This window comes from Nodosilinea nodulosa PCC 7104 (assembly GCF_000309385.1).
GTDB classification, from domain to species: domain Bacteria; phylum Cyanobacteriota; class Cyanobacteriia; order Phormidesmidales; family Phormidesmidaceae; genus Nodosilinea; species Nodosilinea nodulosa.
In genome coordinates, this window is the sequence record NZ_JH976537.1 from 4,694,036 (window position 1) to 4,751,706 (window position 57,671).

53 protein-coding genes (2 of these 53 running past the window's edge) are annotated in these 57,671 nt (G+C 52.7%); 33 read left to right on the top strand and 20 right to left on the bottom strand.

The genetic code is table 11. The annotated features are described in order from the left end of the window. From LEPTO7104_RS0121795 to LEPTO7104_RS0121885, 24 genes are all read left to right on the top strand, one after another. On the top strand, window positions 1-416 hold the 3' portion of the coding sequence (locus LEPTO7104_RS0121795) for a hypothetical protein (RefSeq protein ID WP_040695592.1). The gene continues 619 nt to the left of window position 1, outside the view; 416 of the gene's 1,035 nt are visible here — the last part of the coding sequence; its start codon lies beyond the left edge, outside the window; the stop codon is at window positions 414-416. Between the two features lie 920 nt (window positions 417-1,336). Next, window positions 1,337-2,596: a glycosyltransferase family 4 protein gene (locus LEPTO7104_RS0121800; protein ID WP_196358137.1), complete on the top strand. Its 1,260-nt coding sequence runs from the start codon at window positions 1,337-1,339 to the stop codon at window positions 2,594-2,596. Window positions 2,597-2,817: 221 nt separating this feature from the next. After that, on the top strand, window positions 2,818-3,243 hold the full coding sequence (locus LEPTO7104_RS0121805) for a hypothetical protein (protein ID WP_017300716.1): 426 nt from the start codon (window positions 2,818-2,820) through the stop codon (window positions 3,241-3,243). Window positions 3,244-3,395: 152 nt separating this feature from the next. Further along, complete coding sequence (locus LEPTO7104_RS0121810) at window positions 3,396-4,253, top strand: ABC transporter permease (protein WP_017300717.1); 858 nt, start codon at window positions 3,396-3,398, stop codon at window positions 4,251-4,253. A gap of 38 nt (window positions 4,254-4,291) precedes the next feature. Beyond that, window positions 4,292-5,578, top strand: a complete 1,287-nt coding sequence (locus tag LEPTO7104_RS0121815; RefSeq protein ID WP_017300718.1) for an ABC transporter ATP-binding protein — start codon at window positions 4,292-4,294, stop codon at window positions 5,576-5,578. Window positions 5,579-5,622: 44 nt separating this feature from the next. Further along, window positions 5,623-6,471 carry a class I SAM-dependent methyltransferase gene (locus LEPTO7104_RS38545; RefSeq protein WP_071527294.1) on the top strand — a complete coding sequence of 283 codons (849 nt, stop codon included), beginning with the start codon at window positions 5,623-5,625 and terminating at the stop codon, window positions 6,469-6,471. Window positions 6,472-6,481: 10 nt separating this feature from the next. Further along, entirely contained in the window at window positions 6,482-7,579 is a 1,098-nt protein-coding gene (locus LEPTO7104_RS0121820) for a glycosyltransferase family 4 protein (RefSeq protein ID WP_026072951.1), read from the top strand. Window positions 7,580-7,815: 236 nt separating this feature from the next. Further along, entirely contained in the window at window positions 7,816-8,727 is a 912-nt protein-coding gene (locus tag LEPTO7104_RS40325; RefSeq protein WP_155523730.1) for a hypothetical protein, read from the top strand. A 44-nt stretch (window positions 8,728-8,771) separates the two neighbouring features. Then, window positions 8,772-9,392 (top strand): sulfotransferase family 2 domain-containing protein, encoded by a 621-nt coding sequence (locus LEPTO7104_RS0121825; protein WP_017300721.1) that lies wholly within the window; start codon window positions 8,772-8,774, stop codon window positions 9,390-9,392. A 3-nt stretch (window positions 9,393-9,395) separates the two neighbouring features. After that, on the top strand, window positions 9,396-10,310 hold the full coding sequence (locus tag LEPTO7104_RS0121830; protein WP_017300722.1) for a hypothetical protein: 915 nt from the start codon (window positions 9,396-9,398) through the stop codon (window positions 10,308-10,310). A 96-nt stretch (window positions 10,311-10,406) separates the two neighbouring features. Beyond that, complete coding sequence (locus LEPTO7104_RS0121835; RefSeq protein WP_040695594.1) at window positions 10,407-11,183, top strand: TylF/MycF/NovP-related O-methyltransferase; 777 nt, start codon at window positions 10,407-10,409, stop codon at window positions 11,181-11,183. A gap of 8 nt (window positions 11,184-11,191) precedes the next feature. Continuing rightward, the gene (locus LEPTO7104_RS0121840; RefSeq protein WP_026072953.1) at window positions 11,192-12,064 is read left to right on the top strand and encodes a class I SAM-dependent methyltransferase; all 873 of its coding nucleotides are present in this window, start codon (window positions 11,192-11,194) and stop codon (window positions 12,062-12,064) included. Next, the gene (locus LEPTO7104_RS0121845; protein WP_017300725.1) at window positions 12,061-13,296 is read left to right on the top strand and encodes a glycosyltransferase family 4 protein; all 1,236 of its coding nucleotides are present in this window, start codon (window positions 12,061-12,063) and stop codon (window positions 13,294-13,296) included. Before LEPTO7104_RS0121840 ends, LEPTO7104_RS0121845 begins: the two co-directional genes overlap by 4 nt. A gap of 260 nt (window positions 13,297-13,556) precedes the next feature. Continuing rightward, window positions 13,557-14,483, top strand: a complete 927-nt coding sequence (locus LEPTO7104_RS38550; RefSeq protein WP_225887026.1) for a glycosyltransferase family 2 protein — start codon at window positions 13,557-13,559, stop codon at window positions 14,481-14,483. 18 nt (window positions 14,484-14,501) lie between these two features. Beyond that, on the top strand, window positions 14,502-15,377 hold the full coding sequence (locus tag LEPTO7104_RS0121850) for a sulfotransferase family protein (protein ID WP_071527296.1): 876 nt from the start codon (window positions 14,502-14,504) through the stop codon (window positions 15,375-15,377). Between the two features lie 9 nt (window positions 15,378-15,386). Beyond that, on the top strand, window positions 15,387-16,496 hold the full coding sequence (locus tag LEPTO7104_RS38555) for a glycosyltransferase family 1 protein (protein WP_196358138.1): 1,110 nt from the start codon (window positions 15,387-15,389) through the stop codon (window positions 16,494-16,496). A gap of 23 nt (window positions 16,497-16,519) precedes the next feature. Next, on the top strand, window positions 16,520-17,494 hold the full coding sequence (locus LEPTO7104_RS40330; RefSeq protein WP_196358139.1) for a glycosyltransferase: 975 nt from the start codon (window positions 16,520-16,522) through the stop codon (window positions 17,492-17,494). 2 nt (window positions 17,495-17,496) lie between these two features. Continuing rightward, the gene (locus LEPTO7104_RS0121855; protein WP_017300727.1) at window positions 17,497-18,378 is read left to right on the top strand and encodes an FkbM family methyltransferase; all 882 of its coding nucleotides are present in this window, start codon (window positions 17,497-17,499) and stop codon (window positions 18,376-18,378) included. Between the two features lie 14 nt (window positions 18,379-18,392). Continuing rightward, the gene (locus tag LEPTO7104_RS0121860) at window positions 18,393-19,145 is read left to right on the top strand and encodes an FkbM family methyltransferase (RefSeq protein ID WP_017300728.1); all 753 of its coding nucleotides are present in this window, start codon (window positions 18,393-18,395) and stop codon (window positions 19,143-19,145) included. 12 nt (window positions 19,146-19,157) lie between these two features. Beyond that, window positions 19,158-20,168: a glycosyltransferase family 4 protein gene (locus tag LEPTO7104_RS0121865; RefSeq protein ID WP_026072955.1), complete on the top strand. Its 1,011-nt coding sequence runs from the start codon at window positions 19,158-19,160 to the stop codon at window positions 20,166-20,168. Then, window positions 20,165-21,577 carry a hypothetical protein gene (locus LEPTO7104_RS0121870; protein ID WP_017300730.1) on the top strand — a complete coding sequence of 471 codons (1,413 nt, stop codon included), beginning with the start codon at window positions 20,165-20,167 and terminating at the stop codon, window positions 21,575-21,577. Before LEPTO7104_RS0121865 ends, LEPTO7104_RS0121870 begins: the two co-directional genes overlap by 4 nt. Continuing rightward, window positions 21,537-22,790: a glycosyltransferase family 4 protein gene (locus tag LEPTO7104_RS0121875; RefSeq protein WP_017300731.1), complete on the top strand. Its 1,254-nt coding sequence runs from the start codon at window positions 21,537-21,539 to the stop codon at window positions 22,788-22,790. Before LEPTO7104_RS0121870 ends, LEPTO7104_RS0121875 begins: the two co-directional genes overlap by 41 nt. A 25-nt stretch (window positions 22,791-22,815) precedes the next feature. Then, a complete protein-coding gene (locus LEPTO7104_RS0121880) occupies window positions 22,816-23,997 on the top strand; it encodes a glycosyltransferase (RefSeq protein WP_017300732.1) in 1,182 nt (393 codons plus the stop codon). 1 nt (window position 23,998) lies between these two features. Further along, entirely contained in the window at window positions 23,999-25,222 is a 1,224-nt protein-coding gene (locus LEPTO7104_RS0121885) for a glycosyltransferase (protein WP_017300733.1), read from the top strand. 38 nt (window positions 25,223-25,260) lie between these two features. On the opposite strand, the gene LEPTO7104_RS37225 is transcribed toward LEPTO7104_RS0121885, so the two are convergent. Both LEPTO7104_RS37225 and LEPTO7104_RS0121895 read right to left on the bottom strand, forming a co-directional pair. Further along, window positions 25,261-25,590, bottom strand: a complete 330-nt coding sequence (locus LEPTO7104_RS37225) for a hypothetical protein (RefSeq protein ID WP_017300734.1) — start codon at window positions 25,588-25,590, stop codon at window positions 25,261-25,263. A 15-nt stretch (window positions 25,591-25,605) separates the two neighbouring features. After that, window positions 25,606-27,117, bottom strand: coding sequence for a UbiD family decarboxylase (locus LEPTO7104_RS0121895; RefSeq protein WP_017300735.1), 1,512 nt, complete (start codon window positions 27,115-27,117; stop codon window positions 25,606-25,608). 265 nt (window positions 27,118-27,382) lie between these two features. On the opposite strand from LEPTO7104_RS0121895, the gene LEPTO7104_RS0121900 reads away from it, so the two are divergent. From LEPTO7104_RS0121900 to LEPTO7104_RS0121910, 3 genes are all read left to right on the top strand, one after another. Further along, window positions 27,383-28,066, top strand: coding sequence for a DUF4333 domain-containing protein (locus LEPTO7104_RS0121900; protein ID WP_196358140.1), 684 nt, complete (start codon window positions 27,383-27,385; stop codon window positions 28,064-28,066). A gap of 157 nt (window positions 28,067-28,223) precedes the next feature. Beyond that, window positions 28,224-28,916, top strand: coding sequence for a MotA/TolQ/ExbB proton channel family protein (locus tag LEPTO7104_RS34860; RefSeq protein WP_051158526.1), 693 nt, complete (start codon window positions 28,224-28,226; stop codon window positions 28,914-28,916). 16 nt (window positions 28,917-28,932) lie between these two features. Then, entirely contained in the window at window positions 28,933-29,343 is a 411-nt protein-coding gene (locus tag LEPTO7104_RS0121910) for an ExbD/TolR family protein (RefSeq protein ID WP_017300738.1), read from the top strand. A 325-nt stretch (window positions 29,344-29,668) separates the two neighbouring features. On the opposite strand, the gene LEPTO7104_RS0121915 is transcribed toward LEPTO7104_RS0121910, so the two are convergent. Further along, entirely contained in the window at window positions 29,669-30,952 is a 1,284-nt protein-coding gene (locus LEPTO7104_RS0121915) for a glycosyltransferase family 4 protein (RefSeq protein ID WP_017300739.1), read from the bottom strand. Window positions 30,953-31,407: 455 nt separating this feature from the next. Between LEPTO7104_RS0121915 and LEPTO7104_RS37230 the strand changes: the two genes are divergently transcribed. Beyond that, a complete protein-coding gene (locus LEPTO7104_RS37230; RefSeq protein WP_083887108.1) occupies window positions 31,408-32,502 on the top strand; it encodes a CIA30 family protein in 1,095 nt (364 codons plus the stop codon). Between the two features lie 79 nt (window positions 32,503-32,581). Here the strand turns inward: LEPTO7104_RS37230 and LEPTO7104_RS0121925 are convergent, their stop codons facing one another. From LEPTO7104_RS0121925 to LEPTO7104_RS0121945, 5 genes are all read right to left on the bottom strand, one after another. Then, a complete protein-coding gene (locus LEPTO7104_RS0121925; RefSeq protein ID WP_017300740.1) occupies window positions 32,582-33,235 on the bottom strand; it encodes a DUF3318 domain-containing protein in 654 nt (217 codons plus the stop codon). A 130-nt stretch (window positions 33,236-33,365) separates the two neighbouring features. Further along, on the bottom strand, window positions 33,366-34,418 hold the full coding sequence (gene dusB / locus LEPTO7104_RS0121930) for a tRNA dihydrouridine synthase DusB (RefSeq protein ID WP_017300741.1): 1,053 nt from the start codon (window positions 34,416-34,418) through the stop codon (window positions 33,366-33,368). A 147-nt stretch (window positions 34,419-34,565) separates the two neighbouring features. Further along, window positions 34,566-36,572 (bottom strand): diguanylate cyclase domain-containing protein, encoded by a 2,007-nt coding sequence (locus tag LEPTO7104_RS41260; RefSeq protein WP_017300742.1) that lies wholly within the window; start codon window positions 36,570-36,572, stop codon window positions 34,566-34,568. A gap of 367 nt (window positions 36,573-36,939) precedes the next feature. After that, on the bottom strand, window positions 36,940-38,427 hold the full coding sequence (locus tag LEPTO7104_RS0121940) for an adenylate/guanylate cyclase domain-containing protein (RefSeq protein ID WP_017300743.1): 1,488 nt from the start codon (window positions 38,425-38,427) through the stop codon (window positions 36,940-36,942). Between the two features lie 214 nt (window positions 38,428-38,641). Beyond that, window positions 38,642-39,730, bottom strand: a complete 1,089-nt coding sequence (locus tag LEPTO7104_RS0121945; RefSeq protein WP_017300744.1) for a hypothetical protein — start codon at window positions 39,728-39,730, stop codon at window positions 38,642-38,644. A 350-nt stretch (window positions 39,731-40,080) separates the two neighbouring features. Here LEPTO7104_RS0121945 and recJ point away from each other — a divergent pair, with 350 nt between their 5' ends. Beyond that, complete coding sequence (recJ, locus tag LEPTO7104_RS0121950; protein ID WP_017300745.1) at window positions 40,081-42,408, top strand: single-stranded-DNA-specific exonuclease RecJ; 2,328 nt, start codon at window positions 40,081-40,083, stop codon at window positions 42,406-42,408. Between the two features lie 34 nt (window positions 42,409-42,442). Beyond that, window positions 42,443-43,174 carry a DNA/RNA nuclease SfsA gene (gene sfsA / locus LEPTO7104_RS0121955; protein WP_026072957.1) on the top strand — a complete coding sequence of 244 codons (732 nt, stop codon included), beginning with the start codon at window positions 42,443-42,445 and terminating at the stop codon, window positions 43,172-43,174. A 41-nt stretch (window positions 43,175-43,215) separates the two neighbouring features. Here the strand turns inward: sfsA and LEPTO7104_RS0121960 are convergent, their stop codons facing one another. The 8 genes from LEPTO7104_RS0121960 to LEPTO7104_RS0121995 form a co-directional block, all read right to left on the bottom strand. After that, window positions 43,216-43,956 carry a WecB/TagA/CpsF family glycosyltransferase gene (locus LEPTO7104_RS0121960; RefSeq protein WP_040695595.1) on the bottom strand — a complete coding sequence of 247 codons (741 nt, stop codon included), beginning with the start codon at window positions 43,954-43,956 and terminating at the stop codon, window positions 43,216-43,218. Between the two features lie 192 nt (window positions 43,957-44,148). Beyond that, a complete protein-coding gene (locus LEPTO7104_RS0121965) occupies window positions 44,149-44,820 on the bottom strand; it encodes a HEAT repeat domain-containing protein (RefSeq protein WP_017300748.1) in 672 nt (223 codons plus the stop codon). A 178-nt stretch (window positions 44,821-44,998) separates the two neighbouring features. Further along, a complete protein-coding gene (locus LEPTO7104_RS0121970) occupies window positions 44,999-45,832 on the bottom strand; it encodes a HEAT repeat domain-containing protein (protein WP_017300749.1) in 834 nt (277 codons plus the stop codon). Between the two features lie 47 nt (window positions 45,833-45,879). Further along, window positions 45,880-46,116, bottom strand: coding sequence for a phycobilisome linker polypeptide (locus LEPTO7104_RS0121975; RefSeq protein WP_017300750.1), 237 nt, complete (start codon window positions 46,114-46,116; stop codon window positions 45,880-45,882). An 86-nt stretch (window positions 46,117-46,202) separates the two neighbouring features. Then, window positions 46,203-47,075, bottom strand: a complete 873-nt coding sequence (locus LEPTO7104_RS0121980) for a phycobilisome linker polypeptide (protein ID WP_026072960.1) — start codon at window positions 47,073-47,075, stop codon at window positions 46,203-46,205. Window positions 47,076-47,279: 204 nt separating this feature from the next. After that, entirely contained in the window at window positions 47,280-48,098 is an 819-nt protein-coding gene (locus tag LEPTO7104_RS0121985) for a phycobilisome linker polypeptide (RefSeq protein ID WP_026072961.1), read from the bottom strand. A 102-nt stretch (window positions 48,099-48,200) separates the two neighbouring features. Further along, a complete protein-coding gene (gene cpcA, locus LEPTO7104_RS0121990) occupies window positions 48,201-48,689 on the bottom strand; it encodes a phycocyanin subunit alpha (protein ID WP_017300753.1) in 489 nt (162 codons plus the stop codon). Window positions 48,690-48,789: 100 nt separating this feature from the next. Next, window positions 48,790-49,308, bottom strand: coding sequence for a phycocyanin subunit beta (locus LEPTO7104_RS0121995; RefSeq protein WP_017300754.1), 519 nt, complete (start codon window positions 49,306-49,308; stop codon window positions 48,790-48,792). A gap of 694 nt (window positions 49,309-50,002) precedes the next feature. On the opposite strand from LEPTO7104_RS0121995, the gene LEPTO7104_RS0122000 reads away from it, so the two are divergent. Continuing rightward, complete coding sequence (locus LEPTO7104_RS0122000; RefSeq protein WP_026072962.1) at window positions 50,003-50,590, top strand: phycobiliprotein lyase; 588 nt, start codon at window positions 50,003-50,005, stop codon at window positions 50,588-50,590. Between the two features lie 732 nt (window positions 50,591-51,322). Here the strand turns inward: LEPTO7104_RS0122000 and LEPTO7104_RS0122005 are convergent. The 4 genes from LEPTO7104_RS0122005 to hisA form a co-directional block, all read right to left on the bottom strand. Then, window positions 51,323-52,186 carry a universal stress protein gene (locus LEPTO7104_RS0122005; RefSeq protein WP_017300756.1) on the bottom strand — a complete coding sequence of 288 codons (864 nt, stop codon included), beginning with the start codon at window positions 52,184-52,186 and terminating at the stop codon, window positions 51,323-51,325. Between the two features lie 15 nt (window positions 52,187-52,201). Continuing rightward, window positions 52,202-53,695, bottom strand: coding sequence for a SulP family inorganic anion transporter (locus LEPTO7104_RS0122010; protein ID WP_026072963.1), 1,494 nt, complete (start codon window positions 53,693-53,695; stop codon window positions 52,202-52,204). Between the two features lie 513 nt (window positions 53,696-54,208). Beyond that, on the bottom strand, window positions 54,209-55,000 hold the full coding sequence (locus LEPTO7104_RS0122015; RefSeq protein WP_017300758.1) for a hypothetical protein: 792 nt from the start codon (window positions 54,998-55,000) through the stop codon (window positions 54,209-54,211). Window positions 55,001-55,077: 77 nt separating this feature from the next. Next, window positions 55,078-55,848 (bottom strand): 1-(5-phosphoribosyl)-5-[(5-phosphoribosylamino)methylideneamino]imidazole-4-carboxamide isomerase, encoded by a 771-nt coding sequence (gene hisA, locus LEPTO7104_RS0122020; protein ID WP_017300759.1) that lies wholly within the window; start codon window positions 55,846-55,848, stop codon window positions 55,078-55,080. Between the two features lie 150 nt (window positions 55,849-55,998). On the opposite strand from hisA, the gene fabI reads away from it, so the two are divergent. After that, window positions 55,999-56,775 carry an enoyl-ACP reductase FabI gene (fabI, locus tag LEPTO7104_RS0122025; protein WP_017300760.1) on the top strand — a complete coding sequence of 259 codons (777 nt, stop codon included), beginning with the start codon at window positions 55,999-56,001 and terminating at the stop codon, window positions 56,773-56,775. Between the two features lie 70 nt (window positions 56,776-56,845). Beyond that, a protein-coding gene (locus LEPTO7104_RS0122030) for a serine hydrolase domain-containing protein (RefSeq protein ID WP_083887109.1) crosses the window boundary here: on the top strand, window positions 56,846-57,671 show its 5' portion. It continues 341 nt past the right edge of the window; the window shows 826 of its 1,167 coding nt (coding positions 1-826); it begins with the start codon at window positions 56,846-56,848; the stop codon falls past the right edge of the window.

A 57,671-nucleotide genomic window follows, 5' to 3' on the forward strand; every position in this document is an offset into this window, starting at 1 on the left:
CGATGATGGCTACCTCGGCGGTCTTTGTTCCCCAGGGGGGCACCCCAATGGTCACGCCTTTGCAGGGCACCCTAGAGCAGATTGCCAATGCGGCTGGGTTCTTGGCGGCCTCCTTTGCGGCGGGCCTGTCGCCCAATCAGGTGGCTACGTTTGCCGAAATGGCTCTGGCCGGGGTAGACTACGCCGATTTAGTGACGTTGTTTAATGCGGTTAGCGGCTTGCTGCCGCCTCAGGGGCAGCCTCAGGAGTCCGTGGCTACCGCCGTGGATGCCACCCAGCTCGAATCGGCTATTCAGGCCTATAACCGCATCCTAGACAACACTGACCCAGATACGCTGGTCGCCCTGGCCCAGTTCCAAGATTTCGTAGTTTTGGGGCGATCGCTACAGGAGTTGCGGGCTGCCGTCGATCTTTAAAGGTCAATTAAAGGGCCAACTTAGGTCTCTCAATTTAAGTGGCTAAGCATGCTCTGCCTGCCATTTGCAGGCAGTTCGGCTCTGGCAGTGGGAATAGTACTATGGGCATTGGTTTGGGCGGCCAATGGTCACTTAGCGACGTTCTATGTGACGGCACAGGGCTTTTTTGACTTAGTACAACTGCCCACATACCGTTTAAGAGAAGCAATTAGGTCTAGACGTTTTAAGGCTACCGTTGTTCCCGCCTGTTTTGACCTGGTATTGCTTGTTGACAATCGCGGAAAGAGTGGGCTTAACAATTCCCTATTGCCCCTCTGTTTGTATCCCTTTAAACAGATTTACCCCGGGGAACATCTCTCAAAAAGGCAGGTCCTAAGCCTGTATAGCGGTATCAGGCAGGTTTTCACAAAAGTCAACACGATCGCCGCACCAATCCTAAAAAATGCGGTATCCTTCTGCATATTCTCGTGCAGCCTTTGGGCAGATAGGTCAAGGAATCGTTAACTTTGCGCTCGGATTCTGATTGGCCTGTGCCAAAATAAATCTTTTTTTGAAAGGGGTGGTGTGGCGTCGGCGGGGGGCATGGCAGGGAACTCTGGCTGGCTAACCTAGTCAGGCTTGATTGAGAGGATGTTTCTTCACTAAAGGCGACTCTTTGCCAAATTTGATTCTGTCGAGGGAGATGTTTTCTCGCTCACAATTGTCTAGCGACCTTCAGGTTAAATTTGGTTAATCCGATGCTTTATTGACCGATAGATAGATGTGTAACTTCTGTATTTAGGGCACAAGTTATAGAGCCGAGTCTGCTTCAACCGAAGACTAAAGGAAACCATTTATGGCCCCTAGCGCCGCGTTTCTGCAAGTAAAGGCTGATGAAATCGATGCATTTTAATCCGGGCGTATCTCCACAACTATCAATCTTGACTCAGTTTTTTCCCCCCGACTATGCGCCTACTGGCCAGCTGATGGCAGAGTTGGCTCAGGGGCTGAGGGTGCAGGGCATGGGGGTGCAGGTGTTTGCCGGGCAGCCTGGCTACGCCTACGATCGCGCCCTGGCCCCCCAAGAAGAAGTGGTCAATGGGGTGGTGGTGCGGCGCACCCGGACCTCTCGCCTATGGCCCCAGCGCATTCGCGGTCGAGCCGTGGGTGGGTTGCTCTACTGTTTGCGATCGCTGGTGAAGCTGCTGCATCCGGCCCGGCGGGGGGATCTGGTACTCGTCACCACCGAACCGCCCTACCTGCCGGTGCTGGCCTACCTGCTCCACTGCTTGTTTAAGCAGCCCTATCTCTGCATTGTTTACGACCTCTACCCGGAGGTGGCAGTGGCCCTGCGGGTGGTGCCCAGGCATCACCGGCTAGCGCGGCTGTGGCAGTGGCTCAATTGCCTTACCTGGCGCCACGCTGAGGCGATCGTGGTGGTCAGCCACACCATGAAAGAGCGCATTGCTAACCAGTGCCCTGGGGTCAGCGATAAAATCTCCGTCATCCACAACTGGGCCGACCCCGGGTTAATCTATCCGCGCCCCAAGGCCGACAACTGGTTTGCCCTCCGGCACGGTCTCCACCAGGTGTTTACGGTGCTCTATTCTGGTAACATGGGCCGCTGCCACGATCTAGATACCGTCATGGCCACGGCCAAGGCCCTGCGCCACGCACCGATCAGGTTTGTGTTTGTGGGCGGCGGCGCCAAGCGCCAGCCCTGCGCCGACCAGGCTCAGGCGGCGGGGTTGACCAACTGTCTGTTTTTGCCCTACCAGTCAAAGGCTGACCTGCCCTACTCGCTGACGGCCTGCGATCTAAGCCTGGTCAGTTTGGTGCCGGGGGTGGAGGGCTTAGTCGCACCCAGCAAGCTCTACAGCAGCATGGCGGCCGGCCGACCGGTGGCGGCTATCTGTGAGCACCATTCTTATCTGCGATCGCTGCTGGCGGAAGGCGGTTTTGGCCGCGCCTTTAGCAATGGCGATAGCCAGGGGCTGGCCGCCTTTATTCACACCCTGATGGCTAACCCTGCCCTGGCTCAGCAGATGGGCGATCGGGGCCGCCGCTACATGCAGCAAAAGTTTACCCCCGAGCAGGGGGCGCTTCGCTATGTTGAGGTGGTAGAAAACTGTCTATACGGTCCTTCACCGGCCCCACGCATCCACGCCCCGCCGCCCCAGGCGGCGGCCTCTCGCCTCTAGTACAGTGAGTTTTTAGCCTGCTAGAAATCTTAAAATTGTGGCTCTAGGGTTTGTCTAATTCAATATTTCCGGTACCCTTTCTGGCATGGAGCGGGCTTTGACGGTCTCAGGATCTCAGTCTCTCCCCCGTAGTCTTGGTGGCCCTAGCCCAAAGACCGTAGGCAGGATAACTGTGCCCTGGCCATCTTCTCGGGTTCAATGCTCACTATTCACTCCTCCCTATGCATCCACCTCGTCGCAACCGCAGTCGCTCTAAACGGCGCGCCATCTACTGCCCCGACCACGGCACCTATCTCGACAGCGTCAGCCAAAAGTACCCCCTCTACACCACCCAGGCCGAGCATTTGCAGCAGCGGGGCTTGAGCAGGCTGCGATCGCTCACCGTCATTGCTGGCTACGGCACCGTCCCCCTGGCTGGCGAGTGGCTCGAAGCCTTCTGGTGTGACCACTGCCAGGAAACGCGCTGGTACCATGTCCGCAAATCTGCGGCCAACCGCTACACCGTTGACATCGCCCCAGAAACCCTTTGGATGCAGGCCAGCGGCGTTATTCTCCCCACCGGCAACCCCACCGTAGGAGAGTTCACTCGCCGCCAGGCTCGCCAAACCCAGTACCAGGGGATTAAAGATTTTCGCCGCATTGGCTAAAGTTACTTGGGCCTAGCACTCTGAGGCAGAAGTTCAGCCACTATTTCGACAACCCTGGCTCCTCTGCCCCCTGCTATTGGCCATAGTCACCTTACCTATGCCGCAGTCTACCGGCCTAAACTTCTGCTCCCTAGGTTACTCACCTCCCCGCCATGCCCAAACTTAAGCTGAAGCGGCGACCCGCCCCTGCCGATGCCGAACTCGTTATTGAAGCAGGCCGCACCGAAAAGAATTACTGGCAAGACATCTGGCGCTATCGAGAACTGTTTTACTTCCTGGCCTGGCGCGATATTCTGGTGCGCTACAAGCAAACCGCCATTGGGGTTGGCTGGGCGCTGATTCGTCCGTTTTTAACCATGGTGGTGTTTACGGTCGTGTTTGGCCGTTTAGCTAAACTGCCGTCCGACGGGGTGCCATACCCAATTCTGGTATTTTCGGCCATGCTGCCCTGGCAGCTGTTTTCCACGGCCCTGACAGAATGCAGCAACAGCCTAATTGCCAACGCCAACCTGTTGTCGAAGGTATATTTCCCTCGCCTGGTGGTACCCACTAGCGCTGTAGTAGTCAGCTTCGTGGACTTTGCCATTTCCGGCCTCATTCTGGTGGCGCTAATGGCGTGGTTTGTTTATATACCGAGCTGGCGAATTGTCACCCTGCCGATTTTTGTTCTCATTGCCTTAGCCGCATCTATGGGAGTAGGCCTATGGATGGCCTCGCTCAACGTCCAATATCGCGATTTTCGCTACATTGTGCCGTTTTTAGTGCAGTTTGGTCTCTATATTTCTCCGGTAGGTTTCAGCAGCAACATTGTGCCCGAGCAATGGCGACTGCTGTACTCGCTAAACCCAATGGTAGGGGTTATTGACGGCTTTCGCTGGGCCATCTTGGGAAACGAATCCAGCATTTATTGGCCAGGTTTTGCCCTATCGGTGAGCTTAGTCTTGCTGCTGCTGGTGTCCGGCATCTGGTATTTTCGCAAAATGGAGCGCACCTTCGCAGACGTAATTTAGCCCGTCCCTGGTATTGAGATCCCTAACCTGCGATACGAATGTCTGACACCGTGATTCGGGTTGAAAACCTGGGCAAAAAGTACATCATCGGTCACCAACAACAAGAGCGCTATACCGCTTTGCGAGATGTGTTGGCCCACAAAGCCAAAGGAATTACACAGCTCTTCAACCCAAAATCCAAAATCCAAAACCCAAAATCCGAAGAGTTTTGGGCCTTGAAAGATGTGTCATTTGAGGTCAAGCAGGGCGATCGCATTGGTATCATTGGCCGCAACGGCGCAGGCAAATCCACCCTACTCAAAGTTCTCAGCCGCATTACCGAACCAACAGAGGGGCGCATTTCCATTAAGGGACGCGTAGCTAGTCTTTTAGAAGTCGGTACAGGTTTTCACCCGGAGTTAACAGGCAGAGAGAATATCTATCTGAATGGGGCCATTCTCGGAATGGGTAAGGTAGAAATTCGCCGCAAGTTTGATGAGATTGTAGCCTTTGCAGAGGTAGAGAAGTTTCTAGATACACCTGTAAAACGTTATTCGTCTGGGATGTATGTACGGTTAGCATTTGCAGTCGCGGCACACTTGGAGCCGGAGATTTTGATTGTGGATGAGGTATTAGCGGTTGGCGATGCCCAGTTCCAAAAGAAGTGTTTGGGCAAATTGGAGGATGTTGGTAAGGACGGTAGAACAGTTCTCTTCGTTAGCCACCAAATGGCAACAGTAACTCAACTATGTCGAAACGCAATATGGCTAGACAGAGGAGAAATTTTGTTGCATGGAGAGGCAAACCACGTTGTAAGTCAATATCTTTCAAGTGGCTTGTCAGATAAACCCGTTGTCGTTTTTGAAGAGAAAGCCACTGAAGATTTATCTTTCACAAAAATCTCCCTGCTAAATCATAATGGAGAACCTAATGGTGAATTGGATGTCAGATTTCCATTTTTTATTCAATTGGATTATGTGGTAAGGAAACCACTGAAAAATATAGAGATGTCCGTTCGGATTAAGGCTTCGGATGATATTCCAGTTTTCACAACTATATCTTCAGATTGTTCTGGTTACGAACCAATGAAGGAACCAGGCTTATATACTTCGACAATCGAAGTTCCAAAGCTATTTCTTATGCCAGGAATGTACACGTTAACCTGTGCAGCATTTGAGTTTGGAAAATGTGTGTACAGCCATCACCAGAACGTCATGAAGTTTAGCATTGCTGAAACAGGTACAAACGTTGCAAAGTACAATCATCATCGTGATATAGGGGTGGTTTTAGTTCACTTACCCTGGATCGAAAACCGATGTAAAACGGCAGTGAGTAACCGAGCCTGACCATAAGAATTTGCATCTAGAATTGAGCCGTGAGGAACTAAAGGATGACGAATCTAACGTATGAAGAATCCGTTCAATGGTTGCGACAGCAATCAGAACGGACTGAACTAGTTAAGTTATGTTATCTCGATGTAGATAATCTTGCGGCAGCAAAGCGGTTTGCAGTGAGTGATGAATTTATTGCTGTAAAAAAGTTGCTAAGACTTGACAACCAACTAGAGCCGTTAAAGATTTTAGACTTAGGATGTGGCAACGGTATTGCATCTTATGCGTTTGCATCACTTGGGCATAATGTTATAGCGACCGATCCGGACAGCAGCAGTGATGTAGGACTTGAGGCTACTAAAAGATTAAATATCGGCGCTTATAATGGTTCTATATCGACTGTTCAAGCATTTGCTGAAGCTTTACCATTTGACGACGCTACGTTTGATATTGTGTATGCTCGTCAAGCTCTCCATCATTTTTCTGATTTGTATCAGGGACTCGCTGAGTGCTCACGGGTTCTCAAGCCTAATGGATTATTCTTAGCAACTAGAGAGCATGTTGTTACTGATGAGAGACAGCTTCAACAATTTTTAGATAATCACATCTTGCACCAACTACATGGCGGTGAAAATGCCCATACTTTAGATGTCTATATTGAAGCGCTTCGACAAGCTGCTTTTCAAAAAATTAAAGTTTTAAAAACCTTTGACAGTGTTGTTAATCACTTTCCTATGTCTAATCTAGACCTTAGGAAGTTACTTTTTAAGTCTCTAACAAATAAGTTTGGCGAAAAAGCTGCATTTGTTTTAAGTCGTTTTTCATTTGCCGAGAAAATTTATCGATATCGCCTATCACAATCTTGTAATAGTCCAGGTAGACTTTACTCCTTTCGTTGCTATAAGTAGTTTTTTTGCTATGCGTATCCTTTACGATGGGCAAATTTATGCCTCTCAAATAGCTGGGGGCATAAGTCGTTATTTTAGTAATTTGATCAATAAGTTGCCAAGATTTATTAATCCAGCTCTAACGACTTGCCAAACCCTGAGTATTAATTATCCCAGCCACCCCAACCTAAAAAATTTTCATTACCAAAGGTTTGGCTTTCGCCCTGGTCGGGTTTCCTATTGGCTAGAGCCTTACTATTTCAGAGCAGTAAATTACCTGAATACATTTGATGTCATTCATCCTACCTACTACAATCTGCTGTCCCAACAAGATATCAGCAAGTGTCGTTATCCCATCGTGCTCTCTGTTTGGGATATGATTCATGAAATTTTTCCTGAACAAATGGATGCTAGTGGCAGTCACCGCGAAATGAAACGAAAGGCTATTCTTGCAGCGCAAAAAATCATTTGTATCTCTGAAAATACAAAAAAAGATTTATTGGAGAGATATTTGATACCAGAGGAAGATATAACAGTTACTTACTTAGCCTCTGAATTGGATATCAGTATGTCCTACGGTTCCGATTTTGTTCCTGAGTGTGCCTACTTTCTCTACGTTGGCAGTCGTGCAAGCTATAAAAACTTTGAACGTTTACTCATCGCGTTTGCAAAAGTTATTTCTGGCTACGATGATTTAGCACTCTGCGTAGTAGGTCCGCCCTTTAGAGAGGCTGAAGAGAAGTTGATCCATAATCTCGGATTGGAAGACTACATTGAGCATTATGGCTATATCAATAACCGCCATTTGGCAAAACTCTATCGTTGTAGCCTTGCGTTTGTTTACCCATCTCTCTACGAAGGTTTTGGCATCCCTCCTCTAGAAGCAATGGCCTGTGGAACAGTTGCGATTGTGGCGAACTCCTCGAGTCTCCCCGAAGTTGTTGGGGATGCAGGGCTTTTCTTTGACCCGCAATCTACGGATGAACTGATTGATCAACTAAGATTTATTCTGGATCATTCAATAGAACGCGATTGCCTGATTAGTGCGGGTCAAATGAGAGCAAAGCAGTTTAGTTGGGACAAAACTGTAGCTCAAACCGTAGAGGTTTATCGCACCGTCGCAGCTTAAATAATCTTTAAACAATCTGAGAAGGCTTGAGGAATTCTTATAAGATTAAGTTTTGAAAGTATGAGAGAGCCATTTTGGTGATCACCTTGTTTAAGAATTTTCCAAACAAGCTTAAAAGAAAAAATAATTGTTATTTAACCTCTTCCCTAAGAATCCTGGCAGACTGTTCTGTAAATCGTCTTATCGATCTTATTTCCATAGGGGAAAGCTTTGTAGTTGTTTTATCTAAGTAAAACGTGATTACCTTTTTTACGACCGCAAAGGATTTCACCGGAAAAAACAGAATTGCTCAACTTAATGCTCTCCAAAGCTGGAAGAATTCTTTGGAAGGAGTTGAAATAATTCTTTTTGCCGAAAGTAAAGGTGCAAATGAAATATCCGAGAGATTAAGAATCACATACTGCCCTAATGTAAGAGTTTCTCGCCAAGGCACCCCTTACGTAAATGAAATGTTTGAGGTAGCTAGTAATATAGCAAGTCACAGCATTTGCTGTTTTATTAATGCTGACATTATTATCTATCGTAATTTCTCCCAAAACCTACTTAGGATCAACAAGTTACTAACTTCCAATTACTTAATAGTAGGGCAGAGAAAAGATCTAGATTGGGATCAAGAAATTGACTTTAGCCATGACTGGGAAACTGATTTGAGCAAGACAGTTACTCAAAAAGCTTCTATTCATCCACCTAGAGGCAGTGACTTTTTCGCCTTCCCAAAAGGGCAATATGGTACGGGTGATATTCCCAATCTACTCGTAGGAAGGCAAGGATGGGATCTATGGATGATTTATGATGGCAGACGCAGAAAGAGAAAAGTTGTCGACATCTCCCCAACTACCATGGTTATCCACCAGAACCATGACTATTCTCATCGAAAAACTTATATTACCAATTTGACCACCGAGGAAGAAGCTTTATCAAACTATAGCTACTTACCACATGGCGAATCCTATATATACACACTTCTCGCCTGCAATTTCTACTTTATAGACGGAAAAATTAAACGAAATTTTGCAAGAGGGGATTTAAGCAGAGCAGTTATATATGAGTTAAGTTTAAGGAAACATATACCTGGAGCTACACTAGTTAAGAAAATAATAACAAAATTTGGATTACTAAACTTTTTAAGTCAGCGCTATAGCGCTTAACTGAGGGTATTCACCCCATCAAGAAAATCTACATTTCTAGAGGCATGCTAATCTCACGGAAGAAAAAATTTGTCTTCATTCATATTTATAAAAATGCCGGTACAAGTATATCAACAGCGCTAATCCGCATCACTAGCAATAAGCTACAAAGATATGCAAGTAAGCAACTCAAAAAAGCTGGCATCATCTACCTTAAAGATCAGCCTTGTCCGACTCATGCAACAGCTTCTGAAATAATTTCTACTATTGGAGAAGAAGAGTTTAAGGCTCTGTTTTCATTTGCTATCGTACGTAACCCATGGGATTGGCAGGTATCTCTCTATCACTATATGCTGCAAAATTCTAATCATCCTCAGCACAAACTTGCCCAAGAATTCAAAGATTTTGAAGAATACCTATACTGGAGATGTGCAAAAGAAATTAGGCTTCAAAAGGACTTTGTTTGCTCTCAAGACGATAAAATATTAGTAGATTTTATTGGAAGGTTCGAATCACTTGACAAAGACTTTCAGACGATTTGTAGGCGCATAGGTATATCCGCGTGCTTGCCTAAAGTGAATGTTTCAAATACTGTTCCATACCAAGAGTTTTATAACCCAAATACTCGAGAGCTAGTTAGGTCTACATTTGAGCCTGACATCTCTCTTTTCAATTACTCCTTTTAGACGATGGTTTGCTCTACCCCGGTTGTATTCCTTATCTTCCGCCGTCCTGCTCTGACGGCTCGGGTGTTTGAAGCCATCCGTCAGGCGCAGCCTACCCAGTTATTGGTGGTAGCTGATGGTCCTCGCAATGAAGCAGAGGCCGTTCTATGTCAGCAAGCCAGAGCGGTTACCGAAAATATTGACTGGAATTGCGATGTCTTCCGCAATTACTCAGACGTTAATATGGGCTGCCGCGATCGCGTTTCCTCAGGCTTAACCTGGGCATTTGAGCAGGTTGAAGAGGCCATAATTTTAGAAGATGACTGTCTGCCCCATCCATCATTCTTTCGCTATTGCGAAACCTTGCTCGAATATTACCGCAACGATGGGCGAGTAATGGTGGTCAGCGGGAATAACTTTCAAGATGGTAGACAGTATAAGCCGTACAGTTACTATTTCTCAAAATATAATCACTGTTGGGGATGGGCTACCTGGCGAAGAGCTTGGCAGCATTGGGAGTTTAATCCGCAAAAGTGGGTCGAATTCCGAGATAGTGGTTTCATTCAATCGCTATGTCGTGACTCCCAAGAAGAAAAATATTGGACTGACATATTCGATAAACTATTTCTAGAAGGCAATATTAACTCTTGGGGCTACGTTTGGATGTTTGTTTGCTGGTCTCATGGCGGACTAACAGCCTTACCGCATGTCAACCTGGTTTCTAATATTGGCTTTGGCTCAGACTCTACCCACACTGGTGGCGAAAGCAAACTAGCTAATATTCCTGCAAAAGAAATTGGTACAATTAGACACTCCACTTTTGTCTTACAACATATAGAAGCAGACTACTACACCTTCAAAAAAATCTTTAAACAGAAGTTTTTTAAGAAATTATATTATACTGCTTATAAACTAAAGTTGAAGGTATATTCTCTTTAAGAAAGATTTGAAGCAAGTTTAATTGCACTTTATCTGTTGACTTTTGGAAGGTTCTTCAAAGTTTTCTTGTAACCTTGAATTTATTTAAAAAACAATATGCCAAAATATTACCCTAGATTGTTCTTAAATCAACTCAGCTATCTATTTGGAAAAATTAGAAGGTCAACTAAAAAAACAAAAACCTATTTTCCAAAAGATTTTAGTTCGAATGCTATAAATATCATTGAGCGAGTGCAGGCATTCACCATGACTAGTCCTGAGAGGGTTAACGGACTGTTGGAAGCAGTAGATTATATCACTGCTAACAATCTACCAGGAGCTATTGTTGAATGCGGTGTTTGGAAAGGAGGAAGCATGATGGCTGTTGCTTATCGGCTAAGAGAGATTGAGAGTATTCACCGAGATCTCTATCTATACGATACTTATGAAGGCATGTCTCCTCCGACAGAGAAAGATATCACTTGTTTTAATGTGGAGGCTCAAGTGCTATTGAACAGCAAAGATTTATTAGAAAAAGAAGCTCATCATTGTTACTGCTCTTTGGAAGAAGTTCAGAGGAATTTATACTTAACAGATTATCCGATGGAGCGAGTCCATTTTATAAAAGGCAAAGTTGAAGATGTCATTCCTGAGAAAGCTCCAGAAACAATTGCTTTGCTTAGGTTAGATACCGATTGGTACGAATCTACAAAACACGAATTAGAGCACCTTTTCCCGCGATTAGTTCCAGGTGGAGTAATCATCATTGACGATTACGGGTATTGGAAAGGGTGCAAAGAAGCTACAGATGAATACTTTCATAACTATAAAATTCCTCTTTTGCTAAATCGGATCGATGCAACTGGTAGAATTGGCATTAAATGGCAACCTTAGCTTAGCTAATGAAAGCTCTTAACCTGGGTTGTGGACGGCGCTATTGCCCGGAATGGGTCAATATTGACTTTTCTGCTCACAGTGAAAAAGTCATTTCATATGATTTATCAGTCGGAATTCCTTTCGATGACAACAGCTTTGATGTAGTATATCACTCTCATTTGCTTGAGCATTTCTCTAAAGACAAAGCACATATGCTTGTTCAGGAGTGCTTTCGAGTTTTACGACCTAAAGGAATTTTTCGAGTTGTTGTCCCTGATTTAGAATCTATTGCACATCTTTATCTTACTGCGTTAGAAAAAGCCAACTTTGGGGATTGCGAGTGGGCCGAAAACTATAACTGGATGCTGTTGGAGCTGCTAGATCAGCTAGTACGCATTCAGTCAGGCGGGGAAATGCAGACCTATTTAAAGCAAAAGGCCTTACAAAATTCAGACTTTGTAATTCAGCGTCTAGGAGTTGAAGCGAAAAATCTGATGACTATTATGGGGGAAGAAACATTGAATCACTCTAATGTTTCAAATGCTATTTTTCCTAACCTATCAGTTTTTATAGATTCTGCCATAAAGCCGATCTATCGCCTGATACGCCATTCTAATTATCGGCGTAATGCACTTCTTCGACTAATCTTAGGCTTTAGAGATTATCAGGCTCTCCAAATTGGCCGTTTTCGGCAGTCCGGGGAGGTTCATCAATGGATGTATGATCACTATTCTTTATCACACCTTCTAAAAAGGTGTGGGTTTATAGAAGTTGTTCAGCGCACAGCGTTGACAAGTTACATTCCAAATTGGTCTGCTTACAACTTAGATACTGATCCTGACGGCAGTGTTTATAAACCCGACTCTCTTTTTATCGAGGGTGTAAAGCCTGTTCCATGAAGGTTCTCCACATCAATCAGTCAGACACTGCTGGCGGTGCTGCGATCGCTGCTTATCGACTTCACCAAGGTCTCCTTCAACGACATATAGACTCTAAGCTTTTAGTGGGACGAAAGCAAACAGACGATCCAAAAACTGCTCAAGTAGTGCGTCCTAAGTGGATTGAGGATCAGCTCCAAAGAATAACCTGTCGAGCAGGTTTTAATTATATCAACCACATCAGCAGTTTTGCCATTTCCAAACATTCGCTCTTCAAAGCAGCAGACATTATTAATTTTCATAATTTACATAATAGTTACTTTAGCTATTTAGCCATTCCACATCTTACGGCACAGAAGCCTGCCATTTTAACTCTCCACGATATGTGGAGTTTTACTGGTCACTGTACTTATAGTTACGACTGTACCCGTTGGCAAATAGGCTGCGGCAAGTGCCCCTATCCCGATACCTACCCAAACATTCGCCGTGATGCCACCCATTGGGAATGGGCTTTGAAAGACTGGGCATACAACCGCTCAAACTTAACGATAGTCACCCCTAGCCACTGGTTAAAGGAACAGGCAGAAGCGAGTCTGCTAAGTCGTTTTTCAGTTCACCATATACCCTACGGTATCAACACCGACGTTTATCAGCCCATAGATTCTGAGCTTTGCCGTAAAGCCCTAAATATCCCACTAAATAAAAAGGTTTTGCTCTTTAGTGCTGTTAAACTTACAGACTCTCGAAAGGGCGGCGATCTGCTGATCAAGGCATTGGAGCAACTGCCCAAGGCGCTTAAGCAAGGTTGTGTATTGTTGACTTTAGGTGGCTCCAGTCAGCAGCTAACAGCAGCAGCAGACATATCAATCATCGACTTAGGCTATGTGAATAGCGATCGCCTCAAGTCGATCGCTTATTCTGCGGCAGATCTTTTCATCTTTCCTACCCGTGCCGACAACTTGCCCTTAGTGCTGCAAGAAAGCATGGCCTGTGGTACTCCTATGGTATCTTTTGATATTGGAGGGGTATCAGATCTCGTGCGCCCTGGAATTACGGGTTATCTAGCACAACCTGAAAACATAGATAGTTTTTGCCAGGGTATTGTTGATTTGCTAGAAGACGATAAAAAACGCCAGGTTATGGGAAATAACTGCCGCCATATCGCATTAGAAGAATATACCCTTGAGTTGCAAGCCAAGCGTTACCAAGACCTTTATCAGCAAGTGCTGTCTAGAGAAAACACTAACTTATAACGTCTCAGTTAGTGCTGTTTGGTAAAAGTGTATCCAATTCTTCTGCGCATTTTGTCTATCACAGGCATAACTTGCAGGCCCATAGCGGCAAGACTTATCCACCGAATAGTAAATACCAAATTTATCGTTTACTTATTTACAAATACTGTTTAAGGCTTTCGGCATTTTGAATAAGTATTCCCTGGATTATTTATCAGTTTTTAAGTAACTCCTAAAGAATAGTAAGGCAAGCTTATTCCCCCTATCTGCTGAGACAGACTGTGCTTTCAGAACAATCAAACCGCCGAGCTTTAACCCTTACCGACTTACCCAAACCACCAGAAAATAGAACGGGCTGGCCATGGACGAAAGCTAGCAGTCCCTTAGCCGAATACATGCCCGATGGCTCAGCATGGCCGCGCATCAGTATTATCACCCCAAGCTACAATCAGGGGCAGTTTCTAGAAGAGACAGTTCGTTCAGTTTTACTTCAAGGATATCCAAACTTAGAATACATAGTCATTGACGGAGGCAGCACTGATAATTCTGTTGAAATACTGAGAAAGTATCAGGCTCACATTACCTATTGGGTTAGCGAAAAAGACAAGGGCCAAGCTCACGCAATTAACAAAGGATTAAAACTAAGCACTGGATCTATTCTTGGCTGGGTCAATAGCGACGATTTGTATGCAAAGAGTGCTTTGCGAAAAGTTGCACAGGCGCTTTACAAAAACCAAAGCTGTACAATGTTGCATGGCAACAGAATTTTGTTGAATGTAAAAAGCGAGGTTACGGGCTTTTCCCATCTCCCATCCTTTGATCCCAGCACTAATCAATATATTATTTGTTCGGAAACTGCTTTTTGGCGGAGAACTGCCATGGATCAAGCTGGTCTCTTAAAGGAAAGTTTACAGTTCGCGATGGATCTGGAATATTTTGGGCGACTATATTTACAGGGTAAGTTTCTGAAGCTAGACGATTACTTAGGCTATTTTCGCTGCTATAACCTAAATAAGAGCTCAACTATACCCCACATACGGCTAAAAGAGGCATCTAGGGAATGGAAACATCTATTTGGTACTGAGTTAATATCAAAACCTACAAGAATTGGCAAATTAAAATCACTAAAAGTTTTAATTACTCATCCATATTCGATAGGTTTCCCTTACGTCTCGTACAAGATGTCAACTATTCGTCAATCCAGTTGAGAGAATGCATCCCCTTTTATGAATACGTTTTTTGTAATCGGTTGCCCTAGGTCTGGAACAACGTTTTTGATGAACTGCTTAGAAGCGCTTCCTTATGCCGAGTGTTTATCGGGTATTTCTTTTCCTGTTCCTATCGCGCACCTTGCGGCTCAGCAGCTACCCGAACATATAAATCACTGCTTGGAATATGCCTTAGAATCAACTTTGAATGTGTATCTTGATTCTATTCCTAATTCTCGGTTTAAAGCACTTCATCGCTTGGCAACGGGCTCTATGAGGTTTCAGGAGGCCAAAGAATTACTTCAACAGCGACGGCAGTTACAAAGACTGATTTATAAAGAGCCGTTTTTTAGTTTTGCGCCCGACTTTCTCTACAGAGCGCTACCAAACTGTAAAATCATATATTTATACCGAGACGGTCGTGACTGCGCAAATTCCTTAGTTAAGAGCTATGGTGTACTAACAGATGAAAAGCTTAAGACTCTTAGAACATCAGAATCATCGCTAGGCTACCAGTATCGAGGTTTATGGATGCCTTGGTGGGTCTCAATCGATCAGGCCAGTGATTTTATAAGTGCTTCACCCTACGTTCGCGCCATTTGGATGTGGAAGGAGATGGTGCACGCTTGTGAAGGTTTTTTTTCTCAAGATGATGTTCTGTCAAGCGGACGAATCTTGAAAATAAAGTACGAAGACTTGGCCCATGAGCCTACAGTCTTTGGGGAAAAAATTGTCCATTACATTGGTGCTGATTTTGATCAGCGGCTTCAGAAAAAGTTCAGGCAAGCCTCAGTGAAGTCCATTGGGAAATATATGCGTCGAGAAGTCGAAGAAATTAAAGCAGCAGAAAACATTGCATTCCGTGAACTTACCCTATATGGCTATATCAAATAGAATAATGGCGTGAGCACTTCACAATCAATAATCTCTATAGTGCCTAGGCTCCCACCTGCTGTTGATGGAGTGGGTGATTATGCTTTCAACTTGGCAAGGCAACTTCGTTTAGACTATGGCCTCGATACTCATTTTTTGATTGGAGACCTAGATTGGGTAGGAAGTGAGCAACTAGAGGGATTTCAAATTACAAAGGTTACCGATCGCTCAGCGGCATCTCTTTGTCTTCAATTAGCTCAGATAAACCCTAAAAGCCCTATTCTTCTACATTATGTAGGCTATGGTTACGCTAAACGCGGGTGTCCGGTATGGTTAGCTACTGGGTTGAAGGCTTGGAAACATCAATGCAAAAGTGCTCGTTTGGTCACAATGTTTCATGAGACTTCTGCTTCTGGCCCAATCTGGACGAGTGCTTTTTGGCTTTCTGGATTGCAGGAAAACTTAGCTAAGCAATTAGTCGGACTAAGCGATCGTGTTCTTACCAGCAAACAGCTCTATGCAGAGATTTTGCAGCGTTTTATTAATCAGAAAGCGAACTCTCAAAACAATTCTAAGCTACCAATCCCAGCTTTACCAGTTTTTTCTAACGTCGGAGAGCCTGACATTATCTTACCGTTAGATAAAAGGGATCGTACAGTAGTTGTTTTTGGCGGCTTTGCTACACGCACTCGCGCATATCGGCACAGCCAGAGTGAATTAGTTTATGCGTGCAAGCAATTCAACATCAAAAAAGTTATTGACATTGGTCCTTATAATAGGCTTAATCCAGCTAGCATAGGAAATATCCCAATTGATATTTTAGGGCCTAGATCTGCTTTAGAAGTAAGCCAGATTCTTTTGTCTTCCTTTGCTGGTTTTATCGATTACCCCACTGACTTTTTAGGAAAATCAACTGTATTCGCTGGCTATTGTGCCCATGGTGTTCTGCCAATTGTTAAGGGGATTCATGACTTAGATGCAGACGGATTGATCAAGCAGCAGCATTATTGGCATGTCGACTCGACTTATACAAGTATTAATGAGTCAATTGCTCAAGAGATTGCTAATAATGCCTACGCTTGGTATCAAGCTCATAATCTTGCAACTCAGGCAGGTCAATTCACAAAATTTCTTTCTTGAAGTAAACTCAGAGGCTGCTTTTGGTGGAAATAGTAGAGATTGTAGTAGTCATAAACTCTTTTAATCGGTGCCAACTATTAAGTGAAGCACTTCCATCAGCCGTACGTGCGCTAAGGCAGATCTCAAACAAGGCAGCAATTGTTGTTTTTGATGCGGGGTCTACCGACGGTAGTATTAAATTTATTCAAAATTACTTCTCCCAAACTGTAGACATTGAAACCCATTGCCTGATTCCGTCTTTAGAAGCTGACCGATCCTTCAGCGCAGGATGTAATGAGGCCATTAAGTTTGCCGGCCAGAAGTATCCAACTCTTAAATACTGCTTTTTCTTTGAAACTGACAATTTAATTATCAACGATAGAGCCTTAATCCTTGCAATTCAGCTTCTAGAGCAAGAGCAGGATCTCGGTGCCGTAGGATTTACAGTGGAGCAGTGCAACCAGCGCAAGACAGGATTTGGTAGCCCATTTCCCACCCTTTTATCTTTTGTTATAGGGCAGCAATTATCTAATCGACTGGGTCTAGAAAACACAACATCTCTCCAATGGCAGGACTTTCAAGGAACAAGGTGGGGAGCGAGTGATATTGTTTATACTAGTCCTCTGCTTGTTCGCTATCACACGTGGCAAGTCACAGGAGGCATGGATCAAAAAAAGTTCCCATTCTCGGACTGCGATAGTGATTGGTGCTGGTCAGCTCGTAAGCAAGGGTGGCGTGTAGCGGTGTTAGATTTGCCAGGTGTAATTCACGATAACCGAATGCATGCCTCTGTCTGGTCTGGCAATCGAGTAATCGACTTCCACCGAGCTAGATTTCGCTTACTGGCTAAACATCGAGGGCAGAGATTAATTTTTCTCAAGCCGCTATTATGGGTGAGACATTGTTTAGAGGCCGTTTTATTGATAATCAAGTCGTGCTTTTCAAAACGTGCTAGGAAATCATTCCGTCACCGCTTAATTTTATTAAAGACAGTATTTAGTTCTTATGAATCTACATAGCTATGGCGAGCAAAAGTAAAATATCAGTACTGGCCGAAAAAATTGCCTGGAAAGGGCGCCAAAAGTATTCACAGTTCCGATGCCGGATGGGAGGAGGAAAGTTTGTTTGGAAGGTGGATGAGAAGGTTCAGTTTGTATCCTATGTAGGCGATCCGTTCTCTCACGTTTTGTTTGTATGCAAAGGACATGAAAAAGTTGAGCTAAACTGGTGCGATCGCTGGCTCAAGCTCGACCAATCCGCTCAATCTGTAATCGATTGTGGTGCGAATATTGGCTATTTTTCGGCGATGCTAGCTCAGCGATGTTTCCTCGATAAGGTTTTGGCTATTGAAGGAAATCGGCATACGGCTAAACTTTGTCAAGCAACGTTTGACATTTTGAATTTGCAAAATAGCCAGGTTATAGAAGCAATCTTGGCTGAAAATTCAGAAGAGCACTATCACATATCGGACAAACCCGGATTGGAGCCTTGGCAGAATGCGGTTAGGGTTACTCCTGAAGCAAGCAATATTCATACAACGACCTTAGACCAAGTAATCCTTGACTCTGGGGTTAATCCAAGTTTAGTAAAGATCGATTGCGAAGGCTCTGAAACATTGATCCTCAAGGGAGCAAATTATACTTTGGAGTCACTGCGTCCAGCCTTCATGATTGAATGTAACGATACAGCATTAGAGACTGCTGGCACTAACCGTAAAGAGTTATTTGGTTTGCTTAGAAAGAATCATTACAAGCTATTTCATCTAGCAAGCTTTACTGGATTTTATCCATTTGGCCTAGAGGTTCAAGATAATTTCCCTTCATCAGAATTCAACTTTGCCGCAATTCCCAATGATCATGCTAATGTTGCTCGTTGGACAAACTCTGCCAATGCAGATTCTTAGGGCAGCATAATAACATGTTTAGTATCCTAGCTCATTCTGTCATAGAGCTTGGCAATCGAATTCAGAACTATGGCTATTGTTTATCGAATCCATCCTACTTAAAGGTTAGATCTGGTAAAGGCTGTGCGGATATTTACAGGCTACTAAACAAAAGCTGGTTTCCAAAGGACGAGATAGAACTTGTCCTAGATGTTGGAGCAAACGAAGGTCAGTTTATCAACACCTCGCTTGCATTAATGCCTAGTATTCCAGTTTATGCATTTGAACCAAATCCAAAGTTGGTCAAAATTTTGTGTAGCAAATATACCAATCTTGACGTAAAAATTTTTCCGTTTGCTTTGGGTGAAAGCCCGTGCCAAGCATCTTTTAACGTCTCAAAGTTTTCTCCTTCATCCTCCTTTCTAAAAGCTAACGATCAGCTAACTGCCGAGTTCCCAGGACTTACGGTAGAGGAAGTGGTTAAAGTTGAGATTAAGCGGTTAGACAACCTTTTAATCAACGGCGCGGCAAAGGATTTTTTGCTCAAAATTGATGTTCAAGGTTTCGAAATGGATGTTCTAAGAGGAGCAGTTGGCGTACTTGAGCATGCTCTTGTAGTAGTATGTGAGGTTAATTTTGCTTCTTTGTACGAAGACCAGTGTACTTTTGAAGAAATTATTTCGTTTCTGCGTACATACGGCCTTTATCTGGTTGACATCGGGCAACCGATACGGTCACGCCACAACCAAGAGGTTCTGTACTTAGATCTTGCATTTCTTAAAAAATGAATCTAGCCATCAATGCATATACTGATCTATTCACCTGTGTTTTATCCCAGTGTTGGTGGGTTAGAAACAGTTACCTTGATACTGGCTAGTGAGTTTGCTGCTCAAGGTCATACTGTGAAGTTGATTTCTCAGACCCCCGAAGCTGCTGTAAAGTTATTCAATTTTGATATAATTCGCCGCCCGAATGCTCTGCGATTTATAAAACTTGTACACTGGTGCGATGTGTTCTTTCAGCCCAGCATTAGCCTTTGGGGTGTTTGGCCGTTGTTACTTTGCCCAAGGCCTTGGGTTGCTTCTCACAATAACTGGTACTGCCGCGACAACGGCAGTCTATCCTGGCAAGATTATGCAAAGCGGTTTCTGCTTCGATTTGCCACTAATATTTCCGTTAGCCAAGCTATTGCTGATCACATTTCGATTTCCTCAATAGTGATACCCAATCCCTATCGAGACGATCTGTTTAAGCAATGTCCTAATGTCGTTCGCGATCGCGAATTAGTGTTTTTAGGAAGACTCGTTTCTGATAAAGGAGTTGACTTATTGCTCGATGCTCTAGCTCTGCTGAGGGAAAATGGTTTAGAACCCAGGCTTACTATTGTTGGTGACGGTCCCGAGTTGGAGTCATTAAGTCAACAGTCCCGTGGACTGGGTTTAACCGATCAGGTAGAGTTTGTAGGCGTAAAAGTAGGGCAGGAACTGGTGGATATACTCAATGGTCACCAGATTTTGGTTGTCCCCTCTCGCTGGCGAGAGCCCTTTGGCATTGTAGCTCTCGAAGGCATTGCCTGCGGCTGTGTCGTTGTTGGGTCATCGGGCGGCGGACTAAAAGGTGCTATTGGTGACTGTGGTATTACGTTTCCTAATGGCGACAAGGCTGTTCTAGCTCAAGTTCTCCAACAGCTGCTAACTCAGCCTGCCCTGCTTGCACGTTATCGAGCCAGCGCTGCCCATCACCTGGCAAAGCACCAAAAAAGGTCTATAGCTAAAGCCTATCTTCAAGTCCTGGAGGGTGCCCGTCTGTGAACAATATTCTTTTAGCCCTATTTGCTGCGGGCTTCATTTTTCTACTCTCTGCCCAAAACTGGCAACGGTCTATCAAAGCTGTTTTAGTCTTGGTGGTGCTTGAGGGAGTGCTGCGCAAGTGGGTACTTCCCCAAGCGAGTCAATTTATCTATTTTCTCAAAGATTTTGTTCTAATTAGTGCATACCTGCGCTACTTTTTGCTGTCACCTGTTCAAATACGGCTGTTCACCCAAAAGACTACTATTTTAGTACTGGTGGGGTGCATGGCTGTATGGGGAGGGATACAAGCATTTAATCCAAGTTTAGGTTCACCTATTATCGGCCTGTTTGGCCTTAAGAACTATTTCCTCTACATACCTCTCATTTGGCTAGTGCCTCAAATGTTTGGGACTGAAGAAGATTTATATCGGTTTATCCGCCACTATTTACTGCTCCTAATTCCGGTAGGGTTGCTAGCCACCGCTCAATTTTTTAGCCCGCCCACCAGCCCACTCAATGTCTATGCCTGGGGAGAAGAGGGTCCTGCTGTTGTTACTTCCGGCTTGGATACAGTGCGGGTGACGGGCACGTTTTCGTACTTGACGGGCTACTCAACCTATCTGTTGGCTTGCCTGTGTTTACTGCTACCAATCATCTCTCGTCCCCAGCCTCGCCTATGGCAAACGCTAACGCTGGTTGAGGGAGCGCTGATTGTAGCAACTTCGTTTATGACTGGTTCTCGTGGCTTAGTCTTTGGCTCAGTGCTGCTGATTGCTGGCTATGGGTTTCTGTTGGCAGCAGCTAGCTTTTCCAACTTTTTTAGAAGTGCTCGCAAGCTAATTTTGCCAGGAATAATTAGTTTTTTACTGGTTTCACAGGGAGCTCGCCTTGCGTTCGACTCTTTTGTTAACCGAGTGGAAACAGTTAATGATAGTGTCACTACTCGGATCAGCAGCTCTTTTTTACAGCCCTTTAGCAACTTCCAGCTGAAGGGGTTAGACGGTTACGGTCTAGGAGCTACATTTCAGGCCAACAGCATTATTCGGCGACTCTTTCGTCTGCCGCCAGGGGAAACTATTCCGGTTGGCTACGAGAGCGAAATGGGGCGAGTTGCTCTAGAGGTGGGCCCGATTGGCTTTTTCCTTTGGTATGGATTGCGGCTGGTGCTCCTTTTCAGCTTGTTTAGAGTTTTTCTTCAGCTTACTCATCCGTTCTTACGTCAGCTGGCGCTCAGTACTTTTGTTTATCAGAGTGTAACCATTATTTCTCAGATGGTCTACAACCACACCGCTAGCGTTTATCACTGGTTTTTCTACGGCTTTATTCTTTTGCTCCCGTATTTGGAGCGGGTACATCAGTGGCAGCACACTCAACAATTCGGGCTTCTCTATGGCCATTCGACGCATTTCACTGGTACATCCCACCAGTAATCCAAATTCTCGTAATGCTGCGATCGCACTAGCCGACGCCAACCTGCTCCATGAGATTATTACAACTATTGCCTACAATCCCAAAGGCCAACTGGCCCAGGCTATTCAGCGATTGCCCCGCGCGATCAATCGCATTCTCAGTCAAGAACTAGAGCGGCGCACCTGGGTTGCGCCCGGCAGTGCGAGCACGAAGGCTCATCCGTGGCGAGAAGCGCTCAGGGTCTGTTTGGTGAAGTCGAGGCTAAGTTCTAGGCTGGGTTTAGGCTCCCAGGGGCCAATCGACTGGGTATATGCCTCCCTCGATCGCCACGTAGCGCGGCATCACCTCGATCACCTCGAAGCCGTCTACGCCTATGAAGATGGGGCAGCATCTACCTTTCAATCGGCCAAGCAAAGGGGCATACGCTGTTTTTACGAGTTGCCCATTGTTTTTCATCGCGCGGCTCGACAGATTCAGCAGGACGAAGCCAATCTTTTTCCGGAGTTTTCCCCATCGCTTCAAGCCATCCACGAGCCGCTTTGGAAGCTAGAGCGCAAGGAGCAGGAAATTGCCTTGGCCGATCATATATTTGTACCCTCTTCCATGACGCGTCAATCGCTTTTAGATGCGGGTGTAACATCTGAGCGGATCTCGGTGATTCCCTACGGTGCGCCAGTGGATTACTTTAAGCCCCAGGCTAAACTCGATGACAAATTTCGCGCCTTGTTCGTGGGTCGAGTTGGCCCGCGAAAAGGGGTTCACTATTTATTACAAGCATGGCAAAAGCTTCGGCTTCCTGAGGCTGAACTGAAGCTGGTGGGAATTAATGAGTTTCCGCCGGGATGGATAGAATCTTATCGAGATTCCATCCACTATTTACCCAGTGTTCCCCATGCCAGTCTGCATCACCACTACTGTAGTTCGAGCGTGCTTGTCTTTCCATCTTTAGTCGAGGGTTTTGGTTTAGTTCAGCTAGAAGCGATGGCCTGCGGAATTCCGATTATAACCACCCCTAATGCGGCTGGTCCTGATATTATTACTGATGGAGTTGAAGGATTTATAGTTCCTATTCGTGATTCTGAAGCAATTCAAGAAAAACTGGAGTGGTGCTATCAAAACCCCGATGAACTGGCGGAAATGGGGTCGGCGGCTCGACGAAAAGCTGAGGCTTTGACTTGGCCAGTCTATCAGCGAAAGCTTGCGGATAAGATCAACAGTCTGCTTTCTCGGTAGTTAACGTTTTGGGAAAGCCTGCCCCATGGATAAAAACTTAGATTGCAGAAAGCTAATTCACTTTTGGGTGCCCAATCTCTTCGAGTTCAAAGGTGGAATTCAGGTTTATTTGCATGATATTTTAGCTGCGATCGCCTGTCTAAACGAGCAAAGCGATATTTCTCCTAATGCTGAGGTTTTCATTGTCGACAAGCTCGATTTAGGTAAACCAGAAGGTGTATTTGAGTCAAGTTATTTTTCGTTTGCCTTTATCGGAAAAGCCCCCAAAGCATTACACACCCTGTACTTTAGCTTAAAAAGCTTAGCTGCCGCACTCAAGCAGCGCCCAAACTTGATTTTATGTGGGCACTTAAATTTTGCGCCGGTTGCGTATTTACTCAGGCGATGGCTAGGAATTCCGTACTGGATTTTGGTATACGGTGTTGATGCCTGGAACATCAAAAATCCGCTGCGGAGTCAAGCTTTGCAGGGAGCAGAGAAGGTTATTTCTATTAGTGGCTATACTCGCGATCGCTTAATCAAAGAGCAGAACCTGCGGCCCAGTGAGGTTTCACTTTTACCTGTCACCTTCGACATAAATCGATTTCACATTCAGCCAAAACCCGCCTATCTACTCAATAGACATAGCCTAGATGCCAATCAGCCCATAGTTTTAACCGTGGCTCGCCTAGCTGATGATGAGCAGTACAAGGGATATGATCAAGTCATTCGGGCCATGCCTTCGATTCAGCAAAAAATCCCTGGCGTTCATTATATTTTGGTCGGAAAAGGCAGCGATCGCCCTCGGGTTGAGGCACTCGTTAATTCCCTGGGAATAGGGGATTGCGTGACGCTGGCCGGATTTGTCCCCGACGAAGAGATCTGCGATTACTATAGTCTGTGCGATGTATTTGCGATGCCGAGCAAGGGCGAAGGGTTTGGAATTGTGTATCTTGAGGCCCTGGCCTGTGGCAAACCCACGGTAGGTGGCAATCAGGATGGCGCTATTGATGCTCTCTGCCATGGTGAACTAGGGATTTTAGTTGATCCTGACAACGTAGACGAAATTGCCGATACGCTCATAGACATTCTTCAGGGGAAAGCGTCCCATCCGGCTTTGTATCAACCAGAAATACTGCGCCAAAAGGTGAACGAAATCTATGGATTTGAGAGCTTCCAGGCCAATATTTTGGCCTTGCTGAAAGACGCTAATCTGGTAACGCCCTAGGATGAAAGTTCTTCACGTGCTGCCGTCACTGAGCTACCGGCTAGGTGGGCCAACCGAGGCGGCGATTAATACCGTGCGATCGCTGCGAGATCTGGGCATTGATACCGAAATAGCCACAACTAACGACGATGAATCTGGGCTGCTAGACGTACCGACGGGCCAGCGGACTGACTACGATGGAGTGCCAGTCTGGTTTTTTCCGCGTCTAGCTCGGCTCAAGGCATTCATGCCGTCGATTGGACTGACCCAGTGGGTGATGAGTAATCTGGGCCGGTACGACATTTTGCATACCTACTATCTGTTTTGCTATGCCCCCACAGTAGCCGCCCGATTGGCCCAGTTTCGTCATATTCCCTATGTCTCCAGCACGATTGGTCAGCTAACGCCCTGGGCGCTTCAGCAGAGCCAGCGCAGGAAACAAATTTATAGCCACTTGATAGAGCGCCATACCCTCAACCAAGCTGCCGCTATTCATTGCACCACTGCGACCGAAGCTGAGGATGCCCGACGGTTTGGGGTGAGCACCCCTGCCCTGGTTTTACCCCTGGGGGTTAACCCTGCGCCAGCAATTCTCAATGCAGCGGTGCGGCTGCGCGATCGCTACTCCTTACCGGCTGACTGCACAGTCGCTCTATTCTTGTCGCGCCTGCACGAGAAGAAGCGGCCCGATTTCTTGCTGCGCGCGTTTGCCCAGCTGCATCCTCAATCCCACGGCTATCACCTACTGCTGGCAGGCTCTGGGGAGCCAGGCTACTGCGATCGCCTCCAGGCCCTAGCCCAGACGCTAGGAATTGCTGACAGCGTTACCTTTACAGGCTTTGTCTCTGGCCCAGCCAAAGATCTACTGTTGCAGGGGGTCGATCTCTTCGCGCTGCCGTCTTACTCAGAAAATTTTGGCATCGCTATAGCGGAGGCTTTGGCCGCTAGTCTTCCAGTCCTCATTACGCCTGATGTTCAGATCGCGCCCGACATTAGAGCGGCCCAGGCGGGGCTGGTCGTTTCCGATCGCCTAGACGATTGGACTGCTGCCCTGGCCAAACTACTCTGCTCCCCCAATTTGAGAACTCAGCTAGGCCAAAATGGTCAGCAGCTCGCTAAAACAACGTACAGCTGGCCTGCGATCGCTCAAAACCTGGCCCAGTCCTACGACGAGATTTTAACTGGGCAGCGCCTCTCGTTTGCCTACCAACCCGGTGAACGGGCGGGTGAGCCGCTAATGGCATAGCGCCTGGGGGTTCCGGGGGCTACTCAAGGTGCCAAGCATTAGCGACTTACCAAATCGCAGATAAACTGCTGTACTGCCGTTTCAGATAAGGCTGGGGCAGTCTCTAGGACAGGCTCTGGGGCTGGGGGCCAAGACGCCTGACGGCAATCGTAACGGCTGAGGGGGCGACTTTTGCCATCTACGCTAACCACCACCCGATATTCCCAGGGATATTTAGCGCTTCGTTTGATGGTTTCAATACACAGCTGCTGCTCCATTACCTCTCGGCAAACGTGGCTGGCTGCAGCTACGGGGGGCAACCCTGGCCAGCCCATCACAATTCCTAGCCCCAAAATCGCGGCCAGAACCGCCACAAACGCGTTGATCACCTTTTTGCCTCCCCCTCAGCGCAGGTCGTAGCCAAATAAATTGGGGTCGACATCGCCCAGGTTCAGGTCGCTCAAGCCGTACTCGGCCCAACGGCGGTCAACCAGTACGGCGGTATCCGGGTCGGGGGTGAGCTCCTCGCTCCAGGGGCGATCGGTTTCGGGGTAGACCTTGGTGGTGGCATCGATGCCCATGCGGCTGCCCAAGCCAGGTTTCTCGGTGGCAAAATCCAGCCGATCAAACGGGTTATCGGGCAAAATGAACACGTCCCGCACCGGGTCCACCTTTGAGGTGACGGCCCACATCACCTGGCGGGGATCGCGGATGTTGATCGCCTTATCGACCACAATCACAAACTTGGTGTAGCTGAACTGGGGCAGGGCCGACCAGAAGGCTAGGGCCGCCCGCTTGGCCTGGCCGGGGTACGACTTTTCGATCGACAGCACGGCGGCCTTATAGCTCAGCCCCTCCATGGGCAAAAAGAAATCCTGAATTTCGGGCACCTGCTGGCGCAGGATTGGGTTGTAGATGCGGTTGAGGGCGATCGCCATCATGGCGTCTTCCTTGGGCGGGCGACCGCTAAAGGTGGTCATGTAGATCGGGTTTTTGCGGTGGGTGAGGCAGTGGAACCGCAGCAGCGGCGCGGCCTCGTTGACGCCGCCGTAGTAGCCAATGTGGTCGCCCGCCGGGCCATCGACAGCGGTGTCGCCGGGGGTAATGGTGCCTTCCAAAACAATTTCTGAGGCAGCGGGCACCTCCAGGTCAACGGTTTTGCACTTGGCCAGGCTCAGCCCCTTACCGGCATAGAGTCCGGCAAACAGCCACTCCGACAGGTCGATGGGCAGCGGCGTGGCGGCGGCGAGAATGACCAAAGGATGTACGCCGATCGCGATCGCCACCTCCAGCTTTTTACCTATCTCAGCGGCCTTGCGCAGGTGGCGACTACAGCCGCGCACCGACAGCCACTGCACCGTCGCGGTATTTTTTGACTGGAGCTGAAGCCGGTAAACCCCCACGTTGGGAATATGGGTCTCCGGATCTTTGGTGATCATCAGCCCTAGCGTAATCACCTTATCGGCATCGCCGGAATAGACCCGCAGCAGGGGCATTTGGTTGAGGTCCACCGCATCGTCCTTGAGCACCACCTGTTGGCAGGGCGGCAGCAAGTCGCGCACGGGCTTGGCTTTAACCACGTCAAACAGCGCTTTCCCCAGGTCAATGGCCTGGGAAAACTGCTTGGGCGGGCGGGGCTGGTAGAGCAGGGCCAGCTTTTCGCCCAGGGTTTCTAGCTCAGCGGGGTGCTCCATGCCCATGGCCCAGCACACGCGCTCTACGGTGCCCAGCACGTTAATGGCCAGGGGCATCGTGGCCCCCTGCACATTCTCAAACAGCAGGGCAGGGCCGCCGCCGAGCAAAAGGCGGTTGGCGATTTCAGCAATTTCTAGATCTGGGCTAACGGGGGCGGTAATGCGGCGGAGCTGCCCGCGCTGCTCTAGCAGGGTCAAAAATTGCTGTAGGTCTTTTGCCATGGTGCCTGAATATTTGTGAACGAGTGTTAAGGGCTGTCTTCATTATGGTGGAGAGTGGGGGCAGCCCGGCGGCGATTGCGCTCTTCTTTCGAGTCCTTTTTGAACCCTTAAGGTAATGGGGATAGCATGCGTTAGGAGGCTATCACTGCCACAATCGGGGGATTAGCATGGTCAATACCCGCTTTCAACCTAAGGATTCACTGGTTCGATGGACAGGCGTAACCCAAAACTTCGCGTAAATTTTCGGAAATCTCTGCTGGGGCTAGTGGGACTAGGACTCCTGGGTCTGAGCGCCTGTGGCAATCGCCTCAACACCACCGATATAGAATCCAGCATTAAAGCCGACATTGAGCGCCAGGGTCGGCGGCTGTCGCTCAACGCCGTACGCTGCCCCAGCGATGTCAGCCGCCAGGCGGGGGCCTACTTTCGCTGTGTGGGCGAGCTGAATCCTGAAGGCACGTTTACGATTAATGTGACCCAGCAGGACAACCAGGGCAACATCACCTGGGAGGTGCCTAACTCTAAGGTGCTGCTCAACCTACCCAAGGTCGAAGACACAATTCAGCAGGGGCTGTCTAAGACTTTTGGCAAGCGTGCCCTGATCGACTGCGGCACCGCCACCTACCGGGTCAACCAGCCGGGCGATCGCTTCCAGTGCCAGGTGGTAGGCGGCATTGAAACCGGCGCTAGCACGATTGAGTCGGTGCTGGTAAAAATCGACCCTGACGGCAATTTAAGCTGGCAAGAGCTTCAGGCTGCCTCGGCGGTGCCGCCTTTGGCTTTGGCCACTGGCGGTACACAATCCGCTGCTGGTTTAGCACCGCCTTCGGTAGCTCCCAAGGCGGCGGCACCTTCGCCCCAGACCGATTCCGCAGCCAAAACGACCACCGTGACTGGGCCAACTGGCCGGGTTATTAACCGTCCCTATCTCCCCGGCGACAGTAACTGATTCGGGAATAATAGAAGTGTAGGCTCGGATTCGCTCTGCTTAATTTGTTCTTAAGGCGCTAAATCCCGTGCGTTAATGTGTGTGGCAGCGGCTTTCGATAGGCTTATCCTGGTAGCAATATCTCTAGCACAACCAACTCCAACCTTAGTCCTGGGCTATGACAACTGTTCTTGATTTTTTAGCGAAGGGTGGGCCGGTCATGGTGCCCATTATGGGCTGCTCGGTGCTGACCATTGCCACGGCCCTGGAGCGATCCCTATTTTGGACTAAGCTGTTGCGCCGGGAGGACGAGGTCGTCAACGAAGTGCTGGATGCCTCCCGCCGTGATCTGACCCAGGCCGCCGCGATCGCAGCCCAGGCCCAAGACCTGCCCATCGGTCGGTTTTTGCTCGCCCCCCTGCGGCTGAAGCAGCCCTCCCCCGACACCTTTCGGCTGGCGATGGAAACGGCGGGCGATCGCGAGTTTGTCAAAATGCGCAAGGGCGACAAGCTACTCGAAACCATTGTGGCTGTCGCGCCCCTGCTGGGTCTGCTGGGCACGGTAACCGGCCTCATTGCCACCTTCGGCAACCTCAACATCGGCGGTGGCGGCAGCGGCGATCAGGCCACGGCGGCGGCGGCAGGGATCGGCGAAGCGCTCATTACGACCGCCGCAGGCATGATTGTTGCCATCGTGGCGCTGCTGATTTTTCGGGTGCTTGTGACCCTGCAAGCCCAGCAGATCGACTACTTTTCCGATGCCGGCAATGAGCTAGAGCTAATCTACCGCCAATACTGGTACGAGCCTGCCGCCCTCGCCAATGACACGGCTCGCCACGGAGAGTTCATCGGCACCCCCGAGCGCATTTGACCCCATCTGGCAACCCATGCAGTTTAAGTCTAAGCTCAGCCCCAACCCACCTCAGATTGACCTGGTGCCCATGCTGACGGTCATGATGGGCATCCTGGCGTTTTTTGTCACCATCACCATGACCCTGGGCAGCGAAAAGCTGATCGAGGTGCAGCTCCCCGCCGAGCAGCAGGACTCCGCGCCGCCGCCCCTGCCCGCCGATCCCTTCATCGTGGAGCTAGTGGGCGAAAACCAGGCGCAGCTCAACGGCCAGCCGGTCGAGGTGGAAGCCCTGAAGGGGCAGATGGAGGCCTACCTCAGCCGCAACCCCGACAACATTGTGTTTCTGCTGCCCAACCAGGATCTCCCCTACGAGCAGGTCATGCAGTTTTTGGGCGAAATGCGCACCGTGGGCGGCGATCGGGTTTCCCTGGCGATCGAAGAGTAGGGACTGATACCAAATCCGAATCCCATAATCCCGACTCCCAAAAGGTAGAACCGTAGGGTGCATTCGCGGCTACACCCTCGCCTGGTAGCGCCCTGATGGCTTTGATTAGCCGCAATGCACCACTAGGGAATCGGGGGTAGCTGATCAGGATTTGGTATGAGAGAGTTTTTTTAAGCGTTGCTGAATGAAGACATAAGTTTGAGTCGGTGCAAATGGCCATTTGCACCGACAGAAGACATTGGTTTTTTGGAGTCAGATCTTTGGCAAGTGACTCTGCGCTCAGCAACTCCTTTTTTACTCACCTGCGGTCTCCCTGCGCTCAAACCTACTTCTGCACCGACTGCAGGGCCAGCATAACTTCTCCATCCATGGACTGAGGCTGAGGAGCAGTCAGGGCATAAAACAGCGCCTCATAGCGATCGATAGCGCGCTTAGCAGAGTAGTGCTCCAGGGCATACTGGCGGCCTCGCCGAGCCAGGGCCTGGGCTTTCTCAGGATGGTGATACAGGTCCAAAATACCCTTGGCCAGAGAGGTCGGATTCTCCGGTTCAACCACGATCCCGCCTCCACTTGCCATTACCACCTGGGCCGCCGTGCCGTGGGCGGGTACAGCGGCCAGGATGGGCCGCCCACAGGCCAGCAGCACCTGTGTTTTCGAGGGCATATTAAAACCCACCATGCCGTGTTTCTGCAAAATTAGCCCCACATCGGCAGCAGCCAGCATATCGGGCAGTTCGGCCCGGGGCACAAAGGGCAACAGCACAACGTTGGTGAGTCCTAGCTGTTGGCGAAACCGATCTAGAACAGCTATCTGCTTCCCTTCCCCCACAATCACCATGCGAATATCTGGGTAAGCGGTTAACGCCTGAGCGGCGCGAATCGCGGTTCTAACCCCCTGGGTCTCAGCAATGTTGCCTGTATAGAGCACCACAAATTTATCTTGCAGCCGGTGGCGGCGGCGAAATTCGCTGCTGGCCTGAGGCCGGGGGGCTATAAAGTTGACATCTACCCAATTCGCAATAGGCACCATTTTGGTGTCCGGTACTCCCTTAGCCAGCAGGTTATCGCGAAACCCCTGGGCAATCACGCTAATGCGGGTGGCGCTGCGATAAGCAAAGGTCTCCAGCAGTTCAAACAGACGAATGGCCCAGGGGTTGCTAATCAAGCCTGTCTGGACGGCAGCCTCGGGCAAAATATCCTGTAGATTAAGCACGCTGGGGCATTGAAACAGCGTCTTTAGCAAGGCTACGGGCAGGCAGGCAGGCAAAGACGGACTGGTGTTGAAAATAACATCGGGCCGCCAGCCCCGCAGGGCAGGCCACAGGCTTAGGGTAATAAAGCTTGACTCTAACAGCAGGCGCCCTACTAGCCCCCGCTGCGGGGAAGCCAGCACAAAACAGCGTTGAATAGTGACGCCATTGCGCACTTCGGTGGCGAAAAGACGGCCTCGATATTCAGGATAAATCGTCCGCTCTGGATAGTTGGGCATAGCTGTTACAACCCGCACCTGATGACCTCTGGCGGCTAGACCTTCAGCCAGCTCAGTCATCAACGGCGCAATGCCAATTGGCTCGGGGTGGTAGTTGTAAGAATAAATTAAAATACGCATGGACGACGCTTGCTCTAGAAAACCACGTACACAATGTCTGTAGGGGGGGCAAGATCTGTGTTAGGGCCGAGATTAATGAGTAAATTTAGGCTGAGATTGAGGCTACTGCCTGGGCAAAGCCCGCAGCATCTTGCTTTTACTAAGCTGAAGGCCGGTGGGATAATCGGGATGCTTTAGGATGCTGTTCATGGAAGGTTAATGTACAACCTCGGTTTACCTCATCGAAGCTTTAGCCTGAGGGCGGGCTAGCCAGCTGGGTTGTCAAGTTATTAAAAAAGCTTAGACTATCTAGTGCATTGATTCTCCAGGCGATCGACATCCCGGCCATCGGTAGATTCAGCATACCCAGGGGAGGCAATTTGGCTAATGGGTAGATCTACAGAAAAATGAGTTCTCTACTGAGGCAGGCAGATTTACAGAGCTGTGCCATCCGAAATTTTGTGTAAGTTACCGCTATGGTTTGGAATCCCCTACGGCTGCTCAAAACTCTGGTTCACTTCGATGTGGCAGGGCCAATCTCCCCAGTTTTGAAAGTCTTGCCTGGCCTTGCCGATACCGATGCCGCTAGGACTCAAATGCTAAACCCCGACGACTTAATACCCACGCCACCGCCACCCGGAGCGCGGCTGCTGGGCGGAGCAACCGATACAGTCGATGGGCTGGTCGAAACGCTGCGCTCCCTGGGATATTCAGCCGAGGCGGCTCCGTGGACTGCGGTGCCACCTGAGGCCGCCAATATCGCTCTAGTGGTATGCCAGTCGGCTAGCCCTGACCCCAACTATCAGGTTTGGATTGAAAAACTGGGGCAGATGACTACCTATCAGGAAGCTATTCTGGTTGACTTTCAGCAGCTCAACCCGGCGATCGCGGCCCTGTGGGGCAGCCTTGACGATGGGGTAATGGGCGGCGTCAGCGCCAGCCAGGTGCAGTGGCAGGACGGTCTACGGTTTGTAGGCCGGGTCTCTACCGCCAATAGCGGTGGGTTTGCCTCGATTCGCACCCGCAACATCGATCCGCCGCTCAACTTGAGCCAGTGGCAGGGCACGGTGCTCCACGCCCAAGGGGACGGCCAGCGCTACAAGTGGATTTTGCGCGACAATCCTGGCTGGGACAGCCTAGCCTACTGCCGCTCGTTTGATACCGAGGTGGATCGGGTGAGCGAGGTCAGGGTGCCCTTTTTAGGGATGACGGCAACCCGTCGCGCCCGCACGGTGCCCGAGGCCAGTCCGCTAAATCCAGCCCAGATTTACTCCATGCAGCTGATGCTGAGCAAGTTTGAGTACGACGGCGATCTCAACCCAGCTTTTCAGGCCGGTCCATTTGAGCTGTCGATGCAGCGGTTGGGCGTTTACCGCCAGGGACCGAAGCCTTTACTGGTGCTGCCCCAGGGAGGAGATGGCCTGGGCGCGCCCCTGGCGGCGGCAGGGTTAACTGGAGTGGTTCCAGCCGGGACAGGGGTTGCGGTAATTGGGGCACAAACTAAACTGCCGCCGGAGGTTAAGCCAGTGGTAGTAGAAGCCATCTTTCAGGCGTCTTATTCAGAAAATTAGCCGACTTAGAAACCGGGTGCCTCTGCCGTTTGCCAAGGTCTTGGGCAAAAGCCCAGGCACCCGGTTCCTGGACAGGGCTTTAGTAGGCCGATCGCATGTCGCCACGCTCGGCCCGGGCGCTCTCTTTGGCCTTAGCAGCGCTCTTTTTGAGGGCTTCAAGCCGCTTGATATAGCGATCGCGCTGGCGCTTCTTGGGGGTCTGCTCAATCAGGGTTTTGAGGGCGCTGCCCAGGCTTTTGTAGGCGTTGGGCAGGGTGTAGCCAAAGCGGGTGGCGATGGCGATCGCTCGTTCGTCAGCGCTGATGCTCTCTTGCAGGGTCTTTTGGTTGTTGTTGCGCTTGTAGAGCCGCCAGCTCGAAAACCCGCACAGCCCCAGGGCCAGCATGAGCAGCAAGCCGTCCTGCACCCACAGCTCGCCGACGGCCCCGCCAAGGCCAATGGCTAGGGCAGCCATTTCCCAGCCGTCGCGGGGAATGGTGTCGTTTTGAATGCGGCCCACCTCGTGCCAAAACAGCAGGTTGCGCTGATCGAGGGCTAGCTGCTCCCATTTGATGAGATCGATCTGAATTTCAACCTGGTCTTTGCCCAGTTCTTCGCAGGTGACAAGGGGCGGGGTGACATCAATAGCCGACTCCACCGTCACCCAGCTCTGGAGTTCTGGGGGCAGTAGGCTTCTCAGACGGCGAAGCTCACCCATATCGGCTCTGGCAGTGGCGGTGGCGTACGAGGTCATGGAGATTACGGGGGGTGGAAACTGCAAATTAGATTTATTTATAGATCCTACCTTAAAGCCCATTAGTCAAGGGTCGGTTATCCGTCGGATAGATAGTCTCTATGCCCTGGGCTGAGGCCTGGCGCTAAGGTTATCGCTGGGCAGCCAAGGCGAGGGAGCGATCGACGGTGGCGCTAACCGCTAGGGATGCGATCGCGCCTTCTAGCAAATCGTAACCGGCCTCCACGGCTTCGATCTGGCAGAGCCGCTGGCGCAGAGGAGCGGCTCCCTCAAAGCCCTTGACATACCAGGCCATGTGCTTGCGGGCCTGGTGAATGCCCCGCTGCCCCTTGTACTGCCACAGCAGGCCCAGATGAGTGCGAGCGCAGCGCAGCATGTCCTCCGGCGTAGGGGGGAGAGGAGCGATTCCAGTTTTGAGAAACCTGTCGATTTCGCCCACCAGGAAGGGATAGCCCAGCGTACCCCGCGAGCACATGACGCCATCGGCCCCGGTTTGCTCCAGACAGCGCACCGCCGACTCTATCGAGTTAATGTCGCCATTGGCAATCACCGGAATCGTCAGCGCTGCTTTGACCTGGGCGATCCATTCCCAGCGGGCGGGGCCGTGGTAGCCCTGGGCGCGAGTGCGGCCGTGGAGGGTGAGCATCTGCGCTCCGGCGGCTTCCATGCGGCGGGCAAACTCCACGGCGTTGATGTGGTCGTCATCCCAGCCAATGCGAGTTTTGACCGTGACAGGCACGGGCACGGCGGCGGCTACGGTACGCACGATCGCCTCGGCGATCTCTGGCTGGCGCAGCAGGGAGGAGCCACCGCCTTTTTTGGTGATTTTGTTGACCGGACAGCCCATGTTGATGTCGATGGTTTTGGCCCCTTCGGCCACGGCTTTGCGGGCGGCTTCGGCCATAAAGTCGGGGCGGCAGTCAAACAGCTGAATGCTGATGGGCTGCTCGCCATCGCCAATGTCCATGAGGTTCTCCAGCGGCCGGGCGCGGCATACCCCAGTGGCCTGCACCATCTCGGTGTAGAGCATGGAGTCGGGGGCGTAGCGCCGCACCAGCTCACGAAAGGCGCGATCGGTTACGCCGGAGAGGGGCGACTGCAATACCCGGCTGTGCACGGTGACACAGCCAATGGGGAGGGGCGATCGCAGCCGCCGCTGGAGCACAGACGATAGCGTAACCATACGGCGCCAAACCTTTTCTCCAAACCTTTTCTCTACGGCAAACGTCAGGGGGTATGGCCTGAGCACTAACTCTGGCCGCAAACCGCTAAGATCCTGCCCCACACAAATCCTGGCTGTCGGACCAAAGCCTATTTGCCCAGGGCTTGCCTAGACTGATCTTATCCCCTCAGACCACAGGCAGTAGCCGTTGCGGCCATTTTCCTTGGCGGCGTAGAGGGCCTGGTCAGCCCGCTGGAGCAAGACCTCTGTCGATAGGGCTGGGGCCGGGGTCAGAACGGCAATGCCAAAGCTGAGGGTGACATGGCCGTGCAAGGGTGAGGCCGCATTGGGAATTGCCAGGCGATTTAGATAGGCCTGGGCCTCGGAGGCCAGGGCGATCGCCCCGGCAGCGGTGGTGTTGGGCAAAACCAGGGCAAACTCCTCGCCCCCGTAGCGAGCCGCCAAATCGGCGGGGCGCTTGGTAATCTGGGCCAACAGACGGGCGATCGATCGCAGGCAGTCATCGCCGGCCAGGTGGCCATAGGCGTCGTTATACCCCTTAAAGTTATCTACGTCGGTCAGGATCAGGGCAAGGCTGCCGTGCTCTCGCTGAAGCCGCTGCCACTCCTGGGCCAGATAGCGGTCAAATTCACGGCGGTTGGCAATTTGGGTAAGCCCATCTAAATGGGCTAGCCGCTGTAGCTCATCGTTGGCCGCCTGGAGCTGCTGGTACAGGGCCGCCTGCTGTAACGCCTGGCTCAGCTGGGTAGCCACTTCTTCAATCAGTCTCAGGTCGCTGTTTTCCCACAGCTCCAAGTTGTCGGCACTAGGCGGGTGGTCAGACATGGGGCAGACCCAAAGGATTCCCTGTACCTGATTCTCAAGCCGCAGCGTCGTGGCCAGATAGGTGATTCCGTTTTGGATAACGGGCCGGGCCACATTGGGCCGCCTCCGCAGCGGGTTCGCCAGGTAGGGTAAAACAACCGGGGTGTCGTTCAAAATTAGCTGCTGCCGTAGCGACTCAGTAATCTCTAGGGGCGCTAGCGGCTCCGCCAGGGTTGGCGCTTGCATCCTCAAAACAAAGGGTACAGGCAGGCTGGCCAGGTTGTGACGCAGTAGGGTAATGCCGCACTGGGATAGGTCAAGGGCCGTGCGCAGGTGCTCTACGGTGCAGGTGAGAATGTGTTCTACGTCCAGGCTGGCGCGAATTTCATCGAGAATGTGGTTGAGCAACATCTCCTGGCGGGCCTGGTGACGGACTTGCTCAAACAGGCGGCTTTGCTGAATCGCGATCGCCAGGTGGGCCGACATCTCTTGCAGCAGCTCAATCTCATAGGTCTGCCACCGCCGCGGCTGGCGGCACTGGTGCACGATAACTAACCCCCACAGATAGCGATTCTGACCCGGCAGCCGGTGGATGATGGGTGCCACCAGGTTGGCCCGAATGCCGAAGCTGAGCAGCATGTCTCGGTAGCACTGGCTAATGTTGCCCAGGGCTGCCACATCGTTGATTTGCCCAACTCGCCCCGACCAGTATTTAGCGGCGTGCTGTTGATCAAAGCAGGCGTCTTCCACCTGGCGATGCAGCACGGTAAAGGCCTGATCGGCGGTGGCTTCGTGGGTCACAACGCCCCGCCCGCTGCGGCGAAACTGATAAATCACCACGCGATCGGCCTGGGTTTGCTGCCGTACGTCGTCCACCACCGTCTGCAAAATGGTGTCTAGATCTAGGGTGTTGTGCAGCCGTTGCAAGCTATCTTTCAGCAGTAGGGGGCGCAGAGGCTGGGTGGCGACCACCTCAATCCAGTGATCCACGCGGGCCGCTACGTCTGCCGCCAGCAGGGGATACTCTAGATAGTCTGCGCCACCCAGGGCAAACACTTGACTACGGCTGGCAGCGTCATCAAACGTACCCGCAAATATGATGGGTATAGCTGCTGTGGCGGGGTCCGCCTTGAGCCTTTGCCCCAGGAGATAGCCGGTGCTGTCAGCTCCGGCCACCTGAAGAATCACCAGGTCTGGCATCCGCTCGGCGTGGTCTCCGAGGGGCAGTAGATCTGCCTCCGAGACCACCTGCACTCGATAGCTGGCGGCAGTCAGCATCTGGGCCAGCGGCTCAGCCCGGTGGTGGGCGGTCTCTGTAACTAAAACCGTTGCCTGCTGAAGTAGCGTCATCTCTGCGATCCTCTCTCTGAGCCCTGCCAAGCCCTAAGGCGTGTCATCAATTCTTGCTAAAATCCCTATCCCATAGGCATTGCCGCGCCCGACCCAAAAAACAGGCGGGGGGCTGTAACCGCTGATTCTTAGGCCATTGGCGATTAATTGATGACAGCCCCTAGCGCGACTAAATTCAGACCCACCCCGATACCCTAGCCAGACAACCTATCTACTGTTTGCAAAACAGTAACGATTCGGTTTTATCCCTATATTTCCCTTCAGCTGTACCTTCCGCCCAGGGCATTCCGGCTGACAGAATAGAGGTCAAAGGTCCACCGGCTGACCGACCCTGCCTTGCCAATTGGCCCATGCCCCAAATGGTTAGCTACAGCCGCCCCACCAGCCAGTAGGTCATCATTTGGCCCCGGCCTTTGACGGCCACATAGCCCCGCTGCTCAAACTCAAACTGATCTTTGAGGCGCTCGTATAGTTCTGGGGTTACCTGAATGCGCTGGGCTTCTCCGGTTGCCTCCATGCGGCTGGCAATGTTAACTGTGTCGCCCCAGAGGTCGTAGGCAAACTTGCGCCGCCCGATTACTCCGGCTACCACCGGGCCGGTATTGATGCCGACTCGAATTTGAAATGTTTTGCCGTCGGGACGGGGAAACTGCTTGATGGCGTCACAAATGTCGAGGGCAAACTGCGCGATCGCAGGGGCATGGTCGTCAAACGGGGTAGGCAAGCCCCCCGCCACCATGTAGGCATCGCCGATGGTTTTAATTTTCTCCAGGCGGTGAAACTCAGCCAGCTGGTCAAACATGGAGAATACTTCGTTGAGCAGCTTGACCAGCTGGCGCGGCGTCATCTGGCTGGAGGCGGCGGTAAAGTCAACCAGGTCGGCAAACAGCACGCTGACCTGGTCAAGGCTTTCGGCAATGGTGCGGGCTCCACCCTTGAGACGCTGGGCAATGCGGTAGGGCAAAATGTTGACCAGCAGGCGATCGGCCTGCTGCCGCTGCTGACGCAGTTCGGTTTCCATCTGGCGGCGTTCGCTAATGTCGTGGACAATGCCTTCGTAGTGCAAAAAGGTGCCGCCCTTGTCCCACACCTTCCAAATGTCTTCGCTGACCCAAAAGGTAGTGCCGTCCTTGCGAAAGACCTCTGATTCAGCGTCGGTAATTTTGTCGAAGCGGTTGAGATAGACCACCAGTTCATCGCGGCGCTTCGGCTGCAAATAGATTTGGCGGCTGATGTCGGCGACGGTGTCCACCATTTCCTGGGCCGACTCGTAGCCGTAGAGACGCGCCATGGAGGGGTTAACGCTGAGCAGCTGCCCTTTGGCCGACGCTTTAAAGATGCCCACGGTGGCATTTTCAAAAATGCTGCGGTAGTTCATCTCGGCGGCAACCAGGGCCTGCTCCATTTGGGTGCGCTCCTGCACCTCCTGGATCAGCAGGGCATTTTGCTGGCTGAGCTGCTGCCGCTGCTGGGCCAGCCGCAGCTGGTTTTGCACCCGCACCAGCACCTCCTGCACGGCAAAGGGTTTGGTAATATAGTCGGTGGCTCCAGCCTGAAAGGCCTTGACTTTGTCGAGGGAATCCACCAGCGAACTCAGCACAATGACCGGAATTTCTGCGGTGAGGGGGTTGTACTTGAGCTGCTGACAGAGAGTGTAACCGTCCATATCGGGCAGCAGCAGATCGAGCAGCACGAGCCCAGGGCGAGAGGCCATGATTTGGGCGATCGCCTGCTGACCGCTTTCAGCCACTTGAATACGGTACCCCTGCTGGCTCAGAAGCCGTTGCAGCAGGCACGATGTCTCAGCATCGTCATCAACGATGACTAAATCAATGGCGGCGGGGGCATCATCCACAGCGCAGGGGCAGGACAGGCTACATCATTAGGTTTAAGCATACGGGCATTGAGCCGAAACGATGCACCGGATCGCTGCCCTCGGCTCTAGGGTAGCGTCATTACTCTATCAATGGTCAACTAGACATCGATGGTCAACTAGACCATCGGAGAGTTCCAGCAGTTGGCTGTGGGTATCTACTGGCTTGGGTATCTACTGGCTATGGATGCATACCTTAGCGCACTTTGAGGGAACCACCATGATCTCGGTAGCCTGCCACCAGCCCCTGGCGAAAGGTTACTTCACCACTGCCAAAGTGAAAGACTTCCTCGCAGTTGTTGTCATTTCGGCTAACGGCTACCGGGGTTTGACCTTCGGCCCGCAGCACATCGAGACGACTGGAACCCATGGTCCAAAACGCAGGGGTGCTCTGACCGGGCGGCAGGGGCGGCAGCTGGAGTGACACCTTCAGGTTTTGGTCAGCGTTTAGATAGCCAACGGCCTGGCCATGTTCAAACAACACCGAGCTTTTGCCGTAGTACAGCGTGGTAAAACGGTCGGAGGTGTACTGCTCCTGGCGGGTGGGCGAACCCTGAAGTTGGATGACGTCGGCTTCGGTTGACCCCAGAGTCCAGCTGCCTTTGGCCGCCGCCTCAGAGACCACGGTAGGCCCTTCGGCCAGCACCCGCAGGTTGCTATCGGCGTTGTCATACTGGCTGACATAGCCGTTGTGCAGTTCGACGATGCTATTGTCGTAGCGCAGGGTTTGCTGACAGGTATTGTTGTACTGCATGGTCTGGGAAGGGGCACCCTGGATGGCCATGACCAGGTCGCGATCGGATCCTAGAGTCCAGTAGGTCTTTTGGTCGGGGGTGCGGCTGGCGCGGGTACCGACATTGCTCTGGGCGTATTTGAGGTTGCGCGCGTACTCGGTAACTTTTGTCTGGGCGAGGGCGGCGCTGGCGCTGGTGCTGGGCACCGACTGCATATGGGCGATCGCCTGCTGCCAGAGCATAGCCACCTCAGCCCAGTCTTCGCTAAATTCTGCGGTTTGGGTTAGTTCTGCCGCGGCCATCGCCTGCTCAGCTCCCTGGCGAAAGGGGTCGTCGTGGGCCGTTGCCGCGGCGCGGTGGGGCGTCCAGGGCCACGATCGCGCCTGGGGAATAAGCAGGAAAATACTGGCCGCTGCCCCCAGACCCACCGACAGACCCACCGCGCCCCAGGTCAGCCGCTCTCGCAGGGTTTGGCCGGGGCGCTTGAGTTGAAAGGTGTATAGCGTTTGAGGCTTTTGCCCATCTAGCTCAGGGTGGCTATGTTTAGTCATAGTAATTCGTGAAGAGTATACAACCCCAGGGGTGGCCTGATAAACCAGAGGTTAAGCCAGGCTATACCTGAGACTTCCGATAAAAATAAACCCGTTGGCCATGGGAAATGGCGGAGGATGGCCCAGCCCTGACGCCTTGTCCTAAACCAGATAACTAATATAGATGTATTCAGCCAGATGGACGAATTTTTCAGTACTACTCACCCTATCGCAGGACGTTGCCCTACAATTCTAGGCTTTCTTGATTTTACGGAAGCTTATTTAAACTGCCCTGGTCGCCCCAGTTTGCACCAATCTAAAATCACCTTTTCTTGACCAAATTCCTGGATTTACACCCCTTGATTGACCCTATGGATGCCCTATCGCTGCGCTGGCAGGTGCCCCCGGCCCAGCCTTGCCCCGATCGCTGGATCAAGGCAGTGGCTGAAGCGATGCCGGGGGCGGGCCGTTGGCTCGCTCAGGTGCTGTGGCAGCGGCAGGTGTGCTCGCTCGAAGGTTTGGCGGGCTGGCTCAACCCGGCGGCCTACACCCCCACCCCCGCCAGCGAGCTGGCGGATATGGCGATTGCCACCGCCCGCCTGCGGCAGGCGATCGCCCGCCGCGAGCAGGTGGCGATCTGGGGTGACTTCGATGCCGATGGCGTCACCGCTACCGCTGTGCTGTGGGACGGGCTGGGGCAGCTTATTCCTAAGGGCGATCGCCTCAGGTACTACATCCCCAACCGCCTGGTGGAGTCCCACGGGCTGTCGCGCCGGGGGCTGGACGACCTGGCGCAGTGGGGGGCCACCCTGGTGGTAACCTGCGACACCGGCAGCACCAGCGGCGCCGAAATTGCCTACGCCGGGTCGCTGGGGATGGAGGTGATTGTGACCGATCACCACACTCTGCCTGGGGAAGATATTGGTGCGATCGCCCTGATCAACCCCCGCCGTCTGCCGCTGGAGCATCCCCTGGCGACCCTGTCGGGGGTGGCGGTGGCCTATAAGCTGCTGGAAGGCCTGTATGACTCCCTCGATGGGCGCCCCCCCCTGCCCCTAGAGCATGTGCTCGATCTGGTCGCCATTGGCCTGATTGCCGATCTGGTCGAACTGCGGGGGGACTGCCGCTACCTGGCCCAGGTAGGGTTGGCGCGGCTGCAAACCCAAACTCAGCCCCACCCGCCCTACTGCCGACCGGGGCTGGCCGAGCTGCTGACGCTGTGTAAGGCGACGGGCGATCGCCCCACCGATATTTCCTTTGGGCTGGGGCCGCGCATCAACGCCGTCAGCCGCATTCACGGCGATGCCAGCCTCTGCGTAGAGCTGCTGACCAGCCAGGAGCGCGATCGCACCAAAACCCTTGCCTACCAGACCGAGCTGGCCAATACCCGCCGCAAAGCCCTCCAGCGCGACCTCTACGATCAGGTGATGGCGCGGGTGGCCCAGGTTGATCTGGCCACGACCCGCTGCCTGGTGCTGGCCGATGAGCAGTGGCCAGCGGGCATTTTAGGCCTGGTTGCAGGGCAGGTGGCCCAGGCCCTGGGGCGACCGACAATTCTGCTGCGCATTGACCCGCCCGCCGCAGACGGCGGGCCTCGGCTGGCGCGGGGGTCGGCCCGATCGGTGGCGGGGCTGGATCTATACCAGCTGTTTCGGGCTCAGGCGAATCTGCTGATCGGCTTTGGGGGCCACCCCCTGGCGGCGGGACTGACCCTGCCAGTGGAGCATATCGAGGTGCTGGCGGCGGCGCTAAACCGCATGGTGCGCGAGCAGTTGGGGGGCGCTCAGGCTCCTCAGCCAGCGCTTGCGATCGATCTCGCCGTCACCGTGGCCGGCCTGGGCCAACCCCTGTTTCGAGAGCTCAAGGGGCTAGAACCCTGCGGTATGGGCAACCCGGTGCCCAAGCTGCTGATTCGCAACGCCTGGTTTCAGAACGTTTTTCACCGCAAGCTGCGCGATCGCCAGAACAAAGCCGTAGGATTCATCAGAACTGAATTTGAGCTGTGGGATGACGGCGCCCAGGCGGGCTTTCCCGGCGAGTGGTGGGGCCACTACCGCGACGAGCTGCCCCAGGGGCGCTGCGACGTGGTGGTAGAGCTAGACTTCAACGCCTACAAACGCTGCTACCACGTCAAGCTGGTGGATGTGCGTCCAGTGCCGAGCCAATCAGCCGGGTCAGACCCGTCGCGTCAGGCTCCGGCCATGGCTAGCCCTGCCCTGGCCACCCCCATTTTGGACTGGCGGCAGAGGGTTCCCACCGGGTCAGAGACGGTTCTGCGGGTAGAGCAGACGCCGCTGCGGTGGAGCGATTGGCAGGCCTGGCAGCGGCAGGCGGCCCAGACCGGACTGCCGCTGGCCCTGGCTTTTTCTGGGCAGACCGACTATCCAGCCCCGGCGGCGGTGTGGCAAGAACTGGTGGGCATCGCCAAGTATCTGGCCCGCACCGAGGCCGCCGTGACGCGATCGCAGCTGGCAGATCGGCTGCACCTGTCCTCCACCAGCCTGCCCCTAGGCTTGGCCGCCCTGGAAACCGCCGGCTTCAAGATCACCTGCCCGGATGAGAACAGGCTCGTGATGCGGTCTGACCCAGATCCGGCTGTGCCCGACTCAGAGCTAGTGCAGCATTTTTTAGACGTACTGCAAGAGGAGCAGTTTCGCCGCCGCTACTTTGCCCAGGTACCGGTGACGGCCCTTTCCTGATAGGGTGAGCACTGCCCATCCAAAAAACCTCGCCATGGCCGCCGACTGGTTCTATCCGTTTCCGCCCCTGATTGAGGGCACGCTGCTGTCGCGCTACAAGCGGTTTTTTGCCGACATTGAGCTAGAAACGGGGGAGGTGATTACCGCCCACTGCCCCAACACCGGACCGATGACGGGGGTCTGCCACATCGGCGGCCGCGTGCTGGTCTCCCACAGCTCCGACCCCAAGCGCAAGCTGGCCTATACCTGGGAGCTGGCGGAGGTACGCGATACGGTGCCCACCTGGGCCGGGGTAAATACGGCTTTGCCCAACCGAGTAGTGAAATCGCTGCTAGAAGCGCGGCAAATTCCAGAACTGGGGGAGTATGTCACCATTCGCCCCGAGGTGCGCTACGGTGGCGACGGTAAAAGCCGGATTGACTTTGTGATTTCTGGGGACGAGAACGCGATCGCTACCTACATTGAGGTCAAAAACACCACCTGGGCCAAGGGCACCCTGGCCCTCTTCCCGGATACGGTGACCACGCGCGGCCAAAAGCACCTGAAGGAGCTGACAGCGCTGATTCCTGCCGCCCAGTCGGTGATGCTGTACTTCATCAACCGGGGCGACTGCACCGATTTTGCCCCCGGCGACGCGGCTGACCCTACCTACGGGCTGCTGCTGCGAGAGGCGATGCTCAAGGGTGTGAAAGTGCTGCCCTGCCGCTTTGAAGTCACTCCAGCAGGAATCCGGTATTTGGGATTGGCGAATTTGAGGCTGGATTGAGTTAGCTGAGGTTGCAGAGATTTTCCAGGACCTGAACCCCACTAACGGGCTGAATAGGTGAGCGATCGCAGGGCAAAGTGGGGCAGCGCCAGCATGCGCCGCCAGCGCCAGGGCTCTTTGTAGAGTCGGTAGAGCCATTCCAGATGGTTGTCGCACATCCACTGGGGAGCGCGAGACTTTACCCCGGCCCAGATGTCAAAGCTTCCCCCCACGCCGATCCAAATGCTGTCGGGGCAGAGATAGCGGTGGTCACGAATCCACAGCTCCTGGCGAGGTACCCCCATGCCGACAAAAATAACGCTGGGCTGAAGCTGCCCTAGACGACGCGCAAACTCGGGCTGCTCCTCTGGGCTGAGGTAGCCGTGCTGGGTGCCCACTACCCTGAGGCCAGCTATCTGGCGCTGCCAGTACATCGCGGCGCGATCGGCCACGCCGGGCACACCGCCGTACATAAATATTGTTTCCTGCGTTGACAGGCGCTTGAGCACCGTGGCGGCTAGCTCAATGCCCGGAGTCCGCGCTATGCGCTGCCCCCTGGTGCGAAAATAGAGCACCACCCCAGCCCCGTCGGGAATGACCAGTTCGGCCTTGAGAATGACCTGGCGCAGGGCAGGGTTTTGGTCGGCCTGCATGGCCATTTCGGCGTTGAGGGTAACCACATGGGCACCCCGCCCCTGGCGATATTGATCTATCAACCAGCCAGCGTAGTCGGCTCGCCAGTGCACGGGCAAACCCATCACTCTCAAGATTTCTGGGGTATTTGACCGATCTGCCAACACCATGCGACCTTTCCCGATGCTCGTGTTTATTTCTCTGGGTTTCCCCTTAGGCGCTGTAAGCACCAGAGCTAGACAGTCTGACATGCGAAAGCTCGCAGGCCGCTATCCCTGTACCCTAGTACGCGCATTAACCATAGAGACCATACCTCGAAATTGAGGCAATGTGTTGCATTTCTCAACATCGAAATACGGGCTTTAACGGGGTGCCTCCAGGCTGTCTAAGGCGAGGCGGGCGCGGGCCTGAACCGCAGGAACATCATCCTGCTGGAAGACCTGAAGTAGGGAGGCAAGGATTGTCGATCGATGGGCTTCAGGGTCTATTAGGTTAGGCGCCAGGGCATGAAGCCCGGCCACAGCCGCGTAGCGAACGATCCACTCTGGGTCGACGGTGGCGTTGGTCAAGACCTCCACCACTTCCCTTTGAGCAGCGGCTGCCTGCTCAGACGCCAGCAGCGTCCAGTCGATGGTGCCTAGCCCGCGAGCGGCGGCGCGACGCACGCTGAGGGCGAAGTCTCCCTTGGCCGTGTCGAGCAGCACCGGCAGAGCTCGGGGGTCGCCAATTAGGGCCACGGCGCGAATGGCCCAGGCCCGAGCCCCATAGTTGTAGCCGTCGATCTGCTCAAGCAGGGCTGGCACGGCGGCACTCCCCAGAGAGGCCAACCCATCCACGGCGGCTACGGCGGCGCCAGGGTTGTTGTAGCCCAGGACTGTGATAAGGGTGGGAATGGCGGCGGCGTCTTGGGCCGCCGCAAGACGATTGACCGCGACTACCATGGCACCCTTAGAGTCGGCGGCTTCAACGGCCCGAATTAGCTCTGATAGTGTCGCGCCCACGCTGCTGTTAGCTTGCTCTATAACATTAACCATAGTGACTGATTGAGACTCGCAAAGGGCAATTGTGCCCTGGAGCAAACACGGCGCATTCCCTGGGCCAGTTTGCTTCCGGAAAACCTAAGCCCACACCTGGCGTTCTAACGTACTCCCCACCGAGCGCACCCGCCGCAACAGGCTGACGGGACCAACCTGACAGAGGTAGCCTTCGGCACTACAAAAGCTCATCCATTAGGGCCAAGACCTGGCGGGCCTCGTCGGTTAGCGCCGCCGCCGGAAATCCGGACTGCTTCAAATGCGATTGCAGCACGCCTTGCAGGGCAATGAGCTTGAGGCTGTTTTCGGCTAGGGTAGCGGCAATGGGTTGGGCGGCGGGCAGGTAGCCGATCGCACCCAAATCCATCATGGCCGATCGCCGCAGCTGCAAGTTGGGCTCTTGCAGGCGCTGCACCAGGCGATCGCAGTAGCTTGCCTCCCCGGTGAGCTGGTAGAGGGCGCGGGCGGCAGCATTTTGCACCTGGGGCACCTCGTGGGCTAAGAACGGGGTAATCTCTGCGATCGCGTCGGTAGCGCCCAGGGTACCCAGGGCCTCTAAAACAGCATTGTAGGGCTGTACCAGGTGGGGCTTGTCGGGCACCGCAACGGCGGCGGCAACGCCTCCGTCCAGCAACGCCCGCAAGGGTGAAACAGCCCGGACATCCCCCAGGGATTCTAGAGCCTGGGCAGCGGATTCGCGCACGTAATAGTCGGCGCAGTCTAGGCACCGAATCAGCGCCGGAACAACGGTGCGATCGCCCAGCTTGCCCAGTGCCCTAGCCGCATTGCGCCGCAGGGGATACCCCCCGTCGGGGGCGCGATCGCTCTCGTCTTCTAGCGCTAATACCAGCGCCTCAACTGCCTCAGGCTCGGCCACGCGAAAGCGACCCAGCCACCAGGCGGCATAGTAGCGTAGTCCCGTATCAACGGTCTGGCGCAGGTTCTCAATCGCCTGCTCCACTGTTAATGAAGCTCCCTCGGCGTTGACTAGCTGCTGTGGCTCCTGTTCCATACCTCAGTGCGTCACCTCAGTGCGTCTCCAGCGCTGATCCTGGCAGCCTAGTCGGCGGACAGGGGCTGAATACTGACGATCTTGCCGCCCATGCGGGTAATCCGCTGCATTTCTTCGTTCATGCGGCTGTAGGGCACCTTGATGAAGGTGCTACCGCTCTGGCGGATGGGATAGTTGTTGTTGTCGGTGGTCTCGTTTTGACGCAGCCCCTCGACTTCATAGAGGAAGACCCGATTGCCGGCGGGGGAGGTGGTCTGGCTACCAAAGGCGTTTTGAGCGAGCATAGGAAACTCTCCTGGTCGTTGCAAAATCTTGAGTGCGGTGCCTAGGCAGGGTACCCTCCAGGGGCATCCCCTGCCTAAACTCGAATTTACATGCTGGCGGGGGTAACGCTGGTCACCTTGCCACCCATGGCGTTGATCTGCTGCAGCTTGGCCGACAGCTTCTCGTAGGGCACCAGATAGGAGGTGTTGATGCGCCGTACTTTGGGATAGCGGGGCAGGTTAGCGCCCATTACCTCAATCCGGTAAACCCGGCTGTCGCTGCCGTAGGGGGTGGACCCACCCAGGGCCTGGCTGGGGGTAGCCAGCTTGTTGGCCTGAGACGACCAACCCGCAGCGGAGCTGGTGGGGCTAATGATCGACGATGAGGTGTTGCGGCCCAGCTCTCCGGCGAGGCGAGACTTTTTGCCGCCGGCCTGGGAGGTATCGCTGGTGGCGTAGCCCCGATACATTTGAAACATGCGGGTGAAGCCCACCGAGCGCTGACCAGCCTGGTAGACAAAGCTGCGATAGTAGGGCACCACATTGTCGCCAAAGTTGGCCTGGTACTCTTCGCTGTCGATGAAGGAGTCAACGTCAGCATCGTAGCCCTGGGTTTCGTAGCGATCGAGGTGCTCAACTACTTCAGATTCGTCGTAGACGGCGCGGCCCAGCAGGTGCTTGGTGTGCAGTTCAATGACGCGGGTCTGGAAGTTGCCGTAGAAAAACTTTTCTTTGTAAAGCTCGGACTTGGCCACCGCGCGGACAAAGTCACGCACGCTGATGTAGCCATTCTTCAACAGCGACTCGGCACCAACCAGGCGCTCCGATTTCATCAGATAGTCGTTGCCGAGCAGCTGGCGATATACGGCCCGAATCACTACTTCAGCATCGTCTGGAGACCAGTTGGCACGTAGCTCTATGGGCAAAGTTTCGTCGTACGCAGCGGTCCCCAGCCGGGATGCTGCCGTTGTAATAGGCACAGGATTATCCTCCTTATCAACACAGTGAGGTTGAGCTCAATCAACCCGTCAAAACAAAAACTGGCGCAGTACCCAAGGCCAGCCTCACCTAAAGCGGAGCCACCTGGGGCCGTAGCCCGAGGTGACCCTACCCCAGTGAGATAACCGTTGCAGCCTCAGCTAAGAGACCAAGCACTCCGCCAGAGAGGGTATTTAAGCCACTGCCTAAACCAGGTCGACGTTAGTCACCCGGCCGCCGGCGCGGTTAATTTGCTGGAGCTTGCGAGACAGCTGCTCGTAGGGCACCAAAAACTCGGTGCAGGTGCGTCGGACCTGAGGGCGACCTGGCACCGTGGCCTGGTTGACCCGTACCCGGTAGAGCTTCTCGCGATCGCCACCCGACCCGCCGACGATGGCGGCTCCGGTAGCTCCGCTGCCCACGGGCGACGCAGAGTTTTTAGCAATTTCAGATACCAGCTGCGCGCGCATGCCGCCGCTCTGAACGCGATCGCTGGTGCCGTAGCCTCGATAAAGCTGAAAGAAGCGGGAAAACCCGACCGTCTTTTGACTGCGCTGGGTGAGGTAGCCGCAGTAGCTGGGCACCACATTGTCCCCAAACTTGTCGCGGTACTCTTGGGAATCAAGGTACGAATTGATTTCCGCTGCGTAGCCTTGGGTGTTATAGAGGTCGGTGTGAAAGGCGATTTCGTCCTGGCCGTAGGGCGCCCGGCCCAGCAGGTGCTTATAGTTCAGCTCGATAAAACGATTCTGCGGCCCGCTCAGGAAAAACTTATCCCGATACAAGTCTGACAGGGCCAAGGCCCGGACAAAATCACGAACTGAAATTTCTCCCTGCCGGAGCAAAGACTCGGCGCTGGTATTGCGCTCACTGGCCATAATGTACTGGTTGCCAAAGACTTGACGGTAAGCAGCACGAATGACTGCTTCCACATCGTCTTCAACCCAGTTTGGCCGTAGCTCTACCCGCATCGACTCGCTATAGGGCGAAACGCCAAGGCGTCCCGCCGCAGTAGTTACTGCCATGGTTGCCTCCTTGGGCGTGTATAGATACAACAATGCCCGGAGCAGCAAACAATCGCTAACAATGCGCTAACAACTGTCTGCCCCTCCGGGCAAATGGCCAAACTAGCTTAGAGCGTTGATGGCGTAGTCGATGTAGGAGTTAGCTTCGGTAGCTGCATCACCAGACAGACCGTGGTTAGCTTTGATGTGCTTCAGAGCTTCCACGTACCAGCTGGGAGACAGTTCAAAGGTGCTGTTGATTTCGTCTAGACCAGCGACCAGGTACTCATCCATAGGACCAGTGCCACCAGCTACGCAGCAGTAGGTGACCATGCGGAGGTAGTAACCAATGTCACGGGCGCACTTGCTCTTGCCACGCTCGTCAGAAGCGTAGTTAGCCCCCTGCATTTGGGTGGTGTAGGGGAACTTGTTGTAAACGGCTTGAGCAGCACTGCTGACGAGGGAGTCAGACTTGTTGGTCAGAGCCTTAGCAGCTTCTAGACCAGCGGTGGCTTGACGTAGACGACCAAAAGCAACTTGTAGCTCAGAAGCGCTCAGAAAACGACCTTGAGAATCAGCTGCTGCAACAGCTTCGGTTAATGGGGTTTTCATAGTCTTAAGGTTCTCCTTTAATTGTCTTCACAGCAAATGAACGAGTAATGAGAATCAAGCCCAACGGCTCGACTCAAGCGTGGTTCAATTTAGGCTGAACCTAAGCAACAGCTGAAGCAGCCAGGTCGAAGTAGCTGCCGATCTCAGAGTAGAGGGAGCTGCAATCGCCTTGGGTGATGCCGTTGGTGTCAGAAACGATACCAATAGCAGCAGCCTTCATTTTCTCAACACCAGCGGCTACAGACGCGCCGGGGGTGCCCAGAGCAACGTAGGTTTCACGCAGGCCGTTCAGGCAGCGATCGTTGAGAACGCTGGCATCACCGGTGAAGGTTGCGTAGGTAACGTAGCGCAGGATGATTTCCATGTCGCGCAGGCAAGCAGCCATACGACGGTTGGTGTAAGCGTTGCCGCCGGGAGCGATCAGCTGAGGCTGTTCGGCAAACAGAGCGCGGGCAGCGTCAGATACGATCTTAGAAGCGCTGCCGGTCATGCGGTTAACAGCATCAATGCGCTTCAAACCGTCGCCGGTAACACGGGACAGAGCGTCTAACTGGTCGTTAGACAGGAAATCGCCGCGTGCGTCGGCCTGAGAAACAACCTTGGTGTATGCGTCAAACATCGACTCAAATCTCCTAATTTTTGTCGCTGAGTTTGCTTGAAATGGTCAAAGGACCCAGTTAATCATTAGTTCAGCCGGAGCTGTCTAACCAATCTATAGGAAGGATCTTAAAGATCAGCGTGCTCGGTTTTCTCATCAAGTTTACATTTCTTCAGACTTGTTCAAGCTTCTACACAATTGGCCTGACATTCCTGAAAGGAAGGCTGATGAGAAGGAGGAGAGGCGTCTCTGTAAGGGATCCGCAACATTCCTCGAAACCGTTGCCTGAATTGGCTTTCGCTAATTCAATTAACCCTCCAGACATGTTTATACACCGCTGGTGTGTCTTTATTTTTTACAAGTTATTAAGGAAAAGCCGTCGTTACAACAGGGTCAAAGCGAAAGAATTCAGCCGTTACGGGCACTCTAGCCGCCTCGCATGATTGCCCAGGCCTTCTCAGGTAACGTAACATTGCGTAATAATTTTGCCGAAAATCGCCCTCTGCGGCGCACATCTAGGGTCTGCTCCGCTGAAGGCGTTAAGCTGCTTTTGTAAGGACTGTCTCACTCTCTACAACCGAGGCTCAACAGGGATTGGCGGCGATGCCCCCGGGGACAGAGGTATGATCTATGAAAGGCCAATTTGATCCCCATTGCCTGGTGTAGTGAGCTGACGCATTTCTGAGAACGCTAGTAAGTAATAGAAATTTGCCCCATGGACGTAATGGACTTTTTCCGCATGAGTGCGGGCCAGTGGACCTCCCAGCGCACCACCCACCACCTACCCTTCCGCCGGGCAGAACTCGGCGGCTCGACGATTTCGGTAGAGGCCCTCGATGCGGGGCATCCCAGCGTAGTAGAGATTTGCCAACTCCACGAGGTGGATCCTGGCTTGGCAGTGGGAGGCGCCTATGTGACCTGGCAGGGCGCTATGGCCTGGGATAAAGACGATGAAAACCATGAAGGCAGCACGGTGTTCGCCCTAGTGCCCGATGCCGATGATCCTAGCCGCGGTCAGCTGCTGCGCGAGCGGGGCTATGCCGAAATTGTGCCGATTATTGGTCGCTACGAGATCGACGACGACGGGGGACTGCTGCTGATAACTGAGTATGAAACCATGAGTTCGGTGGAGCGCTTTTGGTTTGCCAATTCTGACCTCCGGCTGCGTACCAGCATCGTGAAGCGGTTTGGCGGCTTTAGCACCGCCTCCTTTTGCGCAGAATCGCGCCTGGTAGAGCCAGCCCCTGAGCGCGACGGCGATCGAGATAAAGTATTGGCACCTGTATCGGCCTTTGGCTGGTAGCGGGCTGACGGACTGAGGCTGGACAGGGCGAACGGTTACTTCTGGAGAAACCTGCCTTTTGCCAGGTCGAATCTTTTGCGTGCCAGAATCTAGACCTCTCAGATGGGCTGCTATAACTCATCCGAGAGGTTTAGCTGTATATGCTGTTTAGCTACCCCCAGCGCTCTGGGGCAAACGCTGTCCGGTCTCTGGCTTAGCTACGCGTGCCTACGCCTCTATGGTTTGACCTTTGTGTCATTCGGGGTATGCGGCTTGGATAGGGTCTAGCCTTTGTTGCTGTAGCTTTCCGTACATCCTCAGTGGGACAGCAGCAGCAATGCTGGCTGACTAAGGATAAGAATGCCGATGCTAAATGAGACCGTCAAATCAACATAGCTTCAACCGCTAAGGCTTGACCCTGCTTCAATATTGGGCTAATAGAGGCATCTCACACCAATCAGCTATGAGGGATGGGCCTGATTGACTGACAAAAGTTCTAATGTAGGTTGGTGTTGAGCGAAGCGTTCGCGTGGCGTCTCCCGAGGAGAAAACCCAACTCCAGTAACGGTTTTGTTGGGTTACGCTAATGCTAACCCAAGCTACGGCATTATAAGGGTTTCAAGGGTTTTGTCGGTCAATCAGGGGATGGGCATAATTCAGAGGCCAGAATCCTTTTATCAACCCTTCAGGATTTATGCAGCTCCACCATGCTTTGGGATAGAGAGTCTTAAGCTATCGAACTCTAAATAACAGCTACCGGAATAGCAGCACCGGAATATTGCTGCCGCGCAGAATCTGAGTGGTTGTGCTGCCGATCACAAGATAGCGAATGCGGTTGTGGCCATAGGCACCCATCAACAGCAAATTAATGTTGGCTGCTTCGGCATACTGAGCGATCGCAGTTTCTGGATTTCCTTTAACTGTGCGGCAAATTGGCTCAAATCCACCCGCACGGGCCTGTTGTTTAGCTGAGTCAAGGCCAGCCATTGACGGTTCATCTTCAGAACTTTTAGTAATGGTCAACAGGTGAAGCTCTAATCCTTTGAAGGCAGGTGAGTCTATTAAAAATTGCAGCACTTTCTTGCAGCTTGAGCTGCCATCGTAGGCCAGCAGCAGCCGCTCAATCGGCTGAAAGTGGCTGGAAGTGACCAAGCAAGGCTTGTGGCTAGCGCGAATAATTCGTTCTGTGTTTGCACCCAAGTGCCCCGAGGCGACTTCCGCTGATTCTCCCCGCTTGCCCAGCAAAATCAGGTCTGCTTGGGCTTCAAATTCATGAAAGCGATCGACCAGGGATCCTGTTTCATGGATTAGATTGATAATCTCTACGCCATAGCTAGCAATCACCTGGTGGGCATCCTGCAAAATCTGCTTGGCTCGCTGATGGTTTAGCTTAGCTTTTTCGTGCTCTAGCTCAACCAGCCTGTGGAGCAGCGCGTCTGAGGCATCAACACCAATAGTCCCGCTAAAATTTCTGGCTTCAGCCGCTGCCTGACTCTGCTCATTGGTAACGTAAAGTACATCTACCGTTGCGGCCAGTCGAATCGCTAACCATGCTGCATAGTGGTAGCTAACTTGGGAAAAAACTGAGCCATCGGTGCACAGCAGAATTCGCTTCATAGTGGTTTTATTCCTCTAGTGGCCAGGCATTTTTTCGAGGGCATTTGGATCGTTGTGAATGGCCAATTTTTCAATCAGGGTGGCACTGGCCTCATTCAGCCCCAGCAGTTCTACATCAGCGCCAGTGCGGCGAAAATTGATTACAACTTGATCGATCGCTGCGACCGCTGCCTGATCCCAAATGTGAGCATTGATAAAGTCTAGCGTTACCTTCTCTAGCTCTTCATGGAAATTAAATTTCCCTAAAAAATCATCAACTGAGACAAAGAAAATTTGACCGGAGATACTATAGGTGCGGTGGTTTTTATCAGCACTTAGAAAGCTATCGACAAAAACAATCTTGGCAATTTTTCGCGAGAAAAAGACAGTGCTAAGGGCAACACCAACCACCACCCCAAGGGCTAAGTTATGGCTGAATACTGTAATCAGCACGGTTGTTAGCATTGCGGCTGATTCGCTGCGCGGCACCTTGCGAATATGGGTCAGCGAGGACCAATTAAACGTCCCGATTGAGACCATGATCATGACCGCTACTAAGGCTGCCATGGGGATTTGCTCCACCCAATAGCCCAGGGCGAGCATAAAAAACAGGAGCAAAACCCCAGCACTAAACGTAGACAACCGTCCCCGCCCGCCGGACTGAATGTTGATTACCGACTGGCCAATCATGGCGCAACCCGCCATGCCTCCAAAGCAATTGCAAACAATATTGGCAATCCCCTGTCCTGTCGCTTCCTGGTTTTTATCGCTGGGCGTATTCGTTAGTTGGTCTAGCAGAGAAGCTGTTAGCAGCGATTCTAACAAGCCGACAATAGCCAACGTCAGGGCAAAGGGAAGGATGATGTTGAGCGTTTCCAGATTTAGCGGCACCTGCGGAAGTGAAAATGGGGGAAAGGTGCTTGGCAAATCTCCCATATCTCCCACTGTTGGCACTTTGATACCGGCAAAAATAGAGATTGCGGTCATGGCAACGATCGCCACAAGTGGCGACGGTACAACTGTTGTGATGCGCGGCAGTAGGTAAATAATTGCAAGCGATGCCGCTGTCATTATGTACACAGCTATGGGTACGTTGGTGAGCTGAGGCAGCTGTGCCAGAAAGATTAGAATGGCCAACGCGTTGACAAAACCCACCATAACGGCGCGGGGAATATATTTCATTTGGCGGCCCAGTTTGAGCCAGCCAAAAATAATCTGAAATATCCCGGTCAAGATACCAGCGGCAAAGAGATACTGCAAGCCGTGGTCTTGGACCAGATGAATCATGACCAACGCCATGGAACCCGTGGCCGCTGAGATCAGGCCAGGACGCCCGCCAAAAACTGCCGTCACCATGGCGATTATAAAGGAGGCATATAGCCCCACTTTGGGATCAACCCCGGCGATAATTGAAAACGCGATCGCCTCTGGAATCAAAGCCAGCGCAACTACTGTTCCGGCTAAAAGGTCAGCCCGGACATTTGAAAGCCAGTCGCGTTTAATTTTTCGTTTAAGTCTTTTAATATTCAAGGTGGCTCCAGTTGGTAATTAAAGATACTGCTCTGAACAAAGAGCCTGAAAAGAATCAGGCCTCTTGGAAAACCTATCTGCAAAGCCTATGGGCACCTCAGTACATCTGAATCGACGGCAAACCGAGGCGGTTGACCGATCAAGGCAGGTAAAGGATAGCTAATCCCAATAATCAATGGGCAGATTTCTGTTTAGCTGTGAAAAGCTACAGCGCAATGCGTCTTAGAAAGCCTGTTTCAAAGATTTTTCTGCACGTTCTACTGAAGAGGTGTGTCACAGCTAGGGTGGACAGGGCTGCTCGCCATGGCAGATGCTGCAACGGATGGCATCTTGATTGTTTATAAATAGAAGATTATTTATAAGTAGAAGCATAATCAGTAAAAATACTAGCTATTTTTTTAGGAATAATAGCGTGTCTAAACGCAGGGCAGAGCCTGAGTTCGCCAAGATTTTACCATAAAAACATATAGATTCCGATCGCAGATGTAGCTTAGCCATGGCCATGTACCAGGTTTAGGTCAGACGTACGGCTACGGTGTAGGATGGGCGCTGGGATTTTTCCCGCTGGGTTTTGACCAGGCGAAAGTTTGGGTCGATATAGAGATGATCGAGCCGAGGTCTGGCTTGAGAGATTTGCTGATATTGCTTTGTGGTAACGCGATTTCTCCCCTGCATGGGTATGGGAGGTTGTAGCTGAGATGCAGAATTCTGTTGGTAGCTGGCGACAGTTTGATTAAACCAGGTTTGAGCCGCTTCAGCGCTCAAAGAACGCGAGCCAAAGCGTAAAACCTGTCGGATGCAGAGGTTTTGAATTTCCCAATAGTCCTGCCCTGGCTGTTCTGACGCCGATGAAGGATCGGGTTCTGCCGGAGTCTGAACCGCATAGCTCTGCATGATCATGAAATCGTAGCTGAATAGCCAGCGGGAGATCCAGTTTAAGATCGGGGCTTTGCGGCCAGGTTTGTAGCGAGCCAGATTGGCGTAAAAGCCGTCTTCGTTGAAGATTTGGTAAGACTCGTGATGCACCCGTCCCGGCAAGATGTCTTGAAAAGGAATGGTTGACCAGACGGGGTGCCAAATGCCTTTCAGCAGCGGGATTTGCTGCGTTAAGTCGGGGGTGGGGTTACGGTTTTCTAGCTCGTTGAAAAGGGGCAGTAAGATCTCACTTGCGAACCGGACTTTTTTACCCATGGGCTCGCGATCGCGCCCCTCCACCTGTTTTAGCAGGCTGGACTTGAGCGCAGGGGTGCTGGCCGCCGCCAGAACAGCAGGCTCGAAGGGAGCGTCTAGAAGAACAGAATCCATAGCTAACGTAGCCTCAGTGCGGTAAGCCAGATGTCGCGATCGCCCCTTGGGGCCAGTCCCTTCTCACAGCTCCCTGCTCAGGCAAAGGTTGACCCACCCGTGGGGGGCACATCTTGCCAGCGCCCGTTGCCGACCGCCCGCACCGCTTCTTTGAGGCTGACATCGCCCGTGTAGAGGGCGCGGCCCACAATTACGCCTTCTACCCCCATCGCTTCCAGCGCCAGCAGGCTGAGCAGGTCGCGCAGGGCACCGACGCCGCCGGAGGCAATCACCGGCACAGATACAGCCTCGGCCATGGCCCGCATAGCAGGGATATTTGGCCCCTGGAGGGTGCCGTCGCGCTGAATGTCGGTGTAGATGATCGCCGCTGCGCCGCGCTGCTCCATCTGCTGGGCCAGGGCGATCGCATCTACCTCAGAGGTCTCTATCCAGCCTCGGGTGGCAACCTTGCCGTCGCGGGCGTCAATGCCGACGATGATTTGGCCCGGAAATTCGCCAGCCAGATCGCTGACCAGCTCTGGATTATCTACCGCTGCGGTGCCGAGAATGGCGTACCGCACCCCCAGGGAGAAGAGGTCGGTGACGCGGGCGCGATCGCGCAGCCCGCCCCCCACTTCCACCGGCACATTCACCGCCTGCACAATTGCCGCGATCGCCTGCCAGTTCTCCGGCTTGCCCGACTTGGCCCCGTCGAGATCGACCAGGTGCAGCCGGGTAGCTCCCTGATCCACCCACTGGCGCGCCACCTCCACCGGGTTGTCGTTAAACACCTCGGTCTGGGCGTAGTCGCCCTGGTACAGCCGCACGCAGCGACCGTCGATCAAATCAATAGCGGGGATGACTTCCATGGGTAGTGGAGGGCGTAAATGTTTGTTTCAGGGTTTGTTTCAGGGTTTGCCTCAGGCCTATTCATTCTATCGGGCTATCCCCTATTCACCGGCCCCACATTCCCGTAAACTCCTAAATGCGAATCACCACCGCCCAAGCGTAACGACACCATGCTAGACCTGACCGGTAAAAACGCCCTGGTAACGGGCATTGCCAACAATAAATCGATCGCCTGGGGCATTGCTCAGCAGCTCCATGCCGCCGGAGCCAACCTGGGCATTACCTACCTGCCCGACGAAAAAGGCCGGATGGAAGGCAAGGTCAACGACCTGGTTGCCCCCCTCAACCCCAGCCTGTTTTTGCCCTGCAACGTGCAGGATGAGGCCCAGGTGGAGCAGGTGTTCAGCACCATTGCCGAGAAATGGGGCAAGCTCGATATTCTGATTCACTGCCTGGCCTTTGCCAAGCGCGATGACCTGACCGGCGACTTCAGCGCTACCTCCAAAGACGGGTTTCAGCTGGCCCTCGACGTCAGCGCCTACTCGCTGGTTACCCTGGCTCGCGGGGCCAAGCCGCTGATGACCGACGGCGGCAGTATTGTCACACTCACCTACCTGGGCGGGGCGCGGGTGGTGCCCAACTACAACGTGATGGGTATCGCCAAGGCCGCGCTGGAGATGAACGTGCGCTACCTGGCCGCCGAACTCGGCCCCCACAGCATTCGCGTCAACGGCATTTCCGCTGGCCCCATTCGCACGTTGGCCTCGTCGGCGGTGGGCGGCATTCTCGATATGATTCACCACGTAGAAGAGGTTGCCCCCCTGCGCCGCACCGTGACCCAGACCGAAGTCGGCAACACCGCCGCGTTTCTGTGCAGCGATTTGTCCAGCGGCATGACCGGGCAGATTCTCTACGTTGACTCGGGCTACTGCATCATGGGCATGTAGGATTATCCCCAACTTAAACTCAATAGCTTGTCAAATGCTTACCCTGGAGCAGCAGGGATAACTAGGCACTATGACGAGAGCGTTTGTAAGGCCCGGGGTGCTGGCATTATTGGGGCTGGTGGCGGTGGTGGGATTGCTGGGCTTTTCGGTGGACTGGCGGCTGCTGGGGCGATCGCTCACCTACCCCGATCGCCCGATCACCGCTGCAAACTGGTACCGACCCCGGCAGGCGGTCGCTGGCGTTGGCCCCCAGGCGCCGCCGCTTGAGCTGGCAACAAACACCGAAATTCCGCAAAAATCCCTGAAGACGGCGCTGGACTTTGCCGAGGCGCAGAACTCGGTGGCGCTGCTGGTCATGCACCGCGATCGCCTGGTGCTAGAGCGGTACTGGCAGGGCCAAAAAGCCAGCGATCGCGTCAACTCGATGTCGATGGTGAAAACCCTGCTGGCGCTGCTGATCGGGGTGGCGATCGACGAGGGAAAAATCACCTCAATTCAAGATCCTGCGGGCACTTATCTACCGGAATGGGCCAACGACCCCAGGGGCAACATCACCCTGGCCGACTTGCTCTACATGCAGTCGGGCCTGCGCAACGACGATCGCACCGACACCCTGCGATCGGATCTCGTCAGGCTCTACGGCGGCTCCGATGCCCAAAAGCTGGCCCTCAGCATTCCCCTGGAGACCACCCCCGGCGAAGTATTTAGCTACAGCAACTTCAACTCCCAGATTCTTAGCATTGTGCTGGAGCGGGCTACGGGCGAGTCCTTTGGCGACTACCTGAGCAGCCGCCTGTGGCAGCCCCTGGGGGCGGGGGATGGCTTCCTCTGGCTCGATCGCCCCGGCGGCCACGCTAAGCCCTTTTGCTGCTTTTTTGCCACCCCCCAAGACTGGG

Coding starts and splice junctions, on each gene's coding strand:
- dusB (WP_017300741.1), bottom strand. CDS start 34,418: ATGGTTACGCTATCGTCTGTGCTCCAGCGGCGGCTGCGATCGCCCCTC.
- LEPTO7104_RS0121835 (WP_040695594.1), top strand. CDS start 10,407: ATGCCAAAATATTACCCTAGATTGTTCTTAAATCAACTCAGCTATCTA.
- LEPTO7104_RS0121840 (WP_026072953.1), top strand. CDS start 11,192: ATGAAAGCTCTTAACCTGGGTTGTGGACGGCGCTATTGCCCGGAATGG.
- LEPTO7104_RS0121805 (WP_017300716.1), top strand. CDS start 2,818: ATGCATCCACCTCGTCGCAACCGCAGTCGCTCTAAACGGCGCGCCATC.
- LEPTO7104_RS0121910 (WP_017300738.1), top strand. CDS start 28,933: ATGCAGTTTAAGTCTAAGCTCAGCCCCAACCCACCTCAGATTGACCTG.
- LEPTO7104_RS34860 (WP_051158526.1), top strand. CDS start 28,224: ATGACAACTGTTCTTGATTTTTTAGCGAAGGGTGGGCCGGTCATGGTG.
- LEPTO7104_RS0121845 (WP_017300725.1), top strand. CDS start 12,061: ATGAAGGTTCTCCACATCAATCAGTCAGACACTGCTGGCGGTGCTGCG.
- LEPTO7104_RS0121820 (WP_026072951.1), top strand. CDS start 6,482: ATGCGTATCCTTTACGATGGGCAAATTTATGCCTCTCAAATAGCTGGG.
- LEPTO7104_RS0121875 (WP_017300731.1), top strand. CDS start 21,537: ATGGCCATTCGACGCATTTCACTGGTACATCCCACCAGTAATCCAAAT.
- recJ (WP_017300745.1), top strand. CDS start 40,081: ATGGATGCCCTATCGCTGCGCTGGCAGGTGCCCCCGGCCCAGCCTTGC.
- LEPTO7104_RS0121810 (WP_017300717.1), top strand. CDS start 3,396: ATGCCCAAACTTAAGCTGAAGCGGCGACCCGCCCCTGCCGATGCCGAA.
- LEPTO7104_RS0121880 (WP_017300732.1), top strand. CDS start 22,816: ATGGATAAAAACTTAGATTGCAGAAAGCTAATTCACTTTTGGGTGCCC.
- sfsA (WP_026072957.1), top strand. CDS start 42,443: ATGGCCGCCGACTGGTTCTATCCGTTTCCGCCCCTGATTGAGGGCACG.
- LEPTO7104_RS0121825 (WP_017300721.1), top strand. CDS start 8,772: ATGCTAATCTCACGGAAGAAAAAATTTGTCTTCATTCATATTTATAAA.
- LEPTO7104_RS0122015 (WP_017300758.1), bottom strand. CDS start 55,000: ATGGATTCTGTTCTTCTAGACGCTCCCTTCGAGCCTGCTGTTCTGGCG.
- LEPTO7104_RS0122005 (WP_017300756.1), bottom strand. CDS start 52,186: ATGAAGCGAATTCTGCTGTGCACCGATGGCTCAGTTTTTTCCCAAGTT.
- LEPTO7104_RS0121815 (WP_017300718.1), top strand. CDS start 4,292: ATGTCTGACACCGTGATTCGGGTTGAAAACCTGGGCAAAAAGTACATC.
- LEPTO7104_RS0121975 (WP_017300750.1), bottom strand. CDS start 46,116: ATGCTCGCTCAAAACGCCTTTGGTAGCCAGACCACCTCCCCCGCCGGC.
- LEPTO7104_RS0121895 (WP_017300735.1), bottom strand. CDS start 27,117: ATGGCAAAAGACCTACAGCAATTTTTGACCCTGCTAGAGCAGCGCGGG.
- LEPTO7104_RS0121925 (WP_017300740.1), bottom strand. CDS start 33,235: ATGACCTCGTACGCCACCGCCACTGCCAGAGCCGATATGGGTGAGCTT.
- LEPTO7104_RS0121995 (WP_017300754.1), bottom strand. CDS start 49,308: ATGTTTGACGCATACACCAAGGTTGTTTCTCAGGCCGACGCACGCGGC.
- LEPTO7104_RS0121865 (WP_026072955.1), top strand. CDS start 19,158: ATGCATATACTGATCTATTCACCTGTGTTTTATCCCAGTGTTGGTGGG.
- fabI (WP_017300760.1), top strand. CDS start 55,999: ATGCTAGACCTGACCGGTAAAAACGCCCTGGTAACGGGCATTGCCAAC.
- LEPTO7104_RS0121850 (WP_071527296.1), top strand. CDS start 14,502: ATGAATACGTTTTTTGTAATCGGTTGCCCTAGGTCTGGAACAACGTTT.
- LEPTO7104_RS0121855 (WP_017300727.1), top strand. CDS start 17,497: ATGGCGAGCAAAAGTAAAATATCAGTACTGGCCGAAAAAATTGCCTGG.
- LEPTO7104_RS0121970 (WP_017300749.1), bottom strand. CDS start 45,832: ATGGAACAGGAGCCACAGCAGCTAGTCAACGCCGAGGGAGCTTCATTA.
- LEPTO7104_RS0121960 (WP_040695595.1), bottom strand. CDS start 43,956: ATGGTGTTGGCAGATCGGTCAAATACCCCAGAAATCTTGAGAGTGATG.
- LEPTO7104_RS38545 (WP_071527294.1), top strand. CDS start 5,623: ATGACGAATCTAACGTATGAAGAATCCGTTCAATGGTTGCGACAGCAA.
- LEPTO7104_RS0121985 (WP_026072961.1), bottom strand. CDS start 48,098: ATGGCAGTAACTACTGCGGCGGGACGCCTTGGCGTTTCGCCCTATAGC.
- cpcA (WP_017300753.1), bottom strand. CDS start 48,689: ATGAAAACCCCATTAACCGAAGCTGTTGCAGCAGCTGATTCTCAAGGT.
- LEPTO7104_RS0121885 (WP_017300733.1), top strand. CDS start 23,999: ATGAAAGTTCTTCACGTGCTGCCGTCACTGAGCTACCGGCTAGGTGGG.
- LEPTO7104_RS0121915 (WP_017300739.1), bottom strand. CDS start 30,952: ATGCGTATTTTAATTTATTCTTACAACTACCACCCCGAGCCAATTGGC.
- LEPTO7104_RS37230 (WP_083887108.1), top strand. CDS start 31,408: ATGGTTTGGAATCCCCTACGGCTGCTCAAAACTCTGGTTCACTTCGAT.
- LEPTO7104_RS0121830 (WP_017300722.1), top strand. CDS start 9,396: ATGGTTTGCTCTACCCCGGTTGTATTCCTTATCTTCCGCCGTCCTGCT.
- LEPTO7104_RS0121945 (WP_017300744.1), bottom strand. CDS start 39,730: ATGACTAAACATAGCCACCCTGAGCTAGATGGGCAAAAGCCTCAAACG.
- LEPTO7104_RS0121860 (WP_017300728.1), top strand. CDS start 18,393: ATGTTTAGTATCCTAGCTCATTCTGTCATAGAGCTTGGCAATCGAATT.
- LEPTO7104_RS41260 (WP_017300742.1), bottom strand. CDS start 36,572: ATGACGCTACTTCAGCAGGCAACGGTTTTAGTTACAGAGACCGCCCAC.
- LEPTO7104_RS0121965 (WP_017300748.1), bottom strand. CDS start 44,820: ATGGTTAATGTTATAGAGCAAGCTAACAGCAGCGTGGGCGCGACACTA.
- LEPTO7104_RS0122000 (WP_026072962.1), top strand. CDS start 50,003: ATGGACGTAATGGACTTTTTCCGCATGAGTGCGGGCCAGTGGACCTCC.
- hisA (WP_017300759.1), bottom strand. CDS start 55,848: ATGGAAGTCATCCCCGCTATTGATTTGATCGACGGTCGCTGCGTGCGG.